This is a genomic window from Arthrobacter sp. ISL-65, from assembly GCF_018613795.1.
Classification (GTDB): Bacteria; Actinomycetota; Actinomycetes; order Actinomycetales; family Micrococcaceae; genus Arthrobacter.
Window position 1 is genome coordinate 1 of record NZ_JAGGPN010000019.1, and the last position, 57,271, is coordinate 57,271.

Here is a 57,271-nt window from a genome sequence, read left to right on the forward strand (position 1 = left end):
ACCGCCGCCTCCGACGTCAAAACCACCGCCACGGACGCCAAGGACCACGTCCAGAACACGTAGCGGCGACAACGCTCTAAAGAATCCAAGTACGACGACGGCCGGCCCGCTTGACCGCGGGCCGGCCGTTCGTTTCGGCTCGGTCGCGCTCTGGATCGGCCGTCACCTAAAGCGTATTCTGGAGACACGCTTTTTTGGGGTGTGAACCGCAATGATGGTACGCAAAAGCATGGTTTCGCGATCCTACACGGCCTTGGGAAGGTTGCTCGGGTTCGTGGTCCTTAGTTGCGTCTGCGGCGCCTTGGTTGCCGCCTACTTCGTTCCCCAGATTGCTGCTGCCGGCGCGGCCGTCAGCAGCTCGATGAACTTCTACAATGGCCTCCCCTCCGAGCTTGCGGTGCTTCCGCCGGCGCAAACCACAAGAATCCTGACGTCGGACGGGAAACTGATTGCCTCGTTCTACGAGGAAAACCGGGTACGGGTTCCGCTGAAGCAGATGTCGCCGTACGTCAAGGACGCCGTGGTGGCGATCGAGGACAGCCGGTTCTATGAGCACAGCGGCGTCGACCCCGTGGGTGTCCTGCGGGCGCTGGTGAGCAACGCTTCCGGCGGGGACCGGCAGGGGGCATCCACCCTCACCCAGCAGTACGTCACCAACGTAGCCAATGAATCAAAAGTTACATCCGGCCGTGAGGACGAGGTTGTCCTCAGCGGGGAGAAGACCATTGGCGACAAGGTCCGGGAAATGAAGCTCGCCATCGAGCTGGAGAAGAAATTCACCAAGGACCAGATCCTCGAGGGCTACCTCAACATCGTGTTCTTCAACCGCAGCGCCTACGGCATCGAGGCGGCGGCGCAGCAGTTCTACAGCGTTCCGGCCAGCAAGCTCAGCCTCCCGCAGGCTGCAATGCTGGCAGGGCTCGTCAACAGCCCCAGCCTCTACGACCCCGTGAGCAACCCGGAGAACGCGCTCAAGCGGCGCAATCTGGTCCTGGACGCCATGCTGGCGCAAGACAAGATCACCAAGAAGCAGCATGACACCGCCGCGGCCACCGGCGTGGGTTTGCAAATCCGTAGCTCGAAGCAAGGCTGCGCCGCAGCCGCCATTGCTCCCTATTTCTGCGACTACGTATCCCACCTGATCCTCAACAACCGTGCCTACGGGGCAGACACGGAAGCCCGGGAGCAGAAGCTGTTCAGGGGCGGGCTGACCATCACCACCACGCTGGACAGCCGGCTGCAGACGGCGGCCCAGTCACAGGTGAACTCCACCGCCGGAGCCAACCCGGGCAAGTGGGGAGCTTCCCTGCTGACGGTCCAGCCGGGCACCGGCAAAATCCTGGCGATGGCGCAGAACACGGAGTTCCTCCCGCAGCCCGGCAAGTTCGATACCCAGCTGAACTTCAACGTGGACGCCAAGGATGCCAACGGCAATGACCTTAACGGGGCGGGCGGGTTCCAGCCAGGATCCACCATGAAGCCGTTCACGTTTGCCGAGTGGCTGCACCAGGGGCGAAAGATCACCGAGGAGGTGGACGCCACACGGCGGGAGTACCCACTGGGGTTCGGCTGGCGGGACTCGTGCGCCAAGGTAGTGGGCGGCTACAGCAGCAGGCAGCGTGCGGCAGGCCTTGAAACAGCCGACGATCTGCAGAACGCTTCAGCGGGCTACTACCGCAGAATGCCAGCGAACTACGGGCTGTACAACTCCATCAACACGGCCACGTTTGCCGAGGTGGCACAGCTGGACATCTGTGGCATCGATAAAATGGTTGCTGCTGTGGGCCTGCGAAGCGGGCTGGACGGCTCGGAGATTAACATGCATCAGCTGGGCAATATTCTCGGCGGCACTGCCGTGTCACCGCTCAGCATGGCCACCGCCTTTGCCACCTTCGCTGCCGACGGCCGCTACTGCGCGCCGATTGCCATCCAGCGCGTCACCGACTTCACCGGACGGGCGCTGCCCAGCCAGCAGCCGGCTTGCCGCGCAGCCGTCGAGCCGCAAATTGCCCGCGGCGTGAACTCGGTCCTGCAGGACGTGCTCAAGAAGGGTTCAGGCGTCTACATCAACCCGAAGGTCCAGAGCAAGGTCCCCGTCGCGGCCAAGACCGGCACCAACAACAGCAACGGTGCCACCTGGGTACTGGGCTACACCAGCGGCCTTACCACCGCATCCTTCTTCGGGGACGCCCTGAACGGCCAGAAACGGCCAGGCAGGAACATCACCATCAACGGCAAGCACTACGACCGGATTGACGGCTACATGATCGCGGGACCGCAGTGGGCCAACTACATGCTGAAGGTGGCCAAAATGTATCCGGCCAAACCGTTCCCCAAGCCCCCGGCGTCGATGATAGGCACAGGGGCCAAATAGCGCCGCGATGCGCGCTGAAAAGTACCTACTCGAAGTGCGTTTCCACACCTGATCCCGAGAGCCTTCCCAGCAGTTCCGCGGCCACGTCGCGCAGCTTCTGGTTCCGGTTGCTGGAGACTTTGGCCAGGATGTCCATGGCTTCCTTCTGGGAGCACCTGTTCTGGGCCATGATCACTCCGCAGGCGACGTCGATCGCAGTACGGCTCTGCATGGCGGCCTCAAGGTTCTGCGCCCGCGCCTGGGCGGCCCCGATCCTGACCGACAGATGGAGCGTGCGGCCGGCCAGGTCACCGAACTCGACCGCCCTATCGAAGAGCTCAGGCGTGAAAAGGCCGGGTGTGGGGCCGAAGAAGTTCAGCGCCGCACTGGCACCCTCCCCGATGTCCAAGGGAACACCCACCGTGGAGTACACGCCGTTCTCTGCGAGCCGCTTCTGGTATTCAGGCCAGCGGTCATCCGCTTGGACATCGTTGAGCAACTCGGGAGCCATGGTGAAAAGCGCCCGGATGCAAGGCCCGTCGCCCACGTGCTGCTCGATGTGGTCCAGCTCTATGGCGCGAGGGCTGCTGCCCGCAACGGTTGAAGTGTGTCTGCGCCGCTTCAAGGTGATGGCGCATTCAATGGCCGTTCCCGCGAGGCCGCTCAGGGTGGAGGCCGCAAAGCCGGCCAACCCGTCGAGAAAGCCATCAACATTCTCGGCCCCGATGAGGATGTCCTGCAGCTGAAGTACGGCTGCATCTTCGTTCGCTTCGGTCATTCCACAATGCTAGACGCCAAACTGCCAAGATGTTCTTGCTGGTGTACACCGAAAATGCAGCAGCGGGACTGGCCCACGTCCCAAGGACCGCTGACCGCGTCCGTCATGCTGCCTGCGGCGTTCCAAAGAGTTCCGCGGCGAGGCGCAGCAGGTGCTCCGGGATGCTCGTGTCCTTGCCCTCGGCGTCGCGGCCCAGGATGATTGCCGGCCCGCGGGCAGCGCCTGCCAGGTCAAGTCCGCAATCATGCATCAGTTGTTCGGCGCGGAGGGGTTCGCCCAGGCGCGGCGGGACTATCAGTGCGGTATGTGTAGTGCTCATTTTTGGTCACTCTTAATAACAAGTTCAGGCATGCCGGTGTTCCCGCCGGGCTTAGGCAGACGCCTGCTGCCCGGCCTGGACCAGCTGCACCTGTACGCCGGCCTCCGTGAACAGCGTCACCTGGCCCGGATCGGCGCCGGAGTCCGTCACCAGGGTCCACGGCAGGGCGAGCTTTGCCCAAGCATGGAATGGGCGCTTTCCCAGCTTGCCGGAGTCTGCCAGGACATAGACCGCCTCGCCCCGCCGGGCCATGAGTTCCTTGAGCCTGGTCTGCGCATGGTCCGCCTCGCAGAGCCCGTCGTCGGCGGTGACGGCGTCCGCACCGAGGAACACCCGGTCAAAGCTCATGCGCTCCAGGGCAGCCTCGGCGAGGGGACCCACGAACGTCTGGCTCACGCCGCGCAACCGGCCGCCAAGGCAGTCCACCTGGATGCCCGGCGAGTCGGCCAGCTCCTGCAGCGTATTGATGCCCGGCGTGGTGACGGACAGGTTCTCCCGGTCGCGCAGGGCGTGCGCCAGGGCACCGACAGTGGAGCCGCCGTCGAGTAGGACGTTCTCGCCGTCCTTCACCTCGGCAGCCGCCCAGGCCGCGATGGCGTGCTTCTGCTCGTACGCCTCGCCGGTCCGTTGCCGCAGGGACGGTTCGGGGTGTGCGCCCAGCGCCACCGCCCCGCCGTACGTCCGGGCCAGCTTCCCCTGCTCGTTCAGGTGTGCCAGGTCCCGCCGGATGGTGGAGGCGGTGACCCGGAAATGCCGTGACAGTTCCTCCACAGACGCCAAACCCGTGGTGACGGCAAGGTGGTAGATCTCTTCGCGCCTGGTTTTGGCGGTGGTCATCTGTGGCTCTCCTTTGCTGTCACCATCGTAGGGGTCCGGCGGCTGCCCGCCTCAAAACACGCGCCTCACAGTGAGGCGCCGCCGCAGATCACATAGTTCTGTCCGGTGATGGACTTTCCGTGCGGCCCAAGAAGGAAGCCGGCGAGCGCCGCAACGTCTTCGGGATCCACAAACTGGCCGAGCGCCGGCAGCTTCGGCGGGGTGGCCGCCCGGCCGGGGTCGGCCAGCATGGGCGTGTCCGTGGGCCCCGGCGAGAGCACGTTCACCGTGATGCCGCGCGGGGCAAGCTCCTGGGCCCACGTCCGACCCATGCCCATCAGTGCCGCCTTGGTGGCCGCGTACTGGCTCTTGCCCGCCGCGCCCGTGGAGGTCCGGCTGCCGATCAGCAGCACCCGGCCGCCGTCGGGCATCCGCGGGACCACCTCGTTGGCCAAGGCACTGGCGGCCCCGACGTGGACGGCGAACATGCCGGCGAGCGCGTCGGGGTCCAGCTCACCCAGCAGCGCGGTGCGCTGGTATCCGGCCGCGTGGACCAGCGCGTCCGCCGGGTCGATCCCCGCCACCGTTTCCGCCAGCGACGACGGGCTGGACAGGTCTGCCTGCAGCCACCGGAAGCCCGGCCCCAGCGAGGTCTCGCTGCGGCTCAGGCCCGTGACTGCCCAGCCGTCGGACAGCAGCCGTTCGGCGATCGCCTTGCCGATGCCGGAGCTGCAGCCCGTGACAATCGCGTGGCGGGTGCCGGTCACTGCTCGTCGCCTGCTTCGTTGTCCCCTCCGGGAGTGGCGCTGCCCTCGTACGCCCACTGCGGCTCCACGCGGACGTACTTGATGGCCTGCCGGAAGTAGGTGTACGCGATGTTCAGCGCACCGTCCGGGCCCTGGTGTATGGAGGGGTAGGAGTACTCCCGGTTCAGGCCGTCCCGGGAATTGTTGGAGAGGCAGTAGCCGTCCCCGACGTCGAGGTTCCGTCGGATGGGCCAGGTCCGGCCTGAGTCCTCCGAGATCGCAAGCGTCATGGGCGAGCGCGGCGTCCCCCAGAAGGCGCGCCGTTCGCCGTCGTCCGTTCCGGCGCCGGGGACCGGCGCCGGTTCCACCAGCTGGCCCTGTTCGGCGGCCAGGCCGTCGTCGTCGATTTCGTCGTAGAGCGAAAGGCGGCGCTCGGTGTTCTCCTCCGCGCGGCTGTGGTTGTAGACCAGCGCCAGGCGGCCGTCGGCGAGCGCCGCGAACTGGATGGAAGAGTTGTTGTTGGGCAGCTCGGTGGGGGCGGGCTCGCTCCAGGTGGTGCCGTCGTCGGTGGAGCGGGATTCGTAGATCGAGTCGGCCCAGCGGCTGCGGAACAGCGCCAGCAGCGAGCCGTCGGCCACGGGCTGGATGTTCATGTGGACACAGCCCAGGCTGCCCGGCAGGATGTGCTCACTCCAGGTGGACCCGCCGTCGTCGGAAATCATCACGGCACTGTCGTCGCTGTTGCCCACCCACTTCTCCCCGGGCGTGGTGATGCAGCGGAAGATCGGGATGATGAGGCGGCCGGACGGCAACAGCACCGGCAGCTGGCGGACGAACACTCCGCCCGTTTCGTTGGCGGGGAACAGCGTTTCCACGGGCCCCCATGTGCGGCCGCTGTCCGTGGAAGTACGACGGCGGACCTCCGCCGTGTCCTGGTTGCCCGCCTTCTGTGCGGTGTACAGGAGCCAGAGAACGCCGTCGTGACCGGCAGGGCCAGGCGCGGTGAACAGGATCGGGTTCTGCTCCGAGCGGGTGGAGTCGTCCGAAAGCTGCTGCGCCGGTGACCACTGGCTGCTGCCCGGTTCCAGGGTGGAGAACCAGATAGAGATGTCCGGCACGCCCTCCTGCGTGCCGCCGAACCACACGCAGCCGAGGCGGCCGTCGGGCAGGGTCAGGAGGTTGGCGGCGTGGCTCTGCACGGTGGGCGCCGGCAAGTACGCGAAGTCGGCGCCGTCGGCGCGCTTCACGGCGCCGTCGGGCGTGACGGTGCTGTAGCCGGCGTTGGTGGTCTGCATGCCTCAGCCCTCCGCCCTGGCAGCGGCAAGGTGCGCCTTGGCAGCCAGCTCCAGGTGGGTCAGGTCCGACGCGACGGTGGTGAACGTGTAGCCCTGGCGCAGCCGCTGGGCGGCAATCTCCCCGGCGGCGGTGTGGATGCCGGCGGCGATGCCTGCGGAGGCGGCAGCCTCGGCGACGGTTTCCAGGGCGGCATTGAACTCGGCCTCGATGGCGGGGTCGCCCGGGAAGGCGCCGCCGACGGCGATTGCCAGGTCCGAGGGGCCCACGTAGATGCCGTCCAGGCCCGGCGTCGCGCAGATCTCCTTCACGTTGGCCAGCCCCTCGGGCGTCTCGATCATGGCGAAGACCAGCGTTGCCGCGTTGGAGTCAGCCGGGACCGGGCCGATGCGCAGCGTCGAGCGCATCGGCCCGTAGGAACGCCCGCCGAGCGGCGGGTACTTGGCAGCCGCAACGGCCGCGGCAGCGTCCGCTGCGTTGTTGACGAGGGGGACGATCACGCCGACGGCGCCGGCGTCGAGCGCCTTGCCGATCGCGGTGAAGTCGTTGGCCTCTACCCGCACCATGCCGACGGCGGTGTGCCCGGCGTCGATGGCCATCAGGCCGTTCAGGACGCCCGAGTAGCCGAGCAGCCCGTGCTGTGCGTCCAGGGCCACGTAGTCGTAGCCGAGCCGGCCGATGCGTTCCGTTGCCACGGGCGCATCCAGCACAGCCCAGTAGCCGACGGCTTGCTCACGGGCGCGGATCTTGCGGGCGAATTCAATGGCCAGGTCCGATGTCATCTGTATCTTCTACCTTCAGTTCGTGGGTGGTGACGGCTAGCAGCCTGTATATGCGTCAGCGGTTATATGCCGGCATAGGCCCGCGGAGCCCGGAGCCGACGGCGTCGCAGGCACTGGTGACGTCCTCGGGCAGGGGTCCCTTGGCCACGGCGGCAATGTTGGCGCGCAGCTGCTCCACCTTGGAACCGCCCAGCAGCATGGAGCCGACGCCCTCGCGGTAGGCGAGCCAGCGCAGCGACAGCTCCGCAAGGGTGATGCCAGCACCTTCCGCGATGCCGGCCAGGGCGTTGACGGCGTCGAACAGCTGTTTGTCCCAGTAACGCTGGGTGTACATGGCGGCCAGCTTGGAGTCACCGAAGCGGCCCTCCGAGGGCTTGGCCTCGAAGCTGTGCTTGCCGGTGAGCAGGCCGCCGCCCAGCGGGTTGTAAACCATGGTGTGGACGTTGTGGGTGGCGGCGAATTCCAGGTACTCCTCCTCCACGCGCCGGGCCACCAGGTTGTAGAGCTGCTGCGCCACCACCGGGTTGGGCGCACCCACCTCCCGGGCCACGTGGATCACGTCGGCAATCTGCCAGGCCGCGAAGTTGGAGACACCCAGCGCGCCGATCTTCCCTTCTTCCGCCAGCTCTGCCACGGTGCGCAGGGTGTCCTGTAGCGGCGTGGCACGGTCCGGCTGGTGCAGGTAGAATAGATCGATGCTGTCCACGCCGAGCCGGCGGAGGCTGCCATCGACGCTGTTGCGCAGCCCTTGCGGGGACAGCGGCGTGTGCTGGCCGTGGTCCGCGTGCGGCATGCCGGCCTTGGAGGCGAGGATGACCTCATCGCGGCGCCCCTTGAGGAGGCGGGCGAGCATTTCTTCCGTCACGCCGCCCACGTACGCGTTGGCGGTGTCGATGGTGGTGATGCCGGCGTCGAGGGCCTCCTCCACCATGCGTCCTGCGGTGGCCTCATCGGCGGTGTCGCCGAACGTCATGGTGCCCAGGACCAGCCGCGAGATGGGAAGCTTCAGTCCTTCCACCGGGGTGCCTTCTGGCTGCTTGCTCATGCGTTGATTCTCCGTGGTTGCAGTATCGGTCGGGGTTCAGGTCGGATAAACGGCCGGATCAGGGGAGCCGGGTCAGCCTTTCAGCGCCAGCGACCGGACGACGTGCCGCGGCTTGAGGCCGCGCATGGTGGATGGGTCCAGCGCCGCACGGCGGAGCTTGCGGGTGTAGTCCTCCTTGGGCGCGGTCAGCACGGATGCAGTGCTCCCGAACTCCACGAGCTTGCCGCGCTGCATGACCATGACGCTATCGCTGATCTCCTGCACCACGCCAAGGTTGTGCGAGATGAACACGTAGGTGATGCCGGTTTCGTCCTGGATGGACTTCAGCAGCCGCAGCACCTGGGCCTGGACGGACACGTCCAGCGCGCTCGTGGCTTCGTCGCAGACCAGCAGTTCCGGCTTGGAGGCGAGTGCCCGGGCAATGCCGATGCGTTGCCGCTGGCCGCCGGAGAATTCAGCGGGGTGGCGGTCCAGGGACTTGGCCGGCAGGCCTACCTGGTCGATCAGCTTCGCGGCTTCCTTGTGCCGCTCGGCCTTGGACCGGACGCCCTGCAGCTTCAGCGGTTCGGCCACGATCTCCTGGGCGGTGAGGTGCGGGTCCAGGGAGCCGTAGGGATCCTGGAAGACCATCTGGAACTTCGAGCGCAGCGGCCGCAGCTTAGCTTCGCTGAGTGCGGCCAGGTCCGTGCCGTCCAGTTCGATCCGGCCGCTGGCCGGCGTCACCAGCCGCATCAGCGCCTTGGCGATCGTGGACTTTCCGCAGCCGGATTCGCCGACGACGGCGATCGTCTTGCCTTTGTCCACGGAGAAGGAGACGTCATCCACGGCGCGGAACGTTCCGCCGGGGACGTGGTAGTCCACCACGAGGTTCTCGACGGAGAGGAACGGCTTAGTCATTCTGGACTCCGGTGCTGGTCAGGGCGGCGTCGCCGGCCGCGGTGGTATTGGATGCGGTGGACTTCGGGTCGGTGTTGACGGTGGGCGTTTCGTCCCACGGCCCCAGGACCGGCACCGCGGCCAGCAGGTTGCGGGTGTACTCCGTGGCCGGTTGCTCCACGACCTGCTGGACGTCGCCGGACTCCACGAAGGAGCCGTCCTTCATCACGTGGATGCGGTCCGAGATGAGCCGGGCCACGCCGAGGTCGTGCGTGATCATCAGGATGCCGATGCCGCGCTGCTCCTGGAGTTCCAGCAGGAGGTCCAGGATGCCGGCCTGCACCGTGACGTCCAGCGCCGAGGTGGGTTCGTCGGCTACCAGGAGTTGCGGTTCGCTGGCCAGCGCGATCGCGATCAGCACGCGCTGGAGCATGCCGCCGGAGAGCTGGTGCGGGTACTTCTTCAGCTGCACTTCCGGTGTTGGAATATGGACCTGTTCCAGCAGCCGGATGGCGCGGGCCCGGACGGCGTCCTTCTCCTTGGAGGCGGCGCCGGCGATCCGGATGGCCTCGGAGAGCTGGCTGCCGATGGAATGCACGGGGCTCAGCGCGGTCATGGGGTCCTGCGGGATGAGCGCGACTGTCCGGCCGCGGACCTTGTCGATGGCCTTGGGTACGGCCACCACGTCCACGCCGTCGATGAGCACGGTGCCGGAAAGCACCGCCAGATCGTCCGGGAGCAGGCGGAGGACGCCCATCGCCGTCGTCGACTTGCCCGAACCGGACTCACCGATGATGGTGACCGTTTCGCCGCGGTGGATGCTGAAGTTCACCGAATCAACGGCCCGGACGATGCCGGCGTCGGTGATCAGCTCCACCTGGAAGTCGCGGACCTCGAGCAGGGCCGGTCCCGTGTGGCCGGAGTCAGCGTGGCTCTTCGTGCCAGCTTGTGCGTTCATGTCAGGCACCCTTCTTCTTGCGGCGGGGACGGTCCCGGAGGCCGTCGCCCAGCAGGTTCACGCCCACCACCATCAGCACGATCACCAGGCCGGGCAGGGTGACCATCCACCAGGAGGTGGTGATGTAGTCCTGGCCGTCGGAGATGATGCGCCCCCAGGTGGCAAACGGACGCTGGGGGCCGGCGCCGAGGAAGCTGAGGGCGCTCTCGAGCAGGACGGCCTGGGCCAGGAGCAGCAGCACCACGAGGGTTGCCTGCTTGATGACGTTCGGGATGATGTGCTGGATGAGGATCTGAATGCGGTGCAGGCCCAGGATGCGCGCCGCGGAGACGTAGGGTTTTTCGCGTTCCACGAGCACCATGGACCTGGTCAGCCTGGCCACTTCCGGCCATTGGGCAATCGCAATGACGAAGGTGATCACCGGGATGGACGGGCCGAAGAGAGCCACCACCAATAGCAGCATCATGAGGAGCGGCAGGGACATCTGGGCCTCGAGCACTCGCGAGACCACGGTGTCCACCCAGCCGCCGAAGTAGCCGGCGGCGGCACCGAGGATGATGCCGATGGCGCCGGAGACCACCACGGCCAGGATGCCGATGGTCAGGGACACCTGGCCTCCGTGCAGGACGCGGGAGAGCAGGTCGCGGCCCAGTTGGTCGGTGCCGAACAGGTGGCCGTCCACCAGGGGCGCCAGGCGGCGGGCGGACAGATCCTGGTGGTTGGCGTCCGGCAGCGGCAGCACCTGGGCCAGCAGGATCGGAATGATGACAATCAGCGTGCAGACGGCGCCGATGCGCAGCTTCCACTTCGCGGCGTTGCGGCGGCGGGTGGCGCCGGCCTTCGCGACGAGGTCCTTCGTGACGGCGCTGGGCGAGGGTGTCCGGGGTGGTTGTGCGGCGGAGGCCGCCGGAGTTGCGGTGTCGCTGAGGCTCATGCTGCTGCCGCCTTTCCAAGACGAACGCGGGGATCAAGAAGCGGGTAGGCAAGGTCGATGACCAGCTGGACGGCTACGGCCAGCAGTGCCGTCAGCAGGACGGTCGCCTGGATAAGGGGGTAGTCGCGGGTTTCGAGGGCACGGACAATGAGGGAGCCAACGCCGGGCCAGGCGAACACCACCTCCACCACCACCACGCCGTTGAGCATTGCGGCGAAGCGGGTGCCGAGGGCGGTGAAGACAGGGATGGCGGAGTTGCCCATGGCATAGCGCCAGGTCAGCGCCGGACTGCCCACTCCCCTGGACCGCGCCACGGTCAGGTAGGGGGCGGCGAAGTTGGACGTCATCTCCCGCCGCACCATCCGGGAGATCAGCGCGATCTGCAGGGTGGCGATGGTGACGGTGGGGAGGACCAGCCCGCCCCAGGTGGCGAAGCCGGAGGCCGGGAAGAGCGGGATCAGGACGGCGAAGCCGGTGAGGAGCATGATGCCGGTCCAGAAGTCCGGCATGGACTGCCCGGCGATGGTGAGGACGTTGACACCGAGCTCGCGGTTAGTGTCCGGGCGGCGGGCCATCCACACGCCCAGCGGGATGGCCACCACGGCGGTAAGGAGGATGGACGCGGTGGCGAGGGTCAGCGTGTACGGCATCCGCTCCGCCACCACCTGCATGGCCGGCGCCTGGAAGGAGTAGGAGGTGCCGAGGTTGCCGGTGAACAGCTGCTGCAGGAAGATCCAGTACTGCTCCAGCACGGGACGGTCCAGGCCGAACTGTTCGCGGACCTTAGCCAGCTGCTCGGTGGTGGCCAGCGGTCCGGCGTAGGACACGGCCGGATCACCGGGGGCCAGGCGGATCAGGATGAAGACCGTGGAAACCGTCAGGAACACGGTCAGCAGGCCTTGGCCCAGCCGCTTGAGGATGTACTTGGTCATGGCTCAGGCCTCCAGCCGGACGTCAACAAGGGGGTAGGAGTTGGTGGGAGCCAGAGCCAGGTCTGTCACGCGCTTCTGGTGGGCCAGCACCGACTTGGGAACGAATGCCCAGGCGCAGGGCCAGGTGTCCCAGATGGCCTTCTGCGCGGTGGCAAGCAGCTGCTCCCGGTGCAGCGGATCCACCTCGGAGGAGGCGGCCTGGATCTTGGCCTGCACGTCCGGGACCACGTAGCCCTGATAGGTGTCGCGGGTCTTTTCCTTTTCCGCGGTTCCGGCGTACATGCCCTGCATCATGGTGATGGCCAGGCCGGTGGGGCTGCTGAAGCCGTTGCCCAGCAGGTCCCAGTCGCCCTGCTTGCCCTGGCGCCAGGCCAGGATGTTGCCGCCGGGCTCGAACTGCTGCAGCTGGGTCTTCACACCGATGTTGCCGAACATCTCCACCAGCGCCTCCATCACGGAGGTGTCGGAGGCGAACTCGCCGGTTTCCCAGATGATCTTCAGGTTCAGGTCCGTGACGCCGAGGCTCTTCAGCGTGGCCTTGGCCTTCTCCGGGTCGTAGGTGTAGTTGCCGGTCTTGGAGAAGCCGGTGAGGCTGGACGGGACCACGCCTTCGGCCTCGCTGACCGAATCGACCAGGACGTCCTTGACCAGAGCCTCGCCGTCGACCGCCCAGCTGAGTGCCTCACGGACGCGGGCATCGGAGAGCGGGTGGCTGGAGGGCTTACGGAAGTTGTAGAAGATCTGGTTCAGCCGGAGGCTTGACGACTCCGCAAGGACGACGCCGGGAAGTCCGGCCAGCTGCTCGCGCGAGTCAGGCGTGATGGAGTCGATGACGTCCACCTCGCCGCTGCGCAGTGCGATGACGCGGCTGGATTCCTCGGGCAGGAAGCGGACCTCGACGTTGTCCACCTTGGGGGCGGGACCCCAGTAGTTCTCGTTGCGCTTGAGGCTGTAGGTGCCGGCGCCGCGGTTGAACTTGGTGACGACGTAGGGTCCGGTGCCTACGCCTTCCTGCAGCTCTTCCGGCTTGTTCTTGGCTGCCGGGCTGATCAGGATCATGCTCATGAGGGAATCGAGGATGGGGATGGGGTTCTTGGATTCCATCCGGAACGTCCGGTCGTCCACCGGAACCACGGTAGGAAATTCGGGGAAGAACCCGGCGACGAAGGAACCCTGCACCTGCTGGTACATCTTCAGTGCCGTGGCGATGTCCTCGATCTGCAAGGGGGTGCCGTCCGAGTAGCGGACGCCTTCGCGCAGCCGCACCGTCCACGCGGTGGGCGAGGTCATCTCAAAGCGGTCCGCCAGGACGAGGATCGGTTTGGTTTCGGGACCGATGGCCGTCAGTCCCTGCCGCACGGCGCGCTGGACGGTGACGGCGGCGTCGAACTGGTTGAGCTTGTTGTCCAGGCTGACGAGGGACCTGTTGAGGGCCAGCGTCAGGGTGCTGGGTCCCGGCAGGCCCGTGGGGCCGGCACACCCGGCCAGGGAGCCTGTGCCCAGGAGAAATCCGGCGGCTGCGCCAAACTGCAGGAGGCGGCGCCGTGAGATCTCACTTCCTTGAGGAAGAACGGTCATCGTTGACCTCTCGGTTGAATGGGACGGCTGGCGGCCGGATGGCCTGCGCCGTGTTACGTGCATCACTCTGCCAGCTCTGCGCGAAATGCGCAACTGAACTAGCGCAATTCGCGCAGTCATGCGAATATGGTGCTACCGACAACCCGAAGAAAGGAGGACACGTGGCTGCAGTCCTCATCCAGGCCGATGACTTTTCCGGCGCAGCAGAAGTGGGGCAATGCTTTGCAACCCAAGGGCTGGACACGCGCCTCCTCCTGTCCGCCCCGGATGCGGGCACAGTTGCCGATGGCACAGAAACCGGCAGCCGCCCGGACGTTTTGGTGGTCGACACCCACTCGCGGGCCGTGGCCCCGGAATCCGCAGCGGCGGCTTCGGCTGCCGTATTCAGCAGCCCTGCTGCAGACGGTGCGCGCATCCTGTTCAAGAAAATCGATTCCTTGTGGCGGGGCAATGTTGGCCCGGAACTCGCGGCACTTTCAGCCTTGGGCCACCACGTTGTGGTGGCCGGCGCACTCCCCCAGCTGAACCGGACAGTCGCGGGCGGCCGGCCCTTTGCAGACGGCGTCCGGCTGGACGGCACGGACCTGTGGCGGGCAGAAGCAGCCGCCCCGCCCGCGGAAATCGCGCAACTGCTGGGCCCTGGCCCTTCGGTGCAGCTTGCGGACCTGTCCACGGTGCGGTCCGGCGGCCTGCCCGGCTTCCTGTCCGATCGCCTTTCCCGTGCCACTCCCGCCACCGTGATCGTCGACGGCGAGACGCCGGCCGATCTGGAGGCTGTGGCGGACGCGCTGCTGGACCTGGACTTCAGGGCCGGCGGACGGCGCATTGTGCTGGCCGGGACCGGCGGCATGGCCCTGCTGCTGGCGGCGAAACTGGGCAACAGCTCTGCGCGGAACGCGCAAAAGCGGGAGTCGCGTGGACTGACGGCCGCGGACGGACCCCGGACTGTGCTGGCCGCCGTCGGCTCCGCCTCGGCGAAGGCCGCGGCGCAGCTGCGGAACCTGGAGGCCGGCGGCTTCACTGCCCTCCGGATCGCTCCCGACGAGCTGCAGCATCCTGAGGATTTCCGGTCCAGGCTCGCGGAAGCACAGCAGCTCCTGGCGGCAGGCGAGCCGGCAGCGCTGACTGTCAGCGCCGCCGTCGTCAATCCGAACGAGTCCGGCAGGATGGTGCGGAACCTGGCGAAGCTCGCTGCCGACGCGGCAACTGGTCCCCCGGCAGCAGCTCCCGCCGCGGACGCGGATCTGATCCTCACCGGCGGCGAAACCGCCCGCGAGGTACTCGACGCCCTCGGCGTCCGCTCACTGACCCCGCTGGCGTCCGTACAGCACGGCGCCGTGGTCAGCCTTTCCGACGACGGGCGGCTGGTGGGCACCAAGCCCGGCAGCTTCGGCGACAGCGACGCCCTCGTCCAGCTCTACTCCGCCATCAAAGACCTTCGGTCTTCCAACAGCACTTCCCATCCCTCCCACCCACCTGGAGCCCCAATGACATCAGCAGCCAACGCAACCGAACAGGACAGCCGGCCCTTCATCGCCGTGACGATGGGCGACGGCGCCGGCGTCGGCCCCGAGGTGACCGTCGGTGCCCTTCTCGACCAGAACGCCTACCGCGACTGCCGCCCGGTGGTCATCGGCGACGTCCACCGGCTGCAGCTGGGTGCTAAGGCGCTGGGCGTGGAAGCCAACATCGTCGAGGTGGAGACGGTGGGCGACGCCGTCTTCGAGGCCGGCCGGATCAACGTGATCGACCCGAAGCTGCTTGCGGCCGACCTGCCGTGGGGCCAGGAGTCTGCCGAGGCCGGCAACGCCGCCTACCACTACATCCGGATTGCGTGCGAGCTGGGCATGGGCGGCCAGGTCCAGGGCATCTGCACGGCGCCCCTGAACAAAGCTGCGCTGCACAAGGCTGGACACATCTACCCGGGCCACACCGAACTGCTCGCGCATTTCATGGGCGTCGAGGAAGTGTCCATGATGCTGTCCACGCCCAAGGTCAAGGTCATCCACGTCACCACGCACATCGGCCTGATCGACGCCATCAACAAGATCGAGCCCGGCCTGGTGGAGCGGACCGTGCGCCGCGGCCACGGCGCCATGCAGCGCGCCGGCATCGCCAACCCGAAGATCGGCGTGTGCGCCATCAACCCGCACGCCGGCGAAAACGGCCTGTTCGGCTACGGCGAGGAGGCGGAGAAGATCACCCCGGCCATCGAAAAGCTCCAGGCCGACGGCATCGACGCCCGCGGCCCGCTCCCGGCGGACACCGCGTTCTTCCTGGCTGGCCGCGGCGACTACGACCTCATCGTGGCGATGTACCACGACCAGGGCCACGGACCGATCAAGGTCCTCGGCATCGAGGCCGGCGTCAACATCACGGTTGGCCTGCCCGTCATCCGCACATCCGTTGACCACGGCACCGCCTTCGACATCGCGGGCAAGGGCATTGTGGATGTGCGCAGCATGATCGAGGCGCTGCGCCAGGCGGCGGAGATGTCGCCCAGCCCCGCGGCAGCCTGAGCACTAGGAAATCTGCAGGCCGCCGTTGATGTCGTAGGTCGCGGCGGTGATGTAGCCGGCGTCCTCCCCCATCAGGAACGCCATGAGGGCGGCGATGTCGCGGACCGTGCCCACCCGGCCCACAAGGATGTCCCGGGACATGTCGGCCTTGCGTTCGTCGGTCAGGGTGCCGCCCATGATGTCGGTGTCCACGGGGCCCGGGGCGATGCAGTTGACGGTGATGTTGTGCTGGCCCATCTCCCGTGCGAGCGCCCGGGTGAACCCGATGATGGCTGCCTTCGACGAGCTGTACGCCACCTTGGAATAGGTGCCGCCGCCGCGCTGGGCGGAGATGGAGGACACGCTAACCACGCGGCCGAGCCTGCGTTCGATCATGCCGCGGAGCACGCGCTGCGTGACCAGGAACGTGCCGGTCATGTTGATCCGGAAGACCCGCTCCCAGGCCTCGAGCGTCTCGTCCATAAACTCGGTGGGTGAGCTGATGCCGGCGAGGTTCGCCAGCGCCACGATGGGCGGCATATTGGCCTCCACCTCGTCGACGGCGGCGTTCACGGTGGCCGGGTCGGAGACGTCGGCGCCCACGCCCCTGGCCGCCACACCGTACACCGAGGAGATGTCCTCCGCTGCGCGCCGTGCAGCGTCGCCGTCGATATCGAGGATGGCCACAGACCAGCCCTGGCTGGCGAGCATTTCCGCCGTCGCGCGGCCAATGCCCCGGGCTGAGGCGGCCCCGGTCAGCACCGCGGTGCGTTCGGCCGGGAACGTGTCGTGGTGCGTCATGTCTGGGTCCCCTCGTCGTTTGCTGCAGTGTCAGTACTTGGTGTCGTCGAACTCGTCGGCGGCGACTGCTTCTTCACCGACAGCAGCGTGGGTGCCCGGCTTCACGTGCCCTTCGGGGCGTTTGCGGGCGTACAGGAAGGTGGCGACGGCGGTGACGGCGAGGCAGGCGGCCAGGAACATCAGGCCGGAACGGTTGTCGCCGGTGGCGTCATTGAGCAGGCCCACGATGTACGGAGCCACGAAGCCGCCCAGGTTACCGAGCGAATTGACCATGGCGAGGCCGGCCGCTGCCGCCGCTCCCACCAGGGCGGTGGACGGCATGGCCAGGAACGGGGCGATGGCGGAGTAGATGCCCATGGCCGCGAGGGTCAGGGCGATCAGGGCCAGGATGGCGTTGACCTGCACCAGGCTGCCGGCAGCCACCAAGCCGACGGCGGCCATCACCATGCTGATGCTGGCGTGCAGCACGCGGTTGCCGGTGCGGTCGGACCGCCGGCCCCAGAAGTAAACGAACACGGCCGCAATCGTGTAGGGGATGGCGACGATAAAGCCCACCTCGGTAGTGCTGAACTTGCCGAGGGCGGCGACGATGGTGGGCATCCACAGGCCAAGGCCGTAGATTCCGCAGACCAGGCCGAAGTACAGCGCCGAGTAGGCAATGGTGCGCGAATCCTTCAGGCCCGCCAGGAAGTGGTGTGGCTGGCCCTTTTGCTTGTGCGCGAGTTCCTCATCCATGGTCCGGGTGAGCCACTCCCGCTCATCGGCAGCGAGCCAGTGCGCGTGGCTTGGCCGGTCCGTTATGAGGACGGGGGTGAGCAGGCCGAGCAGGATGGCCGGGATGCCTTCGATGATGTACAGCCACTGCCACCCATGCAGGCCGGCGATGCCTTCCATCTGGAGCAGGAGGCCGGACACCGGGGCGCCGAGGGCGTTGGAGACGGGCTGGGCCAGGATGAAGATGCCCAGCACCAGGACACGCTGGCGAGCCGGGAACCACAGAGTGAGGTAGAAGAGGATTGCCGGGAAGAAGCCGGCCTCGGCCGCGCCCAGCAGGAAGCGGATGATGTAGAAGGTGGTTTCCCCGTTCACGAGTGCCATCGCCGTGGCGAAGATGCCCCAGGAGATCAGGATGCGCGCGATCCATTTGCGGGCACCAAACTTGTACATGCCGGCGTTGCTGGGGATCTCCAGCAACGCGTAACCAATGAAGAACATGCCCGCCCCGAGGCCGTACGCTGCCGCGCTGAGACCTATATCCTCACTCATGGTCAGCTTGGCGAAGCCCACGTTGTTCCGGTCCAGGTACGCAACGAAGTAAAGCAGCACAATGAGCGGCATGATGCGGCCGCGCACTTTTCGAAGGGTCCGTTGGCCCAGTTCGTCCAGACGGTTGGCCGGATTCATAGCGGTCATGGTGCACCTCGCAGGAAGAGACGGGTCCGCCGGTTCCTCGACGGAACAATTAAGGTTTACCACTCCGTCCACGGATAGTCATTATGCTTACTAATTTCTTGAGCGAGCGCACCCCCTCTAATGACCGCTGCTAACTCCTGCTGCTCAGCCACTCCAGCAGCCGGTCCAGCGGCCACGTGGTGATGATGCGTTCAACCGGAATCCCGTTGTGTTCGGCCCGCTCGGCGCCGTACTGCAGGAAGTCGAGCTGCCCTGGTGCGTGGGCGTCGCTGTCGATGCTGAACAGGCAGCCGGCCTTGAGTGCCAGCTGCATCAGCCTGTCCGGCGGGTCCTGCCGTTCCGGCCGGGAGTTGATTTCGACGGCGACATTGGCTTCCGCGCAGGCCGCAAAGACCCGCTCGGCATCGAATTCGGACTCGGGCCGCGTCCCGCGGGACCCCTGCAGCAGGCGGCCGGTGCAGTGGCCCAGCACGTTGGTGTGCGGATCGCGGATGCCACCGAGCATCCGCTCCGTCATGGTGCGCCGGTCCGAGCGGAGCTTGGAGTGCACGCTGGCCACCACCACGTCCAGCCGGTCCAGCATCTCCGGCGTCTGGTCCAGCTCGCCGTTTTCCAGGATGTCCACCTCGATGCCGGACAGCAGCCGGAAGCCGCCGTCGGCGTCGCCGTTCAGCCCGGCCACCACGTCCAGCTGCTCGCTGAGCCGCTCGGCAGTCAGCCCGTTCGCGATCTTGAGGTTCGGCGAGTGGTCTGTCAGGGCCAGGTATTCCCGGCCCAGGTGCCGGGCGGCGGCGGCCATCAGCTCCGGCGGAGAACCGCCATCGGACCAGTCACTGTGGCTGTGCAGGTCGCCGCGGAGCTGCGCGCGGAGCCCATCTCCCCCGGCCGCGAGTGGCTTGGCGCCGCCCTGCCGCAGCTTTTCCAGATAGTCGGGCACATCGCCGTCCACAGCCTGGCGAATGACGTTGAAGGTGGTGTCCCCGATCCCCTTCGTCCGCTTCAGCCTGCCGTCGCGGGCCCTCTCCGCCACCTCGTCCGGCGTCAGGGCGCTGATGACGCCGGCCGCCTTCCGGAAGGCCTGGACCTTGAACGTCGGCGCGGCGGAGCGCTCGAGCCAGAAGGCGATCTCGTTGAGGGCGTCAGCGGCGTCCATTCAGTACTAGTCCTGGTGCAGCTGGATGTAATTGCCGCAGCCGTCGTCGAACACCGCGGAGATCCCGGAAGGGTCCTCGGCAGGCTCGCCCCGGAACTGGACGCCGGCGGCGGACAGTCGCTCGTACTCGGCTTGGACGTCCGGTGAGCCAAAGACGATGGCGGGGATCCCGGCGTCGTACAGTCCATTGCGGTAGGCCGAGGCAATGGGGTTGTCGCTGGGCTCCAGCAGCAGGCCGGCACCGGAGGCCGCTCCTGGGTCCTTGACGATGAAGAGGTTGTGCTCGGGCATGGCCATGAGCGTGTCGAAGCCGAGGGTCTCCGTGTAAAAGGAGTGCGCCGCGGCAGGGTCCTGGACGTGGATGCTGCACATTTTGAGTCGCATGGCGCCTACGCTACGCCGCAGGGCCGCCGCTGCAAACCAGCCGTTGACCAGCGCCGCGATAGGGGCTGCAATTTAAGTGCGGCCCGAATCGCCGGGCAGCGCCCGTCCTTGGGAGGTGCAGTGGTGCCCGCAGTTTCCGAAGCCGCCCCGTTGGGGCTGCTGCAACTGGTCCTCTGGAGCGCACTACTGGCGGCCGCCGTCGCCTGCACGGTTATCGTCGTGCGCCACCACTCAAAGACGTCCGACGGCGACAGTTCAGACCTGCTGTTCTGGGACCTTTTCGGCGGAGCGGTGGTGATCACACCGGCCCTGCTCATTCCCGCGGTGGCCTCCCCGCTGGCCGGCCTGGCGCTGGCCGCCGTGGCGGGGGTGAGCGGCATGGCCGCCTACCGCAGCAGCCCTGCGGTGCTCACCTGGTACGAAACCCGGCGGCGCCGGCGGGTGGACGGTCCGTTGTGCCAGGCGGCCGCCGTCGTGCATGAAGAGATCCTGGGACGCTGGGCGCGCTACGAACTCGACCCCGCACTCGCCATCAGCTATCCGGACCTTGCGGACGTCGGTCGGCCTGAGACCGCTGCATTTGTGAAGGCCCTGCGGGAGGCGGAGAAGCTGAAAACTGCCTGGGATTCCGGCTATCCGCATGCCGTGGATCGCCTCGGCCATGCGCTGGACCGCGCCGAAACCGCCGCGGGAGTCCCGGCGAGCCTGCGGCCAGCCCCGATCTCACAGCCTGCATGGTTCACAGGCACAGCAAAGCGGCGGTGAAGCCGCGTCACACAGCCGAATCGGACTATTTTCCCAGGCCGCCTGCGCCGCTGCATCCCTCGGGTTGCAACGGGCCGTCCGGAGGAGCCAGCCGTAGGATGGGGCCATGTCAACGTACTCAGTCGCGCGCAGCACTGTCATCCCCGCCCCGGCCAAGGACGTGTTTCCGCTGGTCAACAGCTTTCGCGAGTGGCCCAAGTGGTCGCCCTGGGAGTCCGTGGACCCGGACATGAAGAGGACCTACTCCGGCGCGGAATCCGGCGTCGGCGCCAAGTATGCCTGGAGCGGCAACCGCAAGGCAGGTGCCGGCACCATGGAGATCGTCGAATCGAAGGATGCTGACGTCGTTCGGATCCGGCTCGAGTTCACTAAGCCTTTCGCCGCAGTCAACCCCACGGCCTTTACTTTCGTTCCGGAGGGTGGAGGCACCCGCGTCACCTGGACCATGGTCGGCGAGCACAAAGGCATCGGCAAGGTTTTTGCGCTGTTCATGAATATGGACAAGATGGTGGGCGGCGACTTCGAGAAAGGCCTGGCATCGCTGGCTTCCGTCGTCGGGAACAGGCAGGCTTAGTCTGCGGTTCCCCGGTCACGGGTTCTTGCCCGGCACTTGTTCGAAGGGCCTTTTTCCGGAAAGGTAGTAAGCACCCTTAGCAGTGCCGGAAATCGCAAAGGAGACACCATGCAGATCGACAAGTCCCAGATCCTCGAATTCCTGAGGTCCCGAGGCGACAACGACAAGGCCGCACAGGCCGAAAATGAGCTGCCGGACCAGGTGGACACCGACCAGCACGCCGGGTTGCTCTCCAAGTTCGGCATCAATCCTGCGGACCTGCTGGGCAAGCTTCCCGGCGGGTTGGGCGACAAGCTTGGGGGCCTCGGGCTGTAGCTGGGCGGCATCTGTCCTGACCGCAAAAGAGAAGACGGGTTCCCGCTTAGGCGAGGCCCGTCTTTTCTGGCAGGCCCGATAACGCACGCTGGTCAGGCGACCGGCCGCAAGAAATATAGTCTTAGACAGCGTGCCGAACAGTCGGTTTCCGCCCGGCGTCGGAACGGCGAAAACAGATTGAGGATAGCGGCTTGGACGGAGTCTTAAAGGGATTCTTTGTGGTGGGCATGGTCCTGTTCGTCGGCTACATTTTGGCCAGGACAAACGCCCTTGGGCCGCACGGGACGAAGGTGCTGTCCACCCTGACCTTCATGGTGGGGCTGCCAAGCCTGATGTTCTCCACGATCGCTTCCCGGCACATCTCCGAAGTGCTCAGCCAGACAGGCCTCATCTCCGTCGTTACGGCACTTTGCTGCATGGCGCTGTTCGCGCTCAGCGGGGCGATCGCGAGGTGGGGCGTCCGGCGCACCACAGTCGGCGCGCTGGCGACCGGAATCGTCAATTCCACAAACCTCGGCGTTCCGCTGTCCCTGTACATTCTTGGCAGTGCCACGTTCGTCACCCCGATCATGCTGTTTCAGTTGGCACTCGTGACCCCGGTAGCACTGACCATCCTGGACCTGACCGATCCTGAGGGGAAAAGGACATCCGTTTGGAGCATCCTGTCCACTCCCCTGCGCAACCCTGTCACGGTGGCAGCCATCCTCGGCGTCATCGTCAGCGCGGCCGGGATTGAACTTCCTGCCCTGGTGCTGGATCCTCTGAAGCTGGTGGCCCAGCTGACGGTTCCGCTGATGCTGATCATCTTCGGCATGTCGCTCCACGGCCTCTCACCGCGCCAAGGCACAGTTGACCGCGTCCCCACCCTGTTCGCCGTCATTCTCAAGTCGGCCGTCCAGCCGGCCCTCGCCTGGCTGCTGGCCGTTTTTGTGGTCCACCTCGATACCTTCAGCACCTTCGTTGTCACGTCCTGCGCGATCCTTCCCACCGGCCAAAACGTGGTCCTATATGCCGTCCGGTACGGCGTGGGCCAGAATCTCGCGCAATCCACCGCGGTGATTACATCGGCCTTGGCAGTCCCACTGCTGCTGGGGGCTGCCTGGCTGTTTGGTTGAGCCCTGTCCGCACTACTGACGGCGGACGCCTTCCCGGAATAAACTCGGCCATGGACTTCATGAACAGTGATGGGCCTTCGCTGGATCCCTTCCCGCAGTACGAACGGATGCGGGAATCCGCTCCCGTCTTCCACGACGAGCAATCCGGAAGCTGGCATGTCTACAGGTACGACGACGTCCAGAGGGTTCTGTCAGAACACGGGACGTTCTCGTCAAGGATGGGAGGCGACGATCCGTCTGAGACGGGCCAGCTGTTCGCGGCGAGCCTGATCAGCGCTGATCCGCCGCGGCACCGGCAGTTGCGCTCCCTGGTGACCCAGGCGTTCACCCCGAAGGCAGTGGACGCCCTAGCGCCGCGCATCTCGACCCTGACGAAGGAGCTGCTGGACGGGATTGCTTCCCAGGGTTCGGCAGACCTCATCGGCGAGTTGGCCTACCCGCTGCCGGTCATCGTGATCGCGGAGCTGATGGGAGTCCCTGCGGAGGACCGCGACCGGTTCAAGCACTGGTCCGATGTGATCGTCAGCCAGACGCAGACCGGAGCGCAGACTGCCGACCACAGCTCCACCAACCGGGAAATGACCGAGTACTTCCTGGCCCTCATCGAACGCCGCAGACGCCAGCCCGGAAGTGATCTGATCAGCAACCTGCTCGTGGCCGAGATCGACGGGCAGAAGCTGAGCGTGGCCGAGCTGCTGGGCTTCTGCAGTTTGCTTCTCGTCGCCGGAAACGAAACAACCACCAACCTCATTGGCAACGCGGTCCTTTGTTTCACCGAAGTGCCGGGAACATTGGAACGGCTCCGCGCCGAGCCATCCCTGCTCCCCCAGGCCATAGAAGAAGTGCTGCGCTACCGCTCTCCAGTCCAGTCGATGTACCGGGTGACAGCTGCTGACACCACGTTGGGCGACGTCCAGGTCCCGGCCGGCGCCCCGCTGGTGGCGTGGATCGGATCGGCCAACCGCGATGAGCGGCAGTTCCGTGATCCTGGCCAGTTCGACATTGACCGGGGACCGAGCCGGCATCTCGCCTTCGGCCACGGCATTCACTTCTGCCTCGGTGCCCCGCTTGCCAGGCTTGAGGCCAGGATTGCGCTGCGGGCCGTTCTGGACCGGCTTCCCGGACTTGTCCTCACTCCGGGATCGCACCTCGAACGGATGGACAGCACGATCGTTTACGGAGCTAAGGAGCTGCCCGTCAGCTGGACAACCCCTTGACCCGGCCGGGATTGGAACGGATGCTGGTTTCTTCGTCTCCGGCGGCTTCGACTACGACTACTCCTGCATCTGACGCACGAGGTTAAGCGGGGCCGGGAAACACCAACGGGGAATCAGCCGCCGATTGATGCTCGCTCCGTCTGCCTCTGCTGCTCGAGGTAGCCAAACAGCTGCCGCAGGCCGAAGGTCCACTCCGGGAGTTCCTCCGCCGCGCCCACACGGTTGATGAGGGCGCCGAGGTGGCGGCTTCGGATGGTCACAACATCCCCGTGTTTGTGCGTGAACCCCTGCCCTGGCTCGTCGCGGTCCTGGGTCGGCGCGAACAAGGTCCCGGTGAACAGGGCGAAGCCGTCCGGGTACTGGTGGTGCCTGCCGCGGGTGGCCGTCACGAGCTCCTCGAAGGGCCTGCTGATCCTGGCCAGCGTGTTCCGCCCCTCGAGCATGTAGCCGTCCGGGCCCTCGACGCGCAGCAGGATCTCCTCTTCGCGGAGCGTATCGAGCGTGAAGCCTCCGTCGAAGAGCCTGATCAGCGGCCCCAGGGCGCTGGATGCGTTGTTGTCCTTGGCCTTGCCAAGCAGCAGGGCGCTGCGGCCCTCGACGTCGCGCAGGTTGACGTCGTTGCCGAGTGTGGCTCCCACAACGTCGCCGCGGGAGGTGACGATCAGCACCAGCTCAGGTTCCGGGTTGTTCCAGGAGGAGAACGACGGAATCCCGATGCCGGCCCCCAGGCCAACCGAGGACAGCACCGGGGCCTTGGTGAACACCTCCGGGTCCGGCCCGATGCCCACCTCGAGGTACTGCGACCAGAGACCCTCGGCAATCAGGACCCGTTTGGCCTCGGCCGCCTCCGGGGACCCGGGCCGGACCGCTGCGACGCTTCCGCCGAGTGCCTTCCCCACAAGCTCGCGCATCTCGGCCGCCCTGCCGGCGTCGCCGGCGCACCTTTCCTCGATCACGCGTTCGATCATGCTGTCCACGAACGTCACGCCGCAGGCCTTGATGACCTGCAGGTCAACGGGGGCGAGCAGGTGCGGGTGGGCAGTGTCGCCCGCCAGCGAGGCGGCGACAACGTCGGCCGTCGCCCACCGCTGCTCCGCCAGCGCAGGATCAAGGAGGGCCGCACGGACTGCGGCGGCTGGATCAGGCAGTTCGAGCAGTTCGGAGACGGTGCCTGCGAGACGCGTCAGGTCGATGGCGGAGTCCCCACTCAGTGCCACAACGCGGGGACCGCCGGTGGCAGGATCCCAGATTCGGCCAATCAGCAGCGCCTGGCCGGCGTCATCAGGAAGGACAGAACTCACCGTAGGGACAGAACTCACTGACAATGGCGAAACGGTCACGGCTGGCCCCCGATCATGGCATCAACACCGGCATCGGACGGCCGGCGCCAAACACCGTCCACACGCTGCGGCACGTTCCACGGGTTGTTGTCCCGCAGCGGCTCCGGCAGGCGGGCAGCGGGGAACGATTGGTAGGCCACCGGCCGCAGGAAGCGCCGGATGGCGGCGGTCCCCACCGAGGTGGTGGCCGACGTCGTGGCCGGATACGGGCCTCCGTGGTTCTGGGCGTAACTGACGGTGACTCCAGTGGGCCAGCCGTTCCACAGCACCCGGCCACTGATGTCGGTGAGCCGGGCAGCGAGCCCGGCAACGTCGTCGTCCTCTTCGGCCTGCAGGGTGGTGGTGAGCTGGCCCTCCAGCAGACCGGCAAGGTCCGCCAGCTCAGCGGCGTCCCCATATTCGACCACCAGGCTGGCCGGGCCGAACATTTCCTGCCGCAGGATGCCGGGGTCGTTGCGCACCGCGTCGGCCGTGCTGCGCAGGACGGTGGGTGCCGGCGCTGCCGAGAAGTCACCCTCGAGAAGCACGTCCACTCCGGGACTGGCGTTGAGCCGCCGGACCGCTTCACTGTAACCGCCGTGCAGCCGTTCGCTCAGCAGCTGCGCCGGCCCGAAATCCGCAAGCGCGCCGGCGAGGACATGGCCGAGCTCCCCGGCCTCTGCGGCAGACCCGGCGGCGGGAACGAACAGCAGCCCCGGCTTGGTGCAGAACTGGCCCATCCCCAGCGTGAAGGAGCCCGCATAGCCCGTGAGGATCTCCTCGCGGCGGGCAGCCCAGGCGTTGGGCATGACGAAAACGGCGTTGATACCGCCCAGCTCTCCAAAGAACGGGATGGGCTCCGGCCGCGCGGCGGCGCGGTCCAGCAGCGCCCGGCCACCCGCCGTCGAGCCCGTGAAGCCGATGGCCTTCACCAGCGGATGGTCCACCAGTGCCTCGGCGGCACGCCGTCCGGAAACCAGGGAGAACAGGCCCGACGGCGCCCCGGCAGCTTCCAGCGCGGAGGTCACCGTTTCGGCGGTCCGGACCGCAAGCTCGCGGTGTCCGTCATGCGCCTTGTGCACGACCGCGCAGCCAGCAGCGAGCGCCGAGGCACTGTCCCCGCCCATGACGCTGAATGCGAAGGGGAAGTTGGACGCGCCGAAGACGCCCACGACGCCGAGCGGAACGTTGTACCGGCGCAGGTCCGGGCGGGGACCCATGCCCCAGTGCGGGTCGGCGTGGTCGATCGTGGCGTCGAAGTGCTCGCCCTGGAGGATCTCGGCAGCGAAGAGCCGGAGCTGGAAGACCGTGCGCTTGAGCTCGCCCTCCAGCCGGGGAACGCCGAGATGCGTTTCCCGGACCGCGATCCCCACCAGCGTTTCAGCATCCTGCTCCAGGCCGGCGGCCACGGCCCCCAGCCAGGCGGCACGGGTGGCCGGGCCTGCGGTCCGGCCCTTCTCGAAGGCGGACTGCGCCGCTTCAACGGCCGTATCCAGCTCCTCGACGTCGGTGGTCCGGTCAGCGGTGTCGGCCGCAGCGCTGGCGCCGATCATCGGGCAGCCCCTGCGGGAGCGAGGGTTGCGCCCGTGACGGCGGCGCGGCTGCCCACTTCCTGCCAGCCGGAGCCTGCAGGGAATTCCCAGCGGGCGCGGGAGGCAGTCAACATCTCGGCACCGGTCCCGGGAAGGACCGGTGCGGCGTAGCGCCCGTCGACGATCCGGACCGGCTCTGCGAAGTGCTCGTGCAGGTGGTCGACGTACTCGATCATGCGGCCTTCCTGGCTGCCGCTGACCACGGCGTAGTCAAAGAAGGAGAAATGCTGGACCAGCTCGCACAGGCCCACGCCGCCCGCGTGCGGGCAGACGGGGACGCCGAACTTGGCCGCAAGCAGGAGATTGGCGATGTTCTCGTTGACACCACCCACACGGGTGGAATCGAGCTGCAGGACGTCGATGGCGCCGGCCTGCAGCAGCTGCTTGAACACAATGCGGCTGGCCACGGCCTCACCCGTGGCCACCCGGACCGGCGCGACGCCCTTCCTGATGTCGGCGTGGCCCAGGATGTCATCCGTGCTGGTGGGCTCCTCGATCCAGTAGGGGTTGAATTCGGCAAGCTCATTGACCCAGTCGATCGCCTCGGAAACCTCCCAGCGCTGGTTGGCATCAATCGCGATCGGCAGGTCGCCGACTGCCTCGCGGGCAAGGGCCATTCGACGGCGGTCATCGTTGATGTCGCCGCCCACTTTGAGCTTGATCATGGAGAAGCCATCGGCGGCGGCCTCCTTGCTCAGCCGCACCAGCTTCTCGTCGCTGTAGCCGAGCCAGCCGGGCGAGGTGGTGTAGGCCGGGAACCCGTCCGCCTTGAGTGCGGCGATCCGGGCGGCCTTGCCCTCCTGTCCGGTTCGCAGGATCTCCAGCGCTTCCTCGGGGCTGAGGGCGTCGCGGATGTGGGTGAAGTCGACGACGCTCACCAGCTCTTCCGGGCTCATTTCGCTGAGCAGGAGCCACAGCGGCTTGTTCTCGCGGCGGGCCCGGATGTCCCACAGGGCACTGACCAGGGCACCGCATGCCATCTGCGTCACGCCCTTCTCGGGTCCCAGCCAGCGCAGCTGGGAGTCGTGGATCAGGCGCTTCGATGCGCCGCCCAAGTCGTAGATCAGTTCGTCGATGTCCCGGCCGACGAGGAGGCGGGCGTAGGCGTCGATGGCGGCGGTGAGGATCTCGTTGCCGCGGCCGCAGCTGAAGACGAAGCCGTGGCCTTCGTCGCCCCCGTCGGTGCGGATGACGACGTATGCGGCAGAGTAATCGGGGTCAACATTGACCGCGTCGGAGCCGTCAAGCTCCAGGGACGTGGGGAACCGGACGTCCTGCGTGCTGACGGAGGTGATGGAAGGCATGGGCGCTTCTTTCAGGTCTGAGGGACGGGGATCGATTCCTATATGAATTTTGATAATCATATAGGAATGGTGATCCAGATCAACCCCCACTGCGCCTCGGAAATCCTGACACCCGCAATTCGGGCACGAAAAAGCCCCAGCCACAATGGCCAGGGCCCTCCCGCGCGCACCTGTGGCGGTCCGCCTATTTGATGATCCGCTTTCGGGGCGGGCCAACCTCCTCCAGCGGGGCCAGCTCGCCCTCGAAGGCCTGGGCGAACCTGTCGAAGGAGTTGCGGATGTGCCGGGTCATGGCCGCCTCCGCCCCCTCCGGATCACAGGCCTCGATCGCATCCGTGACGGCGGAATGCTCCGCCACCGTGATGGCGCCATCCACGTCCGCCGGGTAAAGCCGGAAGGTATGGAGGTGGCAGTGGGTCTGCCCAAAGGCGTGCCGGACCACGGAATTCCCCGAGGCGGCCAGGATGGTGTCATGAAAGCGCGTGTCGTGCGCCACGAGGTCCTGGCGGAGGTCCTTCGTGACCTTCATGGTCTTCCTGAAGCCGGTCAGCTCCTTCTCCAGGGCGGCCGCAGGGTTGGCCAGCCGGTCGACGGCGGCCGCCCTGGCAGCCCAGGGCTCCACGAGCAACCGGAACTCGAACAGCGAGCGCAGCTCGACCAGATCCAGCAGCGGCGTGGTGCTGTATCCCCGACCGGGGCTGTAGACCACCAGGTTGTCGCCTTCCAAACGCTGGAGCACCTCGCGCACTGGCGTTTGGGAAACACCGAGGCTGCGCGAGACCGCGTCGATGTTGATTCGCGCACCAGGGGCCATCTCACCCTCGAGAATGGCCGCACGCATGGACGCGTAGACGTCGCTGACAGCAGCCTTTCCGCGGGAAGTATCGGACGATTGACGTGGTGGCACGCGGTTACCTCATGATTCTGGTCTGACTGGAGTCACTGGGGGAATCATAAGCCACGCGCTCCGACACCTCGGGGCAAACTTTTTTGGGCTCCCTCTTGATCCGCGCCACATCATCTATATGATTAACCAGATTCCTATATGATTTTGGCGCCGATCTCCTCGGCGTCTCCCCTCCCGCCGGTGCCCACAGCACCCGAAGCCATGTTCACGTCGAAGGAGACCGCATGACTGCGCTCGGAAGCAAGACCGCCGCCACATCATCCGCCACGCCACCCCGCCTGATGACCCGAAAGCGCTGGGTGATCATCTGGCTCGCCTTTATCGGCCTCAGCATCAACTACCTCGACCGCTCGAGCCTCAGTGTCGCCCTGCCGTTCATGGGCAAGGATTTTGAATTGACCGCCACCCAGCAGGGCCTGATTTTCGCTGCCTTCTTCTGGGCCTACGACTTCTGCCAGCTCGCAGCCGGCTGGTACGTGGACAAGGTGGGCCCGCGCCGGTCATTCACCCTGGCTGCACTCTGGTGGTCCGTCTTCACCATGGTCACCGCCGCTGCCTCCAGCTTTTGGTCCCTGTTCGCCGCCCGGTTCCTGCTGGGTGTGGGCGAAAGCCCGGCCCCGAGCACGGCCGCCAAGGTGGTGGCCACCTGGTTCCCGGTCCGGGAAAGGGCGTTCGCCACGAGCATCTGGGATTCGGGTTCCCGTGTGGGTGCGGTGATCGCGCTGCCAATTGTCACCCTCATCGTTGCCCTGACGTCCTGGCACGCGGTGTTCATCATCATCGGCGTCGCCGGCATCATCTGGGCCGCCGTCTGGTGGAAGGTGTACCGCAGTCCCCAGGAGCACGCCGGCGCGAACGCGGCCGAGGTGACCTACATTGAAGAAGGCGGTGCCCGCGGTGAGGGGAGTGACGATGCGAACGCAGCGAAGCTGCCGTGGCGTTCACTCTTCAAATACCGCACCATCCTCAGCATGATGTTCGGTTTCTTCTGCCTGAACAGCGCCATCTACTTCTTCATCACCTTCTTCCCGAGCTACCTCGTCAAGGAACGCGGCTTCGACCTCCTCAAGCTCGGCATGTTCGGCGCGATTCCCGGTATCTGCGCGGTCCTTTTCGGCTGGCTCGGCGGGTACCTGGCTGACCGCGCCGTCCGGAACGGCATGTCTGTCACCAAGGTCCGCAAGACCGCCATTGCCGGCGGCCTGGCAGGCGGTTCCGTCATCATGTTCGCCGCGCTGGTTCCCGAAGCCTGGATGGCCCTCGCACTGTTGTCCGTGGCCTACTCGAGCCTCACGGTTGCCGCCACCGGCATCTGGTCGCTGCCAGCCGACGTAGCACCCAGCTCCCGCCACGTGGGTTCCATCGGCGGCCTGCAGAACTTCGCTTCCAACCTGGCGGGCATTTTCACCCCGATCCTGATCGGCGTGCTGGTGGACCAGACGGGGTCGTTCGTCGCGCCGCTCGCGGTGATCGGCGCGGTATCGCTGGTAGGCGCTGCCAACTACCTGTTCATCATGGGGAAAATTGAACCCCTAAAGGTCAAAGAGGCCTAAAAACAGCAACGCGGGGTCATTGAAGTGACCCCGCGTTGCTGTTGGTAGCGGGAGTTACAGCTCCACGGTGCCGCTCTCGCCCACGCTCATGCGGCTGTGGGTGACTTTCGACTTGACCCACTGCAGGACCGTCGCCGCGGTGCCGCCGGGGCTGGTCCAGTACTCAGCGGAGTCGGAGTCCACGCGCAGCAGGACCACCTCAGGGGTGTCCGGCCCGTCCGGGAACCAGGCCTCGACGGACTGGTTCCACAGTTCGCGGATCTTGGCCCGGTCGCGCACCACTTCGGCGGTCCCGGCAACCGAGACCCACTCGGTCCGCTTGCCGAAGGACACGTTAATCCTGGCATCGGCAGTCACGTGGGCCACCTGGGAGGTTCCCTCCCCGGTGAAGAACCACATGTCGCCGTCGTCCTTCACGTTCTGGACGGCCAGCGGCCGGCTGACCAGGGCGCCTTCTTCATTGATGGTGGTGAACATTCCGATGTGGGAATCGTTGATGATGTCCGTGACCTTGCTTATGCTTTCCGTGCCCGTCATGCTGTCACCTCGTTCTGCTCGAGTTCGTTCTCTTAGACCGGGTCAATGCCCTACCAGCCACCCTATTGGTAAGTGTGCTTAGTTTCTAGTCAGAGCCCCCGCGCCAGCACCTTGCCCTTGAAGAACTCGGGCCGGATCCGGGCCATCACCAGCATCGCGACCACGCCGAGCAGGATGACGCCCATACCCAGGATGAACACCATGCCCACGCCGCCCACCGACGAGCCGGAACCGTACTCCGGGTCCATGGAGTCGTACGCCGTCTTGACGAACATCACCAGCAGGATCACGCCGCCCAGCAGCGGAGCCAGGAACTTGAAGAGGAAAGCCCGGGCGCTGCTGAACGCCATCGCACGGAAGAACCAGACACACGCGAGCGCCGTGATCCCGTAGTAGAAGCAGATCATCATGCCCAGCGCCGTGATGGTGTCCCACAGCGCATTCTCGGACGTGGTCCGGGTGATGACGTAGAACGCCGCCGCGGCAACAGCCGCCGCAATCGTGGCGTAGCTCGGTGATTTGAAGGTGGGGCTGACCTTGCCGAACTTCCCGGGCAGGGCTTTGTAGTGGCCCATGGCCAGCAGCGTCCGGGCCGGGGAGACGAACGTTGACTGCAGCGACGCCGCGGAACTGCTCAGGATGGCTAGGGACATCAGGATGGCGAACGGCCCCATGACCGGCCCGGACAGGACCGCAAAGATGCTGGACTGGTTGTCCGGGTTGCCGGTGCCCAGGCCGGCCTCACCCACGCCCGCGAAGGACAGGGTGGCCAGCGCGGCCGTCATGTAGATGGCCACGATGACGACGACGGTCACGGTCGCCGCCCGCCCGGGGGTCTTCTCCGGGTTCCGCGTCTCCTCGTTCATGGTCAGGGTCACATCCCAGCCCCAGTAGATGAAGATCGACAGTGACACCCCGGCCGCGAAGGCTGAGAAGGAGTCCACGGCGAAGGGGTTGAACCAGTCCGGCGAGATGGCCGTGGCGTCGAAGGCGGTTCCGTTGGCCACGTGCACGAGCGCGGAGACGGCGAACCACCCCAGCACCAGCAGCTGGAACCCCACCAGGACGTACTGGACGCCCTTGGTGGTTTCCATGCCGCGGTAGGAGATCCAGCACGCCGCCGCGATGAACACCAAGGTGGTGGCGATGTTCAGCGGCAGGTTCGTGGTCAGCTCAGCGATCCCGGGGTTACCGAGCAGTTGGGCGAGCATCAGGTAGAAGAAGTCAACGGCGACCGCCGCCAGGTTGGACAGCACAATGATGGTGGCGGCGATCAGCCCCCACCCTCCCATCCAGCCGACCCACGGGCCAAAGGCGCGCGTTGCCCACGTGAAGGAGGTTCCGGCGTCGGGCATTGCGTTGTTCAGCTCCCGGTAGCCCAGCGCCACCAGCAGCATGGGGACGAATCCCACCAGGAAGACCGCCGGCAGGTGCACGCCCACCTCGGACACGGTGGGGCCGAGGGCCGCGGTGAGCGTGTACGCCGGCGCGATGCAGGACACTCCGATCACCACGGCCCCGATCAGCCCGACGGATCCGGCCTTGAGGCCCTTGTCGCTCAGGCTTTTGTGCGTGTCCTGGCTAACGGCGGCTTCTGTACTCATGTGATTGCCTCTTGTCATTCATCGTCGAATGGGGATGGGAACCGCTGTGCCGGGTCAGCCGACGGCGGCCGTTGCGTTGGCCAGTTCAGGTGCACCGTGCGCTTCGGCTGACCGTGCAGCCTGTGTGATTCGGGCTGCGGTGGCCTGGCCCATGCGGACCGCCCCGTCCACGTGCTGGTAGCCTTCGGCGGCGAGGTCGGAGGAGCACCAGTAGATGGGGCCCACGGCTGCGTGCTGGTCCTTGCCGTAGCGGTGCAGGCCGCCGAGGTCGTAGCTGGCTGCGTAGGCGCCGCGCGTCCACTCCTCCGAGCCCCAGTCGGACTCAAAGTACACCTCGGGCTCGAGGGCCTTGTCCCCCAGGAAGCCGGCGATCGACTCCAGGACGGCGCGGCGGCGCTCGTCGGCACTCAGTTCGAAGACGGCGTCGGCCTTCTCGTCGGAGATGAAGCCCACGAGCGTTCCGCGGGTGTCGCCGTGGTTGGTGTTGTCGTAAACCTCCTGTACCAGCGAGCCCGCGCCGAACCCGGTGCCGGAAAGCCCGTCCTCGCGCCAGAACGGCGCGCTGTAGACGGCGTGCACCTTGATGACCAGGCCCAGGGACTGGTGCTGGTGCATCTGGTGCTGGCGGCGCGGCAGCGGAGGGTTGAAGGAGACGCGGGAGTAGAGGTTGGGCGGCACCGCCATGATCACGAAGCGCGCGTTCACCGTGGCCCGGTCAGAGACGGCGGTGACGCGGTGGCCGCTGCCGCCGTCGGCCTCCCAACGGATGGTGCGCACCGGGCTGTAAAGAACGACGTCGGTCCCCAGTTCCGCTGCCTGCAGCAGGGATACCTGCTGCATCCCGCCGATAACCCGCTTGTCCAGGATGAAGTCCTCATCCGTGAGGTGGGTGAAGGAACCGGCGGAGGCGGCCATCAGGACGGCCTGCAGGGCGGAGAACGCGTGGGCCGGCTTGGTGAGCATGCCGCCGGCGATGAAGAGCCCGATGTTGTTGCAGGCTTCCTCGTCCGGGGAGTTCTGGCGCAGCCAGTGGTGGAAGGAGATGGTGTCCAGCTCCCGCGCCTTGGGGTGCGCCCAGGGTTCCGTGGGGCCGATCTGGGCAGCCAGCTCGTCCAGCAGCGCGATGAGCTTGTCCATCTCGGCAGCCGTGGTGGCGCTGACCGGGAACATGTCGCCGGTGTACCGGACCGGCGTGCCGTCCGCCCCGATGTAGACGGACTCCCCTTCCCGGTAGCGGGAGTACGTTTTCAGGCCGAGTTCGTCCAGCAGGGCCAGCAGTGCGGTCTGGTCCGGAGATACCCACTGGCCGCCGATCTCGAGCATGGCCCCGTCCACGGTGTCGGTCCAGGTCCGGCCGCCCACGCGGTCACGGGCTTCCAGCACGGCGACGGACAGGCCCGCCTTTTTCAGTTCACGGGCGGCGGTGAGGCCGGAGGGGCCAGCGCCTACGATCACTACGTCGCGGTCAAGATTCAGCATGATGTCCTTTCTCTGTGGCCGCGTAAGTGATGCGAACCACTAAATGAATGTCATTCATTTATAAGAACTATAGAGCCTTTGGCGAGGGAGCGGAAGGGGCTGATGGAATAATGCGAAGGACGTTCACCCGCAGAAAGGTCAGCCATGCCGGCATCACCAGCCGTAGCAACAGCCGGTTCAGCCGCAGCCGGTCAGGGCAGCCGGCGCCGCGCCGGACGCCCTGTGGGAGGCGTGCTGGACAAGGCCGGCATCACGGAAGCCGCGCTGCGGCTGATCGAGAAGAAGGGTTACGACGGCCTGACCATGGCCGCACTGGCCCGCTCGCTGAACGTCGCGCCGTCGGCCCTTTACAACCATGTGAAATCCAAGCGGGACGTGCTCCTGCTGCTGGAGGACCATCTCGCCTCCCTCGTGGACGTCTCGGCGTTCGGTGCCGGCCCGTGGGAGGATGCCGTCCGGACGTGGGCCTGGAGCTACCGCGACGTGTTCTCCCAGCACACCCCGCTGATTCCGGTCATTGCCGTGCTGCCCGTGACCGATGCTCCGCAGACCCTGGCCATGTATGAAACGGTCAGCGGCGGCTTCCGCGACGCCGGTTTTCCCGAGGAGCGGATCGTCTCCTCCATCGTCGCGCTGGAATCCTTCATCTTCGGCTCGGCCTACGACGTCACGGCGCCGGCGGACATCTTTGATCCCGGCACCATGGCGGAGGCGACACCCAGTTTCACGGGTGCCGTCCGGAGCCTGGCCGAGCAGGGGCATGAACGGCCGGCCGACGTCGCCTTCAGCCTTGGCCTTGAGGCACTGATCAGCGGGCTGGGCGGCCTGCGGGGCTGATCCCATTTCTCACACCGTCCAAGGCGACTAAAATTCCTTAATACGCAACGTTGCGAGCTCAAGGACGGCGCCATGACCGTAATCGACCCGGAATCGCTGTTCTTCGAGTACAAGCTCCGGTACCGCGGCACGCCCGGACTGGAGCATGAGCCCTCGGACTATCCGCTGCGCTGGGAAGTCGCGGTGAGCTGTCCAAGTCCCACTCCCGGCGGTGACGAGGAGCGGCAGCTCGGGAGCGCCGTCGTCCAGGTTGTTCCCAAAGCCGGCATGATCAACCTCGTCCTCACCACCGGCAAAGCGGACCAGGAGATGGCCAAGGCCGTTGAAATGCTCACCATGGGCCGCCCGGACCTGATCAGGGAGTACCTGCAGGACGGCGGGGACCTGATGATCGTCTCCTCGCTCGAGATCTTCCCGGAGTACCGCGGCGGGAGGACCGGCTACTCGGTGCTGAACGCCATCATCGAAACCGTGGGCCGGTCCGTGAGTCTGGTGGTGGTCCATGCCGCGCCGGCGGACGGCGGCGGGTCCCCGCCGGCCGACTCGCCGGCGCATGAGGAGGCCAAAGCGGCGCTGCGGGCGTACTGGAAGGACTTCGGGTTCGAGGACGCTACCGGCGACTACCTCGTGTTCGTGCACAAGAAAATCCTGGGCTGACAACATGCGGGCTACGGCGCACGCACCACCGCACCGCACCAACGGCCGCCTGAGCGGGTCACGCCGAGGGCAGCCCGCTGTCCAGCGCAGACACGGTGAACCAGTCGTCCAGCTCGGCGGCAGGTACCGGGCGAAGGATATGGAACCCCTGCGCCTGGTCGCAGCCGTAACTGCCCAGCTGGTCCAGTGCACCTCCGTCCTCCACCCCTTCGGCGACCACTGTCAGGCCAAGGCTGTGCGCGAGGTTGATGGTTGAGGCCACCAGGGCCGCAGCCCGCGGGTCCTCGGTGATCGAAACGATGAAGGAGCGGTCAAGCTTCAGCTCGTTGATGGGCAGGTCCCGGAGGTAGGCCAGCGAGCTGTAGCCCGTGCCGAAGTCGTCAATGGCCACCCGTATGCCGCGGGACTGCAACCCGGACAGGATATCCCTGGCTCGGACCCGGTCTGGCATCATGAAATCCTCGGTGATCTCGACCATCAGCGCCGACTCCGCGAGGCCCCGCTCCTTGATCATGGCGGCAATCCGGTCCGGCAGCTCTGCGTCGATGAGTGAGCTGGCCGAGAGGTTTGCAGCCACGGTCATTGGCCTGCCCTGCGAATGCCAGATGGCTGCCTGGTCCAGGGCCAGGGTGAGCACGCGGTCATTCAGGGCGTTCATGAGCCCGCCCTCCTCCGCCAGCAGAAGAAACGAACCGGGGGCCAGCAGTCCGTGCCGGGGGTGGTTCCAGCGGACCAATGCCTCCACGCCCTTAGTTTCCCCGGTGAGCGCGTCCACCTTGGGTTGGTAATGCAGCACGAGCTGGTCCTCGATGAGCGCGGCGCGAAGCTCCTGGAGCATCCTCAGCCGCTCTTCCCCGGGACTGTGGTCCTCGCTGGCGTACACGTGGCTGCCACTGCGCGACGTTTTGGCCCGGTACATGGCCGTGTCCGCCTTGCGCAGCAGAGTCTTCAGGTCCTCCCCCTGTTCCGGGAACAGGGCGATGCCGACGCTGACACCGACCTGAAGGGCAATGCCCCTCAGTGTGAGGGGCTCACTCAGGGCAGCCCGGAGCCGGTCGGCGAGCTGCAGGGCCTCGTGCTCGCCGGCATCAAGGAGAAGGATGGCGAATTCGTCCCCGCCCAGCCGGGCTATCAGGTCACCGGGGCCCAGGCACCGGCGGAGCCGTTCGCTAACCTGGACCAGCAGCCGGTCCCCGACGTCGTGGCCCAGGCTGTCGTTGATTTCCTTGAATCTGTCCGCGTCCAGCAGGAGGAAGGCGCACGGTGCACCCTGCCGGGCGTCGAGCACGGCAGGGGCGTCGGTGTACAGCGCCCGCCGGTTCGGCAGCCCCGTTAGCTCATCCGTCCTGGCCTGCCGGCGCACCTCGGCGAGGGTGACCAGCTGGCGGAAGGCCAACTGGGTCCGGATGCCCGCTGACACCAAGGTGGCCGCAGCAAGCCCCACGGCGAGTTCCGGCACCGGGATCCCGGTGCCCACGATCAGGACCCCGAGTCCGGCGGCGGTGGCAACCATCGGAACGGCCGGCGTCCATGAGCCTTCACTGGCACCCTCGGCTTTCTCCTCCTGCCGGGCGAACCCGTCCGCCCAGGCTGCAATGAGGCACAAACCCGCTGTCCAGCCGGCATCCAGCGGCGTGCCGAGGACGTAGGTGTCGGTGGCCAGCCTGGAGGCGTAGACAACGTCAGCGGCGGCGAACACCATGAGCCCCAGCATCAGAGTTGCCCCGCTACGGCCCGTGGCAAGGCCCGGTACTGCCGCCATTCCGGCGGTCACGGCCAGAACGATGAGATCCAGGAGAGGGTAGGCGACCGCCACGGCTGTAGCCAGTGAGGAAAACCCGCCGGCGGCCGACAGCAGCGGGCTGAGCAGAACCACCAGGACGGTGGCGGCACCGAGTGAGCCGACGACGGCGTCCAGCAGCACGGAGCGCGCCAGCCGCTGGCGCAGCGGGAGCAAATAGACGAACAATCCGCCAAGTGCGAGCGGGTAGAACAGCAGGTAACCGGTATCCGCAGGCGACGGGAAGGGCAGCGATCTGGCCCCCGCGAGCGCGGCCACGTAGTAGGTGCTCCCCGCTGCAAACGCAGACAACGCCATGGCCACCAGGGCGAGTGCCCAGTGGTCCTTGGCCCGGTAGGCCGCCAGCCAGGCCACAGCCGCGGGCGCCCACGCCGCTGGCACCCCGATCCAGACGTTCACAAGCGGGCTGAACCCGTCCCGGTCCAGCAGCAAGCCACCCAGATACAGGCCCAGCAACACCCACATGAGCCACAACAGGGTGCGCCGCGTACCCTTCCCGCGGCCCAGTGTATGGCCGCTTGGAATCACGCCTGTTTTCATCCGCCCCCCAGCGTGTACAAAGCAACCGCATGTGACTCGTATCGTACGGCACGGGCAGGGTTCATCCGATAGCCGTCCTGAGATTGTGACCGCCTCTTGACTTCTGGTTACCGGCCGGTAGCTTTAGGGAAGCACCCCGGGACCCCAGACACCCGGGGGATTCGCCAAAGAAGCCCCGCACCGCCCTTTCACGGACGGTGCGGGGCTTCCGCTTCCCCATTTCAGGAAAACATGGCTGTCAGGAAAACCGGGCCGGACGGAACGTGGACAACATGGCGTGCCTGCAGCCGCTCAGGATCTCGCCGGCAAGGAGTTCGCCGACAACGAGCCCCAAGGTGGCTCCGGAGTGGGTGAACGCCACGAAGCAGCCGGGCACCTGGCCAAGTTCGCCCAGCACCGGCTCGCCGTCGCCCGGGATGGGCTTGTAGCCGATCTTCCAGCTCGCGGGCTTCAGCTCAGGGTTGCCGGCAATGAGCCTGGAGGCCTCGTCGGCGAGTTCCTGGACCACGTCGTCCGGGATGCTGAACGAACCGTCCCCGTGCTCCGTGATGTGCTCCTCGTACCAGTCGTGGTCCAGGGCAAAGGTGCCGCCCGGGTTGGGGCGCACGGCGGCCCGCGGCGTGTTCATCACGGCCCGCACATCGTGCTCCACCGGCTTGGTCAGCACCAGCATGGACACCGGGGAACCGTTGGGGATTTCAACGCCCAGGGGTGCGACGACGGCGGGCGTCGCCGCCCCGCATGCCACCAGTACCGCGTCGGCGTCGTACGTCTCGCCAGCCGCTGTTTCGACGCCCACCGCCCGGCCGCCGTCGACCACCACGGAGGACCTGCCGGCGTTCAGCACCAGCCGGCCGCCGCGCTCGTGGAACTCCTCCATGAGGAAGTCCACCAGGTCCGGCAGGCTGACCCAGCCCTCACCCGGGTTGAAGATGGCGTTTTCAGGAACAGCACCCGCATCGATGGCGGGCGTGAACGCCGCAATGCCTTCCGGTGCCAGCAGCTTCGAGTCGTAGCCGATGGACTTCTCGTAGGCGTGGCGGGCCTCAGTGATCTCCCGCTGCCCGGCGGCGTTCCACATCAGCCCGCCGCCGAACTGCAGCCACTCCCGGCTGGGATCGGCAGCGAAGAGCGTCCGGTACCGGTCCACGCCGGCGAGGCGGAGCTGGTGGTAGGGCGTGGACCGTTCACCGGCGGAGTTGAGCCAGGAGAGCGAACGGCCGGTGGCTTCGCTGGCCAGGCCCCGTTCGGTCAGCAGCGTCACGGAGGCGCCTTCGCGGAGCAGGTGGACAGCTGTGGAGACACCCAGGATGCCGCCGCCGATGACGGCGACGTGCTTGGTGGCGGTGGAGGACATGAGTTCTCCCTTTCTATGCATTTTGGACACGGTTGATAGCGACGCGGCGCTAAGGCTCAGGCCAGCGCGTGGATACCCTCGATGACTTTGAGGACTTCGAGCGGCTCTGACGGATCGACGGGCACCGGCCCCTCCCCTCGGAGGGCGGCGGCGAGCTGAACGTAGAACTCGGGGTACGCGCCCCGCTCTGCGGGAACAGGATCGGCGCCCCCGTCCACACCCAAAAGCCCCCAAGACTCCTGGGGATCGATGCCGTAGGCGGGATCCGACGGCATCACGCCGGCCGCGAGCGCGGGCTCCTGGCCGTCCAGGCCCCACTTCGTGTAGCCGGCTTCGGAGCCGAGGACGTGGAAGCGGGGGCCCACCTGGGCCGCCATCCCGTTCATCCACAGCCTGGTGCGGACGCCCGACTCGTGGAGCAGGGAGACAAAGGCTTCCGTGTCGGCGGCTCCTGGATCGGATCCGCGATTGGCGGTCTCGCCGTAGCTCTTTTCAACCGGGCCGAACAGCTGGATGGCCTGGTCGATCAGGTGCGCGCCGAGGTCGTGGAGGATTCCGCCACCCTGGGCAAGCGAGACGCTGTCGCGCCAGTTTCCAAAGCCCTCCGGACGCCACCATTCGAACCGTGATTCGAAGGTGCGCACCTCGCCCACAGCCTCCGATCGAAGCAGCTTCTGCAGGGTCAGGAAGTCGGCGTCCCACCGTCGGTTCTGGAACACCGTGAGCTGCACCCCGCCGTCGGACGCCAAGGCGATCAGTTCCGCCCCCTGGGCGGAGGTGGGCACGAAGGGCTTGTCCACCACCACGTGGAGGCCGTGGGCAATGGCTGTGGCAGCCAGGTCGAAATGGGTGTGCGGCGGAGTGCCCAGGACCACCAGATCCAGGTCGCCGGCCTGGGCGAACATCGCCTCCGGCGTCGGAACGATCCGCGCCTGCGGGTAAAGCCGGGCCGCCTCAGCGGCACGCGCCGGATCCGCCGTCACGATCACGTCCAGCGAGTAATGCGGATCCGCCGCGAGCAGCGGGGCGTGGAAAACCTTGCCGGAGATTCCAAAACCCACGACGGCGGTCCGGACGGGTGCCGCTGTACCGTTCCGCATCACAGCACCTCCGAGAGGAAGCGCTGCAGGCGTTCGCTGCGGGTTGTCGAATAGTTCGGCCGGGGTTCCGGCCTCCACGACTTCGCCTTCGTCCATGAAGACCACCTGGTCAGCGACCTTGCGGGCGAAACCCATCTCATGGGTGACTACCAGCATGGTCATGCCGCGCCGGCCGAGCCCGGCCATCAGGTTCAGGACGCCCTTGACCAGCTCCGGGTCCAGGGCACTGGTGGCTTCGTCGAAGAGCATTACCTCCGGTTCCATGGCCAACGCACGGGCGATGGCCACGCGCTGCTGCTGGCCGCCGGAGAGGTCGCGGGGCCGGTGGTCTGCGCGCTCGGCCAGGCCCACCTCAGCCAGCCGGCGGCGTGCGCGTTCGGTGGCCTCGGCCTTGGGCATGCCCTTGACGCTCCAGAGGGCCAGCGCCACGTTTTCCAGTGCGGTGTGGTCCGGGAAGAGGTTGAAGTGCTGGAACACCATGCCGATCCGGGCGCGCAGGATGTCCGGCTTGACCTGCAGGGCACTTTCGCCGGCCAGCAGCACGTCGCCGCTCTTGGGTTCGTGCAGCCGGTTAACGCCGCGCAGCAGCGTGGACTTGCCCGAGCCGGAGGGCCCGATGATGCAGGTGGTGGTCCCGGGGGCGACACTGAGGCTGACGTTGCGGAGCACCTCGATGTCGCCGTAGGCCATGGTTAGGTTCCGCAGCTCCAGGCTGGAGCCGTGGAACGTCTCGATGTCCGGGGCGGCCTTGCCGGCGCTGGTGCTGGTGTTGGCGCTTGTGAGGTTCATGTGTTGCTCCCGGTGGTGAGCGGCGAGGCCGCGTCGAGTTCGGTGACTTCCTTCAGGCCGGACGTGGGCGCGGCGGGCCGGCGGCGGCCGGTGCGGAACCTGTTGTCGAAGTAGTTGACCAGGTGGGTCAGGGGCACGGTGATCACCAGGTAGAAGATGCCGGCCATGACCAGGGGTGAGAGGTTACCGGAGAGCACGGCGGCGTCCTGGCCCACGCGGAACAGTTCGCGTTCGCTGACCAGCAGGCCGAGGAAGTAGACCAGGGAGGAGTCCTTGACGATGGCGATGAACTGGTTGACCAGGGCCGGCAGGACGCGGCGGACGCCCTGCGGGACCACCACCAGGGCCATCGACTTGGCGTAGCTCATGCCCAGGGCGCGGCAGGCCTCGCCCTGGCCCTTGTCCACGCTGAGGATGCCGGCCCGGAAGATTTCGCCGATGTAGGCGCTGGCGATGAGGCTCAGCGCGATGATTCCCAGCGGGTATGGCGAGGGCCCGAAGATCGACTGGCTGAAGCGGGCGAAGCCCTGGCCGATCAGCAGGATAGTGAGGATGGCCGGCAGGCCGCGGAAGAGGTCGGTATAGATCCGGGCCGGAATGCGCAGCCAGCGGGACCTCGAGATGCCCATGACCGCCACCACCATGCCCAGCACCACGCCAAGGATAGTGGCGGCGGCGGAGATGATCAGTGTGTTCAGAAGGCCAACCCCGAGGAGTTGGGGCAGCACCTCGAGCATTGCTTCAAAGTCGAAGAAGGTACGGCCGATGATGTTGAGCCAGTCCATTGATTGCTCTCAGACGTTAGTTGTTTGATTCGGGTGCCGGGCGGGCTGCGGGAGCAGCCCGCCCGGCGGGAACGGCGCTGTGCCGGTCCGGCTGCCGGTTACTTGCTTGCGGTCGGGGCCGGGGTCGGGGTGGCGGTCTGCTCGGCCTTGGGCAGGTACTGTTCCGGCATCGGGGAGCCCGGGAACCACTTCTGGTAGAGCTTCTTCCAGGTTCCGTCTTCCATCGCTGCGGCGAGGCCCTTGTCCAGGGCCTCCTTGAAGGCGGGCTTGTCCTTGGCGATGGCGAAGCCGGCGGGGGCGTCGAAGGACGGGATGTCCGCCGCGCTGATCAGGCCGTACTGCTCCTGGTAGGCCTTGGCAGCCTCGTAGTCGAGGAAGTGGGCGTCCACCGAGCCGCTGTTGACGGCGGCGATGGCGGTGTTGTTGTCCGGGAAGCGCACCAGGCTGGCAGACGTGAAGTTCCTCACGGCGTAAGCTTCCTGAAGCGTTCCCTGGACCACGCCCAGGCGCTTTCCGTTGAGGCCGTCGACATCCTTGATGCCCGAGTTCTTGGTGGTGATGACGGTCAGGTAGCCGGCGAGGTAGCCGCTGGAAAAGTCGACGGTTTCCTTCCGCTTGTCGGTGATACCAATGGCGGCCACGCCGACGTCGAACTGGCCGTTGGCCACGGCGGAGAGCAGACCGGAGAAGTCCTGACCGGTGAAGACCACTTTGTCTACGCCGGCGCGGTGTGCCACGTCCTTGAACAGTTCGACGTCGAAGCCGGTGAAGTTGCCCTGCGCGTCGGTGAAAGTGTACGGCTTTGAGTCGCCCAGGCTTGCCACCCGGATGGTGCCCGGTTCGATCAGTCCGTACGGGTTCTCGGCCGGGCTTGAGGTTGCGGAGGATGACCCGCCGCAGCCCGAGAGGGCGAGAATGGCCGCCAGGGCTGCGGCAGCCACCGCTGCCGGGCGGAAGTTCAGTTTGATCACAGCGTTGTCCAATCGTGGGAGGGAAAGCGGTGCTGTCAGGGGCCGCCGAAGGATTTGGTCGATGAAGCTCTTGCTGAGTCCGGTCTCAGTCCTTACGATTGAGACCGGACTCACATCGATTGCTAGAAATGTAGCGGAACTCACACGCTGCGTCAACAGCCCCTCTGGAAGGTGAACATGAGCAGTGACGGAGCAAGACGGCGGGACGTAACAGTTGCCGACGTCGCAAAAGCTGCCCAGGTGTCCAAGGCCCAGGCCGCCCGTGCCTTGGGTAATTACGGGGCCGTCAGTGAAGACGTCCGTGAGCGGGTTCTCGCCGCGGCGGAAGAGCTTGAGTACCGGCCCAATGAGCTGGCCCGCAGCATGAATACCGGGAAATCGCACACCATAGGCGTGGTGGTGGGCGACATCGAGAACCCGCATTTCGGCTTGGCCACCAGGGGGATCACGGACACCGCCAAGAAGAGCGGGTTCAACGTCATCCTGGTCAACACGGACGAGAACACCGCGGCGGAAGTCGACGCTGTCCGCGTGCTGCTCGACAAGAGGGTCGACGGCCTGATCGTCGCGCCGGCGTCGTCGGTGGAAACGCAGCACCTGCGGCGGGTACAGGAATCCGGCCGCCCGCTGGTGCTGCTGGACCGCTCGGCTGACGGCCTGGCGGTGGAGACGGTCGCGGTCGACATGGCTGCCATCTCGTACGAATCCACCCGCTATCTTCTCGACGCCGGGCACCGGAGGGTCGCCTTCATCTCGACGCTGCGCACCGGCGCTAGGTATTCGCCGGAAATGCGGCTGGATTCATCGCAGATCTCGGACCGCCTGGAAGGGATGCGGCGGGCCTTTGCTGACGCGGGGTCCAAGTTCCCGGAGGACCTCGTGCGGCTCAACGCCGGCGATGCCGGCTCCGTCCGTAACCTCACTCGCGAGGTGCTGCTGGGTGCTGACCCGGCCACCGCCGTCGTGGCTTCCGACGGCCTGATTGCCCTCAGCGTGGTGGAAGCCATTCAGGAGTTGGGACTACGAATCCCGGACGACGTGTCGTTCCTGATGTACGACGACTTCGCCTGGACCCGCCTTACCACACCGCCGCTGACGGTGGTGGCGCAACCCGTCTACGACATGGGGGCCGCGGCAGCGGGCGCCCTGATCAGGCAGATCGAGGGCCGCCCGCCATTGGCTCCGGCACCGGAGTTCAGTGCAACCCTGGTCCGCCGGGGCTCAGTGGGTCCGCTTCCGGACTCAAAGCCGGCTCACTCGGCGTCGTCGTCCTTCTCGCCTTCCTTCAGGACCAGTGCCGTGCCCTGATAGGCGCCCAGCTCCAGGAAGAAGCTGTGCAGGTCGTCGACCTGCCCCACGGCCTCGCCGCTGAAGAGGTCGTGGACGCTGGCGCCGGGGACAAGGTGGGCGGACTGGATGCTGCCCGCAATGTCCTGTCCGGAGAAGTTCAGCACGGTGGCCTGCAGGTCCCCGTCCCCGAGCCGGTTTACCAGGACAAGCAGACCGCGGTGGGAAACTTCCGGCACATCCAGCAGGGCGCTGGTGGCAATTCCGGCCTGTTCCCGCACGGCGAGGATCTTCTGCAGGCGCCGGGCGAAGGACGCCGGATCCTTGAGCTGTTCTGGCAACGGGCCGTAGAGGCTGCGGGCACGCGGCATGCCGGAGGAGGAGGCCTCCGCCTCGGGGCTGGTGCCCATGATGTCGTGTGCGCCCCGGTTGATCCAGCGGGTGTCGCCCTGCGCGGTAAGCTCCCGCACTTTCTGACGGTCAAGGGTGACTATGCCGGTGAGGTCCCAGCCGGACAGGGCAAAGACGCCAGGCTGTAGCGCGTTGTACATGGACAGCAGAATATGGACGTCAAGGATCTGGGCCCGCTGTTCGTCGGTCAGGTTCTCGGGGTCCTGGATGCCCAGGGCGGCCATGATGACGCTTGCCGTCGTGCAGGCGATGCCGTTGGTGGTGAACAACGCATTGTACGGAGCGTTCGGGCCCGTCAGCCGTTCCCGGAGGGTTTGCTGAACGTGCTCTGCCAGTTCGGCGCCGGTGAGCTCCTGGCCGTTGAGTTCGAAGACATCGTCCCTGTGGCCGGCGGCAAAATGGACCAGTTCGTAGGTCAGTTCGTCGTGGTTCTGCAGGGCATGGACCAGTGATGCCTGGTCCACGCCGATTTCCATGGCCAGCCGCAGGGTCAGGCGCAGGAATTCCGTATCGGCAGTCACCAGCGCGTAGTGGTAGGCCGGCCTGGTGACGAAGTCGTAGGAAAGGTCGGGGCCCGCCTCCGAGGTGGCTTTGATGTCGTCGATGGTCAGGTTGAGTTCCTGGAAGGAGAACCCGCCCACCTTGCGGATCATAGACCCGATCAGCTGGTTTGCCGCCTCGGACAGCGGGTGCCCCTCGGACCAGCCCGGCTGCTCCTCTGCGCTCTTCTCCACGCCCAGGAACCCGTTCGCGTCCAGCCGCAACGCACCCGTGCCCAGGTCGAGCAGCGAGTGCAGCGCGTCACCGACCACGAGCCGCATGCCCGCGAAGGTCGGGTCCAGCCAGTTGATGGACGGCTGGCCGGCCTTGAAGTAGTGGAGGTAGACCCAGCGCCTGGTTTTCCCGGCCGTGTCCACGATCGGGCGGGTGGCGCTCCAGTTGGTCTCCTTGACCCCGGGCTCATAGAAGATCACGCGCTGCAGCCGGCCGATGATGTACCCGGCCTTCTGCAGTGCCTGCTCCGCGTCGGGGCTGAGGTTGACCGAGTCTTCGCCTTCGGGAACGTCCGGCAGCAGGTGCCAGTCCTCTTCCGGGATGTCGATCATGTGGTAAATGCCGGGGTAGTCCCGGAAGTTCATCTCGGCCAGGCGGAAGTCGGCCCCCTTGCCCGTGTGGCCGGGAACGATGTCATCGATCACCGTGCCGTCATGGTCGGCCGCGACCTCGCACATCTTGCGGAATTCGTCCTCGGTGCCGAATACCGGGTCGATCGCCATGCTGATGCGGTCGAAGTGCCCGTCCACGCTCGGTGTCTGGGACCAGCCGCTGATGCCGCCGGCGAGCTTGACCGGACCGGTGTGCAGCCCCCTGATCCCGATCTCGCGGAAAGCATCCCACAACTCAGGATCTCCCAAAGCCGAGAGGAAGGACTGGCCCGGGCGGGTGATGAAGGACAGGGGGTAGGCGGTAAACCAGACGGGGGCGCGTTCCACGGCCGCCCGCGGGTTGGGATGGGCATACGAGTTCTGCCACATGCTGGCCTGCCCTGAGAGCTGCCGCGCCATGACGTTAGCGTCGCCCAGCATCGCCTGGTTGCGCAGCCACTCAACATAGGCCGCGTTGCGCCCGTCGAATTCCAGCGAGGGGCGGTCGGCGAAGAACTGCCGGCGGCGGGCAATCGGCCTCAGCGCCTTGGGACGGGCGGGATAGAACTGCTCGTCGTAGGTGATGTCGACCGCCTCAGTCACTTCCGGCGCTTCGGCTGCTTCGGCCAATTCCGGCGCTTCGGCCGCCTCGGCTGCTGAGTCAGCCGGAGCCGCTTCGTCGGCTGGGACCGCTCCTGCCTCGGGTCCGAATCCGTTGCTCTCGCCGTCAAACTCGTCGGCTGCTGAAACGCTCTGGTTGAAGCTTGCTTCCCGCACAGACTGCTCCTTTATCGGTGGTTGCTGCGTGGCACCCCCGGGGTGTTCTCAAGTGTTTCCGTACCCCGGCATGTCGAGAGTATTCACGCTTGTCCGCTTCGCCCACCCTATGCCGAGGGCCGCAGGAATATCGACTATTGCCGTCAGCGGTTCTTTCAGCCGGTTGTCTCACCGTCCCCCCGCTGCTCCCTCGTCACCGGGTCGAGCAGGGCCAGCCGGGCCTACGTGCTGAGGTCCCAGTGGGCTCGGATTGCCTCTGCAATCGGACTAACGGTGACGTCCACCCGGAAAGCAACGGGCGCGGTCCCTGTCTCTTCGATTGTCGCGTCACGGTACACGCGGCCGCATGAGGGACAGAGCGTGTAAAGGTCCTCATCAGCAGGCCATTGCGCCAACTCCACGGGTATGGAGGTGTTTCCTCCGACGTAAACGGGAACGCCTTGTGAGTTTGCCTGTATCAGTCCGTCCTTGCTGACGGTGTTGCCGCAGACACAGGTGATGGTGGTGACGTCATGACCGATCACGTCGGCGGTTTCAGTGTCCACGATGAGCTCCCCGGTGCTGGAAGCGACCTTCTGGTATTAGCTTATGCCTGCCGGAACGTTCGTGTCGCTGCACAGAAGGCCCCGGACCCAAAGGTCCGGGGCTGCGCGAAAGTCGCTTACCGCTGGATGCTCACCGTGAGGTCCAGATGGATGTCAGTGTCGGCGGCAAGGCGGGTCTGGAGGTAACGGGCAAGACTCGCGTCGGTGGCAGTATGAGCGCTCTGCGGGATCGCCCCGCGGAGGAGAGCCTTGGAATTGGTGGACTTGACCATGTCCAACGGCACCCAGCCACGGTGGGTGGAAGTGAGGCGTTCCAAGTCGGTGCGGAAGGAGCGAGTGTGGTCGTCGCGGACCGTGGCGCACATGGTGAACGGGATGAAGGCGGTAGGCAAAGATGTCCTTTCACGAGGCAGCCGATTGTCGGCGCCCACTTAAAGGAAGGTCTTTTCGGTCGCGGCTATTCCTTCAGGCGGGTTTAAGAGTCCGACGTCACGGCAGGGTGATGCTGGCCGCGGGGTGGCGAGCTAGTTCCCGTAATGCCGGAGACGGCAGGCCTTGCCGGCTTTTCGGAAGACCGTCAGCCCGTCCTTTTGGTGGACCACGGCTCGGCCCTTTCCCTCCTCCTGGAGGATCCAGAAAACGCTGCCGTCCAGGGCCACCATGTCAACGCGACCGGCGGCCACCTTCTGCCGGTCGCGGCATACGGTCACCTCGTCCGCACGCGAAAGCTTGCACCAGTCGGGGACGGGCTCCAGGGGGTTTGAGGCGTGCCGGGATCCTGAACGGGAGCCCGGCCCGCCTCTTACCAAGCGGTGCTTCGAGTTCTAAAACTGGCCGCCGTCGGCCTTCACGGCCAAAACGGGACGGTCAGCCTGCATGAGGATGCGCTGTGCGTGGCTGCCGAGGATGAACTTGCCCACCTGCGTGCGGTGTCGCAGCCCGATGACAATCAGGGAGGCATTTTCCTCCCGGGCGACATCGAGGAACTCATCCGCCAGGTCATGCTGGTAGGGCGGCTGGATCACCCGGGCCGTGACGCCTGCGTCCGCTGCCTGCCTGGAGGCCTTGGCCAGGACATCGTCCGGTGCCACAGACTTGTCCACCAGGGCGCCTTCACGGGCGGAGTTAACGATCACCAGGTCCTGGTTGCGAAGGCGGGCCTCCGCAATGCCGGCCGCGAGGGCCGCCTCCCCCGCCGGGGTGGGGACGAATCCAACGATGATGCTCATACCTTCTCCTTGATTTCTGTGGCGGCGGTTCGCGCAGGGACGGTGGCCTTGCGCTTGGCCAGTGCCGAGCGGATGCCCGGCAGCGCGGCCACGAGGACGAACACGATAAGGAGCGTGGCGGAGATTGGCCGGCCGAAGAAGCCCAGCGGGTCGCCGCCGAACACCAGCAGGGCCCGACGCAGGGAGCTTTCCAGCAGTGAACCCAGCACGAATGCCAGCACCAGCGGACCCGGTTCGAAGCCGAACTTCTTCATCAGGTAGCCCACGATCCCGAAGACCACCACGAGCGTTACATCGAACATGCTGTTGTTGATCGTGTACGCGCCGAGCAGGGTGATCAGAGCTGTGATGGGCGCCAGGATGGCGGCGCGTACGCGGAGGATCTTCACGAAGATCCCCACCAGCGGCAGGCTCATGATCAGCAGCAGGATGTTGCCGATGTACATCGAGTTCACCACGCCCCAGAACAGTCCCGGGTCCTGCTCCACGAGCTGCGGCCCGGGCGTAACGCCCTGGATGAGCAGCGCGCCGAACATCAGTGCCATAGTGGCGTTGGCCGGGATGCCGAGGGTCAGCAGCGGAATGAACGAGGACGTCGCCGCCGCGTTGTTGGCGGTTTCCGGCCCGGCCACGCCTTCCGGCGCGCCCTTGCCGAAGCGCTCGGGCTGCTTGGCCCGCTTCTTCTCCATGGCGTAGGAGGCCATCGAGGCAATGGTGGCTCCGCCGCCGGGCAGGATGCCCAGGAAGAAGCCGAGGACCGAGCCGCGTCCGATGGCACCGGACGCCTGCTTGAGGTCGCCCCGGGAGGGCCAGACGTTTGCGACGGCGGAGGGCGCCTTCGCCGCGCGGTGCCGCTCTTCGAGGTTGTACATGATCTCGCCGAGGCCGAAAATTCCCATGGCGATCGGCACGAAGTCGATGCCGTCGGCGAGCTCCAGGCTGCCAAAGGTGAACCGGTTTTCACCGGTGAAGATGTCCCGGCCAACAGTGGCGAGCAGCAGGCCGAGGGCGGCGGCGATGAGTGCCTTGGTCTTTGACCCGCTGCTGATGGTGGCCACCAGCAGGATGCCCAGCAGCGCCAGGGCGGTGTACTCGGCGGGGCCGAAGTCCAGCGCGAAGCTCGCCACGATCGGGGCCAGGAAGGTCAGCCCGATAATCGACGCGGTACCGCCGATGAATGAACCGATCGATGCCAGGCCCAGGGCCGTTCCGGCCCGTCCCTGCTTGGCCATTTGGTAGCCGTCGAAGACAGTGACTACCGAGGATGCCTCGCCGGGAAGGCGCAGGAGCACCGAGGTGATGGTGCCGCCGTACTGGGCGCCGTAGAAGATGCCGGCCAGCATGATGATGGCGGTGACGGGCTCTACGTTGTAGGTGAGCGGAAGCAGGATGGCGATGGTTGCCGCGGGCCCCAGACCGGGCAATACACCGATCAGCATGCCGATGACGACGCCGATCAGGCAGTACAGGAGGTTCATTGGCTCCAGGACGACTGCAAATCCGTTGATCACGGGATTCAGGAAATCCACGGTGGTCTCCTAGAAGAGGTGGGGGATGGAAGTGTTGAGCGCCGTCACGAAGATGCCGTAGAAGGCGGCCACCACGACGGCGCTGACCACGAGCGTGGAGCGCCAGGTTTCGCCGCCGAGGAAGCGCATCCAGATGATGCACAGCACCAGCGCCGGCACTTCGAAGCCGGAGAGCGGCATGAGGGCCACCATGGCGGCCAGGGTGACCAGCCCGGTCAGCGGGGCCGTGGACATGCGGGTGAACTTCTCCGCGTCCCGGTTGTGCCGGCCCATGATCAGCTGGAACAGCCCGAGGGCCACCATGACGCAGCTGATCATGAACGGCCACAGGCCCGGCTGGGGGGCGGACGGAGTGCCCAGGCCCATGGCAATGGACAGGACCACGGCTCCGACGCCGACGCCGATGACCACGAGGGAGGACCCCACGTTGGCCAGCGCGCCGGCAGCAGGGGGCTTTTCTTCCTCCCACTGGGCTGCGAGCTGTTCCGGCGTCAAGTCATCGACATCGGTGCCGGGAAGATCGTGGGTGCCGTTCCCGGCGGAGGAAGCAGCGTTGGAGCTGTCCCCTCCGCCGGATACAGGTGTTGCTGCCTGCACAGGAATCACTTGTTCCCGGCGAGGCTGATGTCGTACTTCTCCACCAGGGCTTTGTACTTGGCTGCGTAGTCCTTCCACTGGGTGACTACTTCCTCGCCGGAGATTTCCTTCGGAGTCAGCATGTTCTTCTTGTTGAACTCCTTGTACGCGTCCGACTTCAGGGTGTCCTGGATGGCGCTAAGGAGCTTGTCCTTGACTTCCTGCGGGGTTCCCTTGGGAGCGGCGATGGCGCGGTACTGCGCGACCGGAACGTCATAGCCGGATTCCTTAGCGGTGGGCGTGTCCGGCAGGAAGGAGTTGCGCTCCTCCGAGAAGACCAGCAGCGGGGCCACCTTGCCGGCCTGGATCTGCGGCATAGCCTCGCCGAGCTGGATCGTGGCCAGTTCCACCTGGTTGCCCAGGACGGCGGTCAGGGCGGGCTTTCCGCTGTCGAAGGGAACGTCGGTCCCCTTCACGTTGGCCTGCTTGAAGAGAACGGTCTGGGCGAGCTGGCTGCCGGTGCCGACGCCTGTGGTGCCGTAGGTGACGTTGCGGCCTGCAGAGGTCACGTCCTTGATGGACTTGAAGCCGGACTTTTCGCTGGCAACCAGGACGTAGTCGTCCTGGGACAGGCCGGAGATGACGTCATAGTCATCGATGTTGACGGCCTCGTCCTGGGTCACGGCCAGCGGCGTGATGGTGATCAGGGAAGCGTTGATCAGCAGCAGGTTCTGACCGTCGGCCGGCTTGCCTGCCACCTCCTTGCTGGCCAGTGCGCCGTTGGCGCCGGGCTTGTTCACCACGGGCATCGGGGCGCCGAGGGTCTTGGCCGCGCCTTCGGAGATGGCCCGCGCGATGAGGTCGGTGCTGCCGCCCGGGGCCTGGCCGACGGTGAGGTTGACCGGGCCGTTGGGGTACTTCGACGAATCGCTGCTGCCGCCGGAAACGTTGCCGCATGCGGTCATGGCCAGCAGGGTGATGGCCGACGCCGCTCCGAGAACGGCGCGGCGGGTGGGGAAGTGCATCATTGAAACTCCTCGTTTGCACTGCGGGCTGCCTCAGCCCTTGGGGGTATGTGAACCGGGTCACTGCCGGTTCGCTAGGTCGAGTGTAGGGAGGGGCTATGATGCATGTCTAAGCCCAAATATGCATCGAGTAATACCGGGAGAGCATCATGTTTACCTTCGACCAGTTGACTGGGTTCATCGCCGTGGCCGAGGAACTGCACTTTGGCCGGGCCGCCGAGCGCCTCAACATGACCCAGCCGCCGCTCAGCCGCCAGATCCAGAAACTGGAGAAGACCGTGGGCGCCGAACTCCTCGACCGGGACAACCGCCGGGTTGAGCTGACCGCCGCCGGACGGGCGTTCCTGGACGAGGCGCGCAGGCTCATGGCACTGGCGAGCCGGGCACCCGTGACGGCACGGCGCATTGCCTCCGGCCGGCAGGGCCATCTCCGTATCGGCTTCACGGCCGCGAGCGGGTTCAGCATCCTGGGTCCGCTGCTGGAGGAAATCGGCGCAATCGTGCCCGACGTGGACATCGACCTCCAGGAACTGGTCACCGGCGAACAGATCCAGGGCCTGCTCACCGGCGAACTGGATCTCGGCCTCGCGCGTCCGCCCTTCGACACCGAGGTTTTCAACTCCCATCTGCTGTACCGGGAGTCCATGGTGCTGGCGGTTCCGGCGTCGCATCCCCTTGCGGACCTCAAGCGGGACATCCAGAACGAGGATCTCAAGGACGAGCCGCTCATCATGCACTCCCCCACGCAGGCCAGGTACTTCTACGACCTCGTGGTCCGCCTGCACGATATCCGGCACGAGAACGTGGTCCACACGGTCAGCCAGATCCTCACCATGGTCTCGCTCGTGGCGGCCAAGCGCGGCGTGGCTTTCGTGCCGCACTCGGCAACAGCGCTGGGCATCCGTGGGGTTTCCTTCCTGCGGCTGGCCAGCGGCGAGGAGGAGCCCGTGGAGCTGCATGCCATCTGGAACCGCGACGCCAAGAACCCGGCGCTGGTTCGCCTGTTGCGCGACTTGGAGTTTGCGGCCAACTGAGCTCTTCCGGCCCCGGCCAGCTCAATGCGCGGAGGGTATCAATAGATACAAAAAAGCACTTAGACAGGCATAGCGCCAGTCCCTAGGCTGAAAAGGAAGCACACCGCCTCCGCCGCCCCCGGCACCGACTCCAAGGACAATCCCGTGGCTAAACTTTCACCCCAGGAACTCGCCAACACCCTCAAGGACGGGCTGCTGTCCTTCCCCGTGACCTCCTTCGATGCAGAGCTGCGGTTCGACGAGGAAAACTACCGCAAGCACCTGGCATGGCAGGCCAGCTACCCCGTTGCCGGCCTGTTTGCTGCCGGTGGAACGGGTGAGGGTTTCTCCCTCACTCCGGCCGAGTCGGCCCGCGTGGTCCGCGCCGCCGTCGAGGAAGTCGGCAGCACCGTCCCCGTTCTGGCTTCCGCCGGCGGCTCCACCGCCCAGGCCATCGAAAACGCCAAGGCTGCCGAGGCCGCCGGAGCCGAGGGCATCCTGCTGCTGCCGCCTTACCTGACCGAAGCGGACCAGGGCGGCCTGATCGAGCACGTCAGCGCGGTCTGCAGCTCCACGTCCCTCGGCGTCATCATCTACAACCGCGCCAACGCCATCTACAAGGACACCACCGTGGCCACCCTGGCCGACCGCCACGAAAACCTGATCGGGTTCAAGGACGGCGTGGGGGACCTTGAGCATGACGCCCGCGTCTACGCCAAGCTCGGCGACCGCCTGTTCTACCTCGGCGGCCTGCCGACGGCCGAAACCTTCGCCCTCCCGCTGCTGCAGCTGGGCATGAGCACCTACTCCAGCGCCATGTACAACTTCGTCCCGCAGTTCGCCCTGGACTTCTACCAGGACGTGCGCAACCAGGACCGCGTCGCCGTCAACCAGAAGCTCAACGACTTCGTGATCCCGTACCTGGACATCCGCGACCGGGTCAAGGGCTACTCCGTGTCCATCGTCAAGGGCGGCCTGGACGCCATCGGCCGCTCGGCCGGCGGGGTCCGTCCGCCGCTGCAGAACCTTGCGCCGCAGGACCTCGCAGACCTCAAAGCACTCATCGCCACCGTCTCCTGATCCACCCTCTCCTAGGAGTAACCACCGTGACCCTCACCGGACATTCCCTGATCGCAGGGCAGCCAGTCGCAGGCGAAGGCAAGACCGCCTTCGGATTCAACCCCGCAACCAACGAACAGCTTGAGCCCACCTACACTCTGCTCACCGAAGAGCAGTTGAAGGCAGCGACCGCCGCCGCAGCCGATGCGTACCCGTCCTTCAGCACGCTCGACCCCGAGACGCACGCCGGCTTCCTGGAAGCCATCGCCGGCAACATCGAAGCCATCGGCGACGAACTGACAGTCCGTGCCGGCCAGGAGACCGGCCTGCCGGCCGCGCGTCTGCAGGGTGAACGCGCCCGCACCACCGGACAGCTGCGGCTCTTCGCCAACGTGGTCCGCCAGGGTGACTTCCGCGGCGTGCGCATCGATCCGGCCCTCCCGGACCGGACGCCGCTGCCCCGCGCCGACATCCGCCAGCGCCAGATCCCGCTCGGTCCTGTCGCCGTCTTCGGTGCCAGCAACTTCCCGTTGGCCTTTTCGACGGCGGGCGGCGACACCGCCTCAGCCCTCGCCGCAGGCTGCCCCGTGGTCTTCAAGGCACACAACGCCCACCCCGGCACCAGCGAACTGGTGGGCCAGGCCATCGCCAAGGCCGTTGCGGACCTCGGGCTCCACCCGGGCGTCTTCTCCCTGATCTACGGCCCGGGCAGCAGCATCGGCCAGTCCCTCGTGGCAGACCCGGCCATCAAGGCCGTGGGCTTCACCGGGTCGCAGAGCGCCGGAATCGCCCTGATGCGCACCGCCGCCGCCCGGCCGGAACCCATCCCCGTGTACGCGGAGATGTCCTCGCTCAACCCCGTGTTCGTCTTCCCCGGCGCCCTGAATGGCTCCGCCGAAGAGATTGACGCCCTGGCACAGCAGTACGTCACCGCCGTCACCGGCAGCTCCGGCCAGCTCTGCACCTCCCCCGGCCTGCTGTTCGCCCCGGCCGGTGAGGCAGGCAACAAACTGGCTGCCGCCGTCGGACGTGCTGTTTCCACCTGTGCCGGCCAGACGATGCTGACTGCCGGCATCGCCGGCTCCTGGAACTCCGGGACCGAGGCGCTCGGCGCCGCCGAGAACGTGACGGTCGTGGGGACCGGAACCCCCGGCCCCACCGAGAACGCGCCGGCACCGGCCATCTACGGCACGGAAATCCGCGACTTCATCAGCAACGAAGTGCTGCACGCGGAAATCTTCGGCGCAGCGTCCCTGGTGATCCGCTACTCCTCCGCCGAGGAACTCATCGAGGCCACCAACCGGATCGAGGGGCAGCTCACCGCTTCCCTGCAGCTCACCGAAGAGGACTACCCGACGGCGGCACGCCTGATCCCCGCACTCGAGCAGAAAGTTGGGCGCATCATCGTGAACGGCTGGCCCACCGGCGTCGAAGTCGGCCATGCCATGGTCCACGGCGGACCCTTCCCCGCCACGTCTGACACGCGCACCACCTCCGTGGGTACGCTGGCCATTAACCGGTTCCTCCGCCCGGTCGCCTACCAGAACCTGCCCCAGGAACTGCTGCCCGTACCGCTTCAGGACACCAACCCGTGGCAGCTGAACCGCCGGATTGACGGCACGGTTGTCGCCGCTGACGCCACTCAGACACAGAAAGAGGAGGTCAACGCATGACCGCCCAGCCGACAATCGCCCGCGTGGAGGTAGTCCCGGTTGCGGGCTACGACAGCATGCTGATGAACCTCAGCGGCGCCCACGGGCCGTTCTTCACCCGGAACGTGGTCATCGTGACCGACTCCGACGGCCGGACAGGCCTCGGCGAGGTCCCGGGCGGCGAGAAGATCCGCACCACCATCGAGGAAGCCGGTGCGCTGATCGCCGGCAGGCCGGTGGCCCGCTACCGCTCGCTGCTGCGCGAGATCGCCGCGGAGTTCGCGGACCGCGACGCCGGCGGCCGCGGCCTGCAGACCTTCGACCTGCGCACCACCGTCCACGCTGTCACCGCCGTCGAGTCCGCACTGCTGGACCTGCACGGCCAGTTCCTTGGCGTCCCGGTGGCCGAACTGCTGGGCGACGGCCAGCAGCGCACGTCCGTGCCGATGCTCGGCTACCTGTTCTTCGTCGGCGACCACAAGCGGACGGATCTTCCGTACCTCGTGGAGGACGCGCCGTCGGACCGCTGGGAAGAACTGCGCCGCCAGGAGGCAATGACCCCCGAGGCCGTTGTCGCCCTGGCGGAGGCCGCGCAGGAACGTTACGGCTTCAGCGACTTCAAGCTCAAGGGCGGCGTGCTGTCCGGCGACGACGAAGTGGACGTGGTCACCGCACTGGCCAAGCGCTTCCCGGACGCCCGCGTCACGCTGGATCCGAACGGCGGCTGGCTGCTCGAGGAAGCCATCCGGCTGGGCAAGCGGATGCAGGGCGTCGTGGCCTACGCCGAGGACCCCTGCGGCGCCGAGGGCCGCTTCTCCGGGCGCGAGGTCATGGCCGAGTTCCGCCGTGCCACCGGCCTGAAGACGGCCACCAACATGATCGCCACGGACTGGCGCGAAATGGCGCACGCCATCCGCAGCAACGCCGTGGACATTCCGCTGGCGGACCCGCACTTCTGGACCATGCACGGTTCTGTCCGGGTGGCGCAGCTGTGCAACGAGTTTGGCCTGACCTGGGGCTCACACTCGAACAACCACTTCGACATCTCGCTGGCCATGTTCACTCACACCGGCGCAGCCGCGCCCGGCGAGATCACCGCGCTGGACACGCACTGGATCTGGCAGGACGGGCAGGGCCTCACCAAGAACCCGCTGCAGATCAAGGGCGGCGCCATCGAGGTTCCGGCCGCGCCCGGACTGGGCATCGAGCTGGACCGCGAGGCGCTGGACCAGGCGCACCAGCTGTACCTGCAGCACGGCCTGGATGCCCGCGACGACAGCATCGGCATGCAGTACTACATCGACGGCTGGTCCTTCGACCCGAAGCGTCCCTGCCTGGTCCGGTAGGCCGTTCCCGGCTGCCTTCCGGCAACGCTAGTAGATTTCCGCACATACAGATAAATAGAAGGGTCAAGAGTGGGCGGCGTTGTCTCCGGAATACTCATCGTTTCGGCAGTCATCGCCGTCGGTTACCTCGCAGCAAGGTTCCGCATTCTGGGTCCCGAGGTCCAGGGTGCGCTGACCCGCACAGCCTTCTACATCACAAACCCCGCCCTGCTTTACACCGTGGTGGCCGGCTCGGACATCCGGGCCGCCCTCGGCACTGATGCCCCGCTGGCGCTGCTTTCGGCAGCGGCCGTGGGGCTTCTTTACTGGCTGCTCAGCTTCCTGTTCTTCCGCCGCCCCGCTGCGGAGACCGCCGTCGGCGCGATGGCCAGCAGTTACGCGAACGCCAACAACATCGGCATTCCGGTCTCGCTGTACGCCGTCGGAACCGCCCAGCATGTGGCACCGGTGCTGCTGGTGCAGCTCCTGGTTTTAGCCCCGTTCTACCTCACGCTCCTGGGAGTCTTCTCCGGTGCCCGGATTTCGTGGAAGAAAGTGCTGCTCCAGCCGCTGTCCAACCCCATGATCATTGCCTCGGCGCTCGGCGCCGTGGTTGCGCTCACGGGCTGGCAGGAACCGGACCTGCTGCAGAAACCCATCGACATGCTGGCGGGCGGAGCCGTCCCCATGGTGCTTCTTGCCTTCGGCCTGTCGCTGGCCGGAAGGGCGCCCCTGCAGAAGGATGACGGCCGGACAGAGACCCTCGTGGCAACGTTCCTAAAGATCGCCGGCATGCCCGCGATGGTCTGGCTGTTGGGGCGTTTTGTCTTTGGCCTGGAGGGGCAGCATCTGCTGGCCAGCGTGATCATGGCGGCCCTGCCTACGGCGCAGAACGTCTTCCTCTTCGCCTCACCCTATGGC

50 protein-coding genes and 2 pseudogenes (1 of these 52 cut by a window edge) are annotated in these 57,271 nt (G+C 66.4%); 16 read left to right on the forward strand and 36 right to left on the reverse strand.

Translation table 11 applies throughout. The features are described from left to right. The first annotated feature begins 229 nt into the window (after window positions 1–229). Window positions 230–2,374, forward strand: coding sequence for a transglycosylase domain-containing protein (locus J7I85_RS07640; RefSeq protein ID WP_251024060.1), 2,145 nt, complete (start codon window positions 230–232; stop codon window positions 2,372–2,374). Between the two features lie 25 nt (window positions 2,375–2,399). Here the strand turns inward: J7I85_RS07640 and J7I85_RS07645 are convergent, their stop codons facing one another. The 12 genes from J7I85_RS07645 to J7I85_RS07700 all read right to left on the reverse strand — a co-directional run bounded on the left by J7I85_RS07645 (window position 2,400) and on the right by J7I85_RS07700 (window position 13,410). After that, window positions 2,400–3,131: a GAF and ANTAR domain-containing protein gene (locus tag J7I85_RS07645; protein WP_214849088.1), complete on the reverse strand. Its 732-nt coding sequence runs from the start codon at window positions 3,129–3,131 to the stop codon at window positions 2,400–2,402. Window positions 3,132–3,234: 103 nt separating this feature from the next. Then, window positions 3,235–3,450, reverse strand: coding sequence for a hypothetical protein (locus J7I85_RS07650; protein WP_214849090.1), 216 nt, complete (start codon window positions 3,448–3,450; stop codon window positions 3,235–3,237). 51 nt (window positions 3,451–3,501) lie between these two features. Beyond that, a complete protein-coding gene (locus J7I85_RS07655; RefSeq protein ID WP_214849092.1) occupies window positions 3,502–4,287 on the reverse strand; it encodes a DeoR/GlpR family DNA-binding transcription regulator in 786 nt (261 codons plus the stop codon). A gap of 65 nt (window positions 4,288–4,352) precedes the next feature. Further along, a complete protein-coding gene (locus J7I85_RS07660; protein ID WP_214849095.1) occupies window positions 4,353–5,033 on the reverse strand; it encodes an SDR family NAD(P)-dependent oxidoreductase in 681 nt (226 codons plus the stop codon). After that, on the reverse strand, window positions 5,030–6,307 hold the full coding sequence (locus J7I85_RS07665) for an exo-alpha-sialidase (protein WP_214849098.1): 1,278 nt from the start codon (window positions 6,305–6,307) through the stop codon (window positions 5,030–5,032). The genes J7I85_RS07660 and J7I85_RS07665 overlap by 4 nt, the downstream gene beginning before the upstream one ends. 3 nt (window positions 6,308–6,310) lie before the next feature. Further along, on the reverse strand, window positions 6,311–7,087 hold the full coding sequence (locus J7I85_RS07670; protein ID WP_214849101.1) for an HpcH/HpaI aldolase/citrate lyase family protein: 777 nt from the start codon (window positions 7,085–7,087) through the stop codon (window positions 6,311–6,313). A 55-nt stretch (window positions 7,088–7,142) separates the two neighbouring features. Next, a complete protein-coding gene (locus J7I85_RS07675; RefSeq protein WP_214849121.1) occupies window positions 7,143–8,132 on the reverse strand; it encodes an aldo/keto reductase in 990 nt (329 codons plus the stop codon). Window positions 8,133–8,204: 72 nt separating this feature from the next. Further along, the gene (locus J7I85_RS07680) at window positions 8,205–9,029 is read right to left on the reverse strand and encodes an ATP-binding cassette domain-containing protein (protein WP_214849133.1); all 825 of its coding nucleotides are present in this window, start codon (window positions 9,027–9,029) and stop codon (window positions 8,205–8,207) included. Then, a complete protein-coding gene (locus J7I85_RS07685; RefSeq protein ID WP_214849135.1) occupies window positions 9,022–9,966 on the reverse strand; it encodes an ABC transporter ATP-binding protein in 945 nt (314 codons plus the stop codon). Before J7I85_RS07685 ends, J7I85_RS07680 begins: the two co-directional genes overlap by 8 nt. A 1-nt stretch (window position 9,967) precedes the next feature. Continuing rightward, window positions 9,968–10,900: an ABC transporter permease gene (locus J7I85_RS07690; protein ID WP_214849137.1), complete on the reverse strand. Its 933-nt coding sequence runs from the start codon at window positions 10,898–10,900 to the stop codon at window positions 9,968–9,970. Beyond that, window positions 10,897–11,832: an ABC transporter permease gene (locus tag J7I85_RS07695; RefSeq protein WP_214849139.1), complete on the reverse strand. Its 936-nt coding sequence runs from the start codon at window positions 11,830–11,832 to the stop codon at window positions 10,897–10,899. Before J7I85_RS07695 ends, J7I85_RS07690 begins: the two co-directional genes overlap by 4 nt. A gap of 3 nt (window positions 11,833–11,835) precedes the next feature. Further along, window positions 11,836–13,410 carry an ABC transporter substrate-binding protein gene (locus J7I85_RS07700; protein WP_214849140.1) on the reverse strand — a complete coding sequence of 525 codons (1,575 nt, stop codon included), beginning with the start codon at window positions 13,408–13,410 and terminating at the stop codon, window positions 11,836–11,838. A 161-nt stretch (window positions 13,411–13,571) separates the two neighbouring features. Between J7I85_RS07700 and pdxA the strand changes: the two genes are divergently transcribed. Then, on the forward strand, window positions 13,572–15,929 hold the full coding sequence (gene pdxA, locus J7I85_RS07705; RefSeq protein WP_214849154.1) for a 4-hydroxythreonine-4-phosphate dehydrogenase PdxA: 2,358 nt from the start codon (window positions 13,572–13,574) through the stop codon (window positions 15,927–15,929). A 3-nt stretch (window positions 15,930–15,932) separates the two neighbouring features. Here pdxA and J7I85_RS07710 read toward each other — a convergent pair whose 3' ends face one another. The 4 genes from J7I85_RS07710 to J7I85_RS07725 all read right to left on the reverse strand — a co-directional run bounded on the left by J7I85_RS07710 (window position 15,933) and on the right by J7I85_RS07725 (window position 19,659). Beyond that, the gene (locus J7I85_RS07710) at window positions 15,933–16,709 is read right to left on the reverse strand and encodes an SDR family NAD(P)-dependent oxidoreductase (protein WP_214849156.1); all 777 of its coding nucleotides are present in this window, start codon (window positions 16,707–16,709) and stop codon (window positions 15,933–15,935) included. Window positions 16,710–16,739: 30 nt separating this feature from the next. Next, window positions 16,740–18,122, reverse strand: coding sequence for an MFS transporter (locus J7I85_RS07715; protein WP_214849159.1), 1,383 nt, complete (start codon window positions 18,120–18,122; stop codon window positions 16,740–16,742). A 130-nt stretch (window positions 18,123–18,252) separates the two neighbouring features. Next, window positions 18,253–19,275, reverse strand: coding sequence for a PHP domain-containing protein (locus J7I85_RS07720; RefSeq protein ID WP_214849162.1), 1,023 nt, complete (start codon window positions 19,273–19,275; stop codon window positions 18,253–18,255). Window positions 19,276–19,281: 6 nt separating this feature from the next. Next, complete coding sequence (locus tag J7I85_RS07725; RefSeq protein ID WP_214849168.1) at window positions 19,282–19,659, reverse strand: VOC family protein; 378 nt, start codon at window positions 19,657–19,659, stop codon at window positions 19,282–19,284. Between the two features lie 123 nt (window positions 19,660–19,782). On the opposite strand from J7I85_RS07725, the gene J7I85_RS07730 reads away from it, so the two are divergent. The 5 genes from J7I85_RS07730 (at window position 19,783) to J7I85_RS07750 (ending at window position 23,645) form a co-directional block, all read left to right on the forward strand. After that, the gene (locus J7I85_RS07730) at window positions 19,783–20,424 is read left to right on the forward strand and encodes a hypothetical protein (protein WP_308159422.1); all 642 of its coding nucleotides are present in this window, start codon (window positions 19,783–19,785) and stop codon (window positions 20,422–20,424) included. Window positions 20,425–20,530: 106 nt separating this feature from the next. Further along, window positions 20,531–20,998 carry an SRPBCC family protein gene (locus J7I85_RS07735; RefSeq protein ID WP_214849171.1) on the forward strand — a complete coding sequence of 156 codons (468 nt, stop codon included), beginning with the start codon at window positions 20,531–20,533 and terminating at the stop codon, window positions 20,996–20,998. Between the two features lie 108 nt (window positions 20,999–21,106). Beyond that, window positions 21,107–21,313: a hypothetical protein gene (locus tag J7I85_RS07740; protein ID WP_214849174.1), complete on the forward strand. Its 207-nt coding sequence runs from the start codon at window positions 21,107–21,109 to the stop codon at window positions 21,311–21,313. 191 nt (window positions 21,314–21,504) lie between these two features. Further along, window positions 21,505–22,428 (forward strand): AEC family transporter, encoded by a 924-nt coding sequence (locus J7I85_RS07745; protein ID WP_214849177.1) that lies wholly within the window; start codon window positions 21,505–21,507, stop codon window positions 22,426–22,428. 50 nt (window positions 22,429–22,478) lie between these two features. Continuing rightward, complete coding sequence (locus J7I85_RS07750; protein ID WP_214849188.1) at window positions 22,479–23,645, forward strand: cytochrome P450; 1,167 nt, start codon at window positions 22,479–22,481, stop codon at window positions 23,643–23,645. Between the two features lie 113 nt (window positions 23,646–23,758). On the opposite strand, the gene J7I85_RS07755 is transcribed toward J7I85_RS07750, so the two are convergent. The 4 genes from J7I85_RS07755 to J7I85_RS07770 all read right to left on the reverse strand — a co-directional run bounded on the left by J7I85_RS07755 (window position 23,759) and on the right by J7I85_RS07770 (window position 28,767). Beyond that, a complete protein-coding gene (locus tag J7I85_RS07755) occupies window positions 23,759–24,946 on the reverse strand; it encodes a fumarylacetoacetate hydrolase family protein (RefSeq protein ID WP_374102449.1) in 1,188 nt (395 codons plus the stop codon). Window positions 24,947–24,981: 35 nt separating this feature from the next. Continuing rightward, window positions 24,982–26,517, reverse strand: coding sequence for an aldehyde dehydrogenase (NADP(+)) (locus tag J7I85_RS07760; RefSeq protein WP_214849192.1), 1,536 nt, complete (start codon window positions 26,515–26,517; stop codon window positions 24,982–24,984). After that, window positions 26,514–27,860, reverse strand: coding sequence for an L-fuconate dehydratase (locus J7I85_RS07765; RefSeq protein ID WP_214849195.1), 1,347 nt, complete (start codon window positions 27,858–27,860; stop codon window positions 26,514–26,516). Before J7I85_RS07765 ends, J7I85_RS07760 begins: the two co-directional genes overlap by 4 nt. Before the next feature lie 184 nt (window positions 27,861–28,044). Next, window positions 28,045–28,767 carry a GntR family transcriptional regulator gene (locus tag J7I85_RS07770; protein WP_214849198.1) on the reverse strand — a complete coding sequence of 241 codons (723 nt, stop codon included), beginning with the start codon at window positions 28,765–28,767 and terminating at the stop codon, window positions 28,045–28,047. Window positions 28,768–28,991: 224 nt separating this feature from the next. Here J7I85_RS07770 and J7I85_RS07775 point away from each other — a divergent pair, with 224 nt between their 5' ends. Beyond that, entirely contained in the window at window positions 28,992–30,320 is a 1,329-nt protein-coding gene (locus J7I85_RS07775) for an MFS transporter (RefSeq protein ID WP_214849200.1), read from the forward strand. A gap of 54 nt (window positions 30,321–30,374) precedes the next feature. Here J7I85_RS07775 and J7I85_RS07780 read toward each other — a convergent pair whose 3' ends face one another. The 3 genes and pseudogenes from J7I85_RS07780 to J7I85_RS07790 form a co-directional block, all read right to left on the reverse strand. Continuing rightward, window positions 30,375–30,857: a pyridoxamine 5'-phosphate oxidase family protein gene (locus tag J7I85_RS07780; RefSeq protein WP_214849207.1), complete on the reverse strand. Its 483-nt coding sequence runs from the start codon at window positions 30,855–30,857 to the stop codon at window positions 30,375–30,377. Window positions 30,858–30,946: 89 nt separating this feature from the next. Continuing rightward, window positions 30,947–32,461, reverse strand: a complete 1,515-nt coding sequence (locus J7I85_RS07785) for an APC family permease (protein WP_214849209.1) — start codon at window positions 32,459–32,461, stop codon at window positions 30,947–30,949. Between the two features lie 54 nt (window positions 32,462–32,515). After that, a pseudogene (locus J7I85_RS07790) lies at window positions 32,516–33,952 on the reverse strand (flavin monoamine oxidase family protein); the annotation flags it as partial. 132 nt (window positions 33,953–34,084) lie between these two features. Here J7I85_RS07790 and J7I85_RS07795 point away from each other — a divergent pair. Both J7I85_RS07795 and J7I85_RS07800 read left to right on the forward strand, forming a co-directional pair. Beyond that, window positions 34,085–34,777 carry a TetR/AcrR family transcriptional regulator gene (locus J7I85_RS07795; RefSeq protein WP_214849217.1) on the forward strand — a complete coding sequence of 231 codons (693 nt, stop codon included), beginning with the start codon at window positions 34,085–34,087 and terminating at the stop codon, window positions 34,775–34,777. 72 nt (window positions 34,778–34,849) lie between these two features. Then, entirely contained in the window at window positions 34,850–35,434 is a 585-nt protein-coding gene (locus tag J7I85_RS07800; RefSeq protein ID WP_214849219.1) for a hypothetical protein, read from the forward strand. Window positions 35,435–35,492: 58 nt separating this feature from the next. Here J7I85_RS07800 and J7I85_RS07805 read toward each other — a convergent pair whose 3' ends face one another. The 6 genes and pseudogenes from J7I85_RS07805 to J7I85_RS07830 form a co-directional block, all read right to left on the reverse strand. Continuing rightward, the gene (locus J7I85_RS07805) at window positions 35,493–37,775 is read right to left on the reverse strand and encodes a bifunctional diguanylate cyclase/phosphodiesterase (RefSeq protein WP_214849223.1); all 2,283 of its coding nucleotides are present in this window, start codon (window positions 37,773–37,775) and stop codon (window positions 35,493–35,495) included. 238 nt (window positions 37,776–38,013) lie between these two features. Beyond that, entirely contained in the window at window positions 38,014–39,132 is a 1,119-nt protein-coding gene (locus J7I85_RS07810) for an FAD-binding oxidoreductase (RefSeq protein ID WP_214849226.1), read from the reverse strand. A gap of 56 nt (window positions 39,133–39,188) precedes the next feature. Further along, window positions 39,189–40,232 carry a Gfo/Idh/MocA family oxidoreductase gene (locus J7I85_RS07815; RefSeq protein ID WP_214849233.1) on the reverse strand — a complete coding sequence of 348 codons (1,044 nt, stop codon included), beginning with the start codon at window positions 40,230–40,232 and terminating at the stop codon, window positions 39,189–39,191. Beyond that, window positions 40,232–41,021 (reverse strand): annotated as a pseudogene (locus J7I85_RS07820) (amino acid ABC transporter ATP-binding protein). Before J7I85_RS07820 ends, J7I85_RS07815 begins: the two are co-directional and overlap by 1 nt. Further along, entirely contained in the window at window positions 41,018–41,806 is a 789-nt protein-coding gene (locus J7I85_RS07825) for an amino acid ABC transporter permease (protein ID WP_214849240.1), read from the reverse strand. The pseudogene J7I85_RS07820 and the gene J7I85_RS07825 overlap by 4 nt, the downstream one beginning before the upstream one ends. Window positions 41,807–41,904: 98 nt before the next feature. Then, window positions 41,905–42,777 (reverse strand): ABC transporter substrate-binding protein, encoded by an 873-nt coding sequence (locus J7I85_RS07830; protein WP_214849243.1) that lies wholly within the window; start codon window positions 42,775–42,777, stop codon window positions 41,905–41,907. Window positions 42,778–42,954: 177 nt separating this feature from the next. Here J7I85_RS07830 and J7I85_RS07835 point away from each other — a divergent pair, with 177 nt between their 5' ends. Beyond that, window positions 42,955–44,085 (forward strand): LacI family DNA-binding transcriptional regulator, encoded by a 1,131-nt coding sequence (locus J7I85_RS07835; protein WP_214849246.1) that lies wholly within the window; start codon window positions 42,955–42,957, stop codon window positions 44,083–44,085. Here the strand turns inward: J7I85_RS07835 and treS are convergent. From treS to J7I85_RS07870, 7 genes are all read right to left on the reverse strand, one after another. After that, complete coding sequence (gene treS / locus J7I85_RS07840; protein ID WP_251024068.1) at window positions 44,031–46,250, reverse strand: maltose alpha-D-glucosyltransferase; 2,220 nt, start codon at window positions 46,248–46,250, stop codon at window positions 44,031–44,033. The genes J7I85_RS07835 and treS overlap by 55 nt on opposite strands. A 368-nt stretch (window positions 46,251–46,618) precedes the next feature. Then, window positions 46,619–46,942, reverse strand: a complete 324-nt coding sequence (locus tag J7I85_RS07845) for a hypothetical protein (protein WP_214849260.1) — start codon at window positions 46,940–46,942, stop codon at window positions 46,619–46,621. Between the two features lie 116 nt (window positions 46,943–47,058). Then, on the reverse strand, window positions 47,059–47,334 hold the full coding sequence (locus tag J7I85_RS07850; protein WP_214849263.1) for a hypothetical protein: 276 nt from the start codon (window positions 47,332–47,334) through the stop codon (window positions 47,059–47,061). A gap of 432 nt (window positions 47,335–47,766) precedes the next feature. Beyond that, window positions 47,767–48,171: a universal stress protein gene (locus tag J7I85_RS07855; protein WP_214849266.1), complete on the reverse strand. Its 405-nt coding sequence runs from the start codon at window positions 48,169–48,171 to the stop codon at window positions 47,767–47,769. Beyond that, window positions 48,168–49,700, reverse strand: a complete 1,533-nt coding sequence (locus J7I85_RS07860) for a tripartite tricarboxylate transporter permease (RefSeq protein WP_214849275.1) — start codon at window positions 49,698–49,700, stop codon at window positions 48,168–48,170. The genes J7I85_RS07855 and J7I85_RS07860 overlap by 4 nt, the downstream gene beginning before the upstream one ends. 9 nt (window positions 49,701–49,709) lie before the next feature. Next, window positions 49,710–50,297, reverse strand: coding sequence for a tripartite tricarboxylate transporter TctB family protein (locus J7I85_RS07865; RefSeq protein ID WP_214849278.1), 588 nt, complete (start codon window positions 50,295–50,297; stop codon window positions 49,710–49,712). Between the two features lie 5 nt (window positions 50,298–50,302). Further along, window positions 50,303–51,304 (reverse strand): tripartite tricarboxylate transporter substrate binding protein, encoded by a 1,002-nt coding sequence (locus J7I85_RS07870; RefSeq protein WP_214849281.1) that lies wholly within the window; start codon window positions 51,302–51,304, stop codon window positions 50,303–50,305. A gap of 146 nt (window positions 51,305–51,450) precedes the next feature. Here J7I85_RS07870 and J7I85_RS07875 point away from each other — a divergent pair, with 146 nt between their 5' ends. The 5 genes from J7I85_RS07875 to J7I85_RS07895 form a co-directional block, all read left to right on the forward strand. Further along, complete coding sequence (locus tag J7I85_RS07875; protein WP_214849284.1) at window positions 51,451–52,335, forward strand: LysR family transcriptional regulator; 885 nt, start codon at window positions 51,451–51,453, stop codon at window positions 52,333–52,335. Window positions 52,336–52,479: 144 nt separating this feature from the next. Next, complete coding sequence (gene kdgD / locus J7I85_RS07880) at window positions 52,480–53,394, forward strand: 5-dehydro-4-deoxyglucarate dehydratase (protein WP_214849287.1); 915 nt, start codon at window positions 52,480–52,482, stop codon at window positions 53,392–53,394. A 26-nt stretch (window positions 53,395–53,420) separates the two neighbouring features. Next, complete coding sequence (locus J7I85_RS07885; RefSeq protein ID WP_214849290.1) at window positions 53,421–55,046, forward strand: aldehyde dehydrogenase (NADP(+)); 1,626 nt, start codon at window positions 53,421–53,423, stop codon at window positions 55,044–55,046. Next, complete coding sequence (locus tag J7I85_RS07890) at window positions 55,043–56,371, forward strand: enolase C-terminal domain-like protein (protein ID WP_214849312.1); 1,329 nt, start codon at window positions 55,043–55,045, stop codon at window positions 56,369–56,371. The genes J7I85_RS07885 and J7I85_RS07890 overlap by 4 nt, the downstream gene beginning before the upstream one ends. Window positions 56,372–56,440: 69 nt before the next feature. Continuing rightward, window positions 56,441–57,271, forward strand: partial view of an AEC family transporter gene (locus J7I85_RS07895; protein WP_214849314.1) — the 5' portion only. Its footprint extends 90 nt past the window's final position; the window shows 831 of its 921 coding nt (coding positions 1–831); it begins with the start codon at window positions 56,441–56,443; the stop codon falls past the right edge of the window.

Coding starts and splice junctions, on each gene's coding strand:
- J7I85_RS07710 (WP_214849156.1), bottom strand. CDS start 16,709: ATGACGCACCACGACACGTTCCCGGCCGAACGCACCGCGGTGCTGACC.
- J7I85_RS07655 (WP_214849092.1), bottom strand. CDS start 4,287: ATGACCACCGCCAAAACCAGGCGCGAAGAGATCTACCACCTTGCCGTC.
- J7I85_RS07855 (WP_214849266.1), bottom strand. CDS start 48,171: ATGAGCATCATCGTTGGATTCGTCCCCACCCCGGCGGGGGAGGCGGCC.
- J7I85_RS07665 (WP_214849098.1), bottom strand. CDS start 6,307: ATGCAGACCACCAACGCCGGCTACAGCACCGTCACGCCCGACGGCGCC.
- J7I85_RS07765 (WP_214849195.1), bottom strand. CDS start 27,860: ATGCCTTCCATCACCTCCGTCAGCACGCAGGACGTCCGGTTCCCCACG.
- J7I85_RS07680 (WP_214849133.1), bottom strand. CDS start 9,029: ATGACTAAGCCGTTCCTCTCCGTCGAGAACCTCGTGGTGGACTACCAC.
- J7I85_RS07720 (WP_214849162.1), bottom strand. CDS start 19,275: ATGGACGCCGCTGACGCCCTCAACGAGATCGCCTTCTGGCTCGAGCGC.
- J7I85_RS07645 (WP_214849088.1), bottom strand. CDS start 3,131: ATGACCGAAGCGAACGAAGATGCAGCCGTACTTCAGCTGCAGGACATC.
- J7I85_RS07740 (WP_214849174.1), top strand. CDS start 21,107: ATGCAGATCGACAAGTCCCAGATCCTCGAATTCCTGAGGTCCCGAGGC.
- J7I85_RS07795 (WP_214849217.1), top strand. CDS start 34,085: ATGCCGGCATCACCAGCCGTAGCAACAGCCGGTTCAGCCGCAGCCGGT.
- J7I85_RS07690 (WP_214849137.1), bottom strand. CDS start 10,900: ATGAGCCTCAGCGACACCGCAACTCCGGCGGCCTCCGCCGCACAACCA.
- J7I85_RS07825 (WP_214849240.1), bottom strand. CDS start 41,806: ATGGACTGGCTCAACATCATCGGCCGTACCTTCTTCGACTTTGAAGCA.
- J7I85_RS07685 (WP_214849135.1), bottom strand. CDS start 9,966: ATGAACGCACAAGCTGGCACGAAGAGCCACGCTGACTCCGGCCACACG.
- J7I85_RS07800 (WP_214849219.1), top strand. CDS start 34,850: ATGACCGTAATCGACCCGGAATCGCTGTTCTTCGAGTACAAGCTCCGG.
- J7I85_RS07810 (WP_214849226.1), bottom strand. CDS start 39,132: ATGTCCTCCACCGCCACCAAGCACGTCGCCGTCATCGGCGGCGGCATC.
- J7I85_RS07815 (WP_214849233.1), bottom strand. CDS start 40,232: ATGCGGAACGGTACAGCGGCACCCGTCCGGACCGCCGTCGTGGGTTTT.
- J7I85_RS07650 (WP_214849090.1), bottom strand. CDS start 3,450: ATGAGCACTACACATACCGCACTGATAGTCCCGCCGCGCCTGGGCGAA.
- J7I85_RS07750 (WP_214849188.1), top strand. CDS start 22,479: ATGGACTTCATGAACAGTGATGGGCCTTCGCTGGATCCCTTCCCGCAG.
- J7I85_RS07775 (WP_214849200.1), top strand. CDS start 28,992: ATGACTGCGCTCGGAAGCAAGACCGCCGCCACATCATCCGCCACGCCA.
- J7I85_RS07805 (WP_214849223.1), bottom strand. CDS start 37,775: ATGAAAACAGGCGTGATTCCAAGCGGCCATACACTGGGCCGCGGGAAG.
- J7I85_RS07695 (WP_214849139.1), bottom strand. CDS start 11,832: ATGACCAAGTACATCCTCAAGCGGCTGGGCCAAGGCCTGCTGACCGTG.
- J7I85_RS07640 (WP_251024060.1), top strand. CDS start 230: ATGGTTTCGCGATCCTACACGGCCTTGGGAAGGTTGCTCGGGTTCGTG.
- J7I85_RS07835 (WP_214849246.1), top strand. CDS start 42,955: ATGAGCAGTGACGGAGCAAGACGGCGGGACGTAACAGTTGCCGACGTC.
- J7I85_RS07760 (WP_214849192.1), bottom strand. CDS start 26,517: ATGATCGGCGCCAGCGCTGCGGCCGACACCGCTGACCGGACCACCGAC.
- J7I85_RS07670 (WP_214849101.1), bottom strand. CDS start 7,087: ATGACATCGGACCTGGCCATTGAATTCGCCCGCAAGATCCGCGCCCGT.
- J7I85_RS07780 (WP_214849207.1), bottom strand. CDS start 30,857: ATGACGGGCACGGAAAGCATAAGCAAGGTCACGGACATCATCAACGAT.
- J7I85_RS07890 (WP_214849312.1), top strand. CDS start 55,043: ATGACCGCCCAGCCGACAATCGCCCGCGTGGAGGTAGTCCCGGTTGCG.
- J7I85_RS07700 (WP_214849140.1), bottom strand. CDS start 13,410: ATGACCGTTCTTCCTCAAGGAAGTGAGATCTCACGGCGCCGCCTCCTG.
- J7I85_RS07715 (WP_214849159.1), bottom strand. CDS start 18,122: ATGACCGCTATGAATCCGGCCAACCGTCTGGACGAACTGGGCCAACGG.
- J7I85_RS07785 (WP_214849209.1), bottom strand. CDS start 32,461: ATGAGTACAGAAGCCGCCGTTAGCCAGGACACGCACAAAAGCCTGAGC.
- J7I85_RS07725 (WP_214849168.1), bottom strand. CDS start 19,659: ATGCGACTCAAAATGTGCAGCATCCACGTCCAGGACCCTGCCGCGGCG.
- J7I85_RS07875 (WP_214849284.1), top strand. CDS start 51,451: ATGTTTACCTTCGACCAGTTGACTGGGTTCATCGCCGTGGCCGAGGAA.
- J7I85_RS07870 (WP_214849281.1), bottom strand. CDS start 51,304: ATGATGCACTTCCCCACCCGCCGCGCCGTTCTCGGAGCGGCGTCGGCC.
- J7I85_RS07735 (WP_214849171.1), top strand. CDS start 20,531: ATGTCAACGTACTCAGTCGCGCGCAGCACTGTCATCCCCGCCCCGGCC.
- J7I85_RS07675 (WP_214849121.1), bottom strand. CDS start 8,132: ATGAGCAAGCAGCCAGAAGGCACCCCGGTGGAAGGACTGAAGCTTCCC.